Origin of the sequence: Mycobacterium sp. 852002-30065_SCH5024008 (genome assembly GCF_001665645.1) — a bacterium.
GTDB lineage: Bacteria > Actinomycetota > Actinomycetes > Mycobacteriales > Mycobacteriaceae > Mycobacterium > Mycobacterium paraffinicum.
The window spans coordinates 1-54,474 of record NZ_LZSZ01000161.1 but is presented as its reverse complement, the minus strand read 5'-3'; the positions used below and the strand labels follow the sequence as shown (position 1 = coordinate 54,474).

38 protein-coding genes and 2 pseudogenes are annotated in these 54,474 nt (G+C 70.2%); 17 read left to right on the top strand and 23 right to left on the bottom strand.

Features of this window, described 5'->3' with window-relative positions; translation table 11 throughout:
• The first annotated feature begins 477 nt into the window (after positions 1–477).
• The 8 genes from A5781_RS19615 to A5781_RS19580 all read left to right on the top strand — a co-directional run bounded on the left by A5781_RS19615 (position 478) and on the right by A5781_RS19580 (position 9,945).
• The gene (locus A5781_RS19615) at positions 478–957 is read left to right on the top strand and encodes a hypothetical protein (protein WP_067210242.1); all 480 of its coding nucleotides are present in this window, start codon (positions 478–480) and stop codon (positions 955–957) included.
• Between the two features lie 5 nt (positions 958–962).
• A complete protein-coding gene (locus A5781_RS19610) occupies positions 963–1,709 on the top strand; it encodes a gluconate 2-dehydrogenase subunit 3 family protein (protein WP_067210238.1) in 747 nt (248 codons plus the stop codon).
• Positions 1,709–3,412, top strand: coding sequence for a GMC family oxidoreductase (locus A5781_RS19605; protein ID WP_067210234.1), 1,704 nt, complete (start codon positions 1,709–1,711; stop codon positions 3,410–3,412). The genes A5781_RS19610 and A5781_RS19605 overlap by 1 nt, the downstream gene beginning before the upstream one ends.
• Complete coding sequence (locus A5781_RS19600; protein WP_067210231.1) at positions 3,405–5,198, top strand: glycoside hydrolase family 15 protein; 1,794 nt, start codon at positions 3,405–3,407, stop codon at positions 5,196–5,198. Before A5781_RS19605 ends, A5781_RS19600 begins: the two co-directional genes overlap by 8 nt.
• Before the next feature lie 25 nt (positions 5,199–5,223).
• Entirely contained in the window at positions 5,224–6,240 is a 1,017-nt protein-coding gene (locus tag A5781_RS19595; RefSeq protein ID WP_197503990.1) for an SDR family oxidoreductase, read from the top strand.
• Positions 6,237–7,343 (top strand): enolase C-terminal domain-like protein, encoded by a 1,107-nt coding sequence (locus A5781_RS19590; RefSeq protein ID WP_067210271.1) that lies wholly within the window; start codon positions 6,237–6,239, stop codon positions 7,341–7,343. Before A5781_RS19595 ends, A5781_RS19590 begins: the two co-directional genes overlap by 4 nt.
• Before the next feature lie 75 nt (positions 7,344–7,418).
• Positions 7,419–8,147: a PAS and ANTAR domain-containing protein gene (locus A5781_RS19585; protein WP_067210227.1), complete on the top strand. Its 729-nt coding sequence runs from the start codon at positions 7,419–7,421 to the stop codon at positions 8,145–8,147.
• Positions 8,148–8,166: 19 nt separating this feature from the next.
• Positions 8,167–9,945, top strand: coding sequence for an ABC-F family ATP-binding cassette domain-containing protein (locus A5781_RS19580; RefSeq protein WP_067210224.1), 1,779 nt, complete (start codon positions 8,167–8,169; stop codon positions 9,943–9,945).
• A 9-nt stretch (positions 9,946–9,954) separates the two neighbouring features.
• On the opposite strand, the gene A5781_RS19575 is transcribed toward A5781_RS19580, so the two are convergent.
• The 15 genes and pseudogenes from A5781_RS19575 to A5781_RS19510 form a co-directional block, all read right to left on the bottom strand.
• Positions 9,955–11,016, bottom strand: coding sequence for a type III polyketide synthase (locus tag A5781_RS19575; protein ID WP_067210220.1), 1,062 nt, complete (start codon positions 11,014–11,016; stop codon positions 9,955–9,957).
• Between the two features lie 127 nt (positions 11,017–11,143).
• Positions 11,144–14,191 (bottom strand): type I polyketide synthase, encoded by a 3,048-nt coding sequence (locus tag A5781_RS19570; protein ID WP_067210216.1) that lies wholly within the window; start codon positions 14,189–14,191, stop codon positions 11,144–11,146.
• A 1-nt stretch (position 14,192) separates the two neighbouring features.
• A complete protein-coding gene (locus tag A5781_RS19565; RefSeq protein ID WP_067210212.1) occupies positions 14,193–20,522 on the bottom strand; it encodes a type I polyketide synthase in 6,330 nt (2,109 codons plus the stop codon).
• Positions 20,523–20,529: 7 nt separating this feature from the next.
• On the bottom strand, positions 20,530–26,901 hold the full coding sequence (locus tag A5781_RS19560; protein WP_067210209.1) for a type I polyketide synthase: 6,372 nt from the start codon (positions 26,899–26,901) through the stop codon (positions 20,530–20,532).
• Between the two features lie 51 nt (positions 26,902–26,952).
• Complete coding sequence (locus tag A5781_RS19555; protein WP_067210205.1) at positions 26,953–28,014, bottom strand: type III polyketide synthase; 1,062 nt, start codon at positions 28,012–28,014, stop codon at positions 26,953–26,955.
• A 127-nt stretch (positions 28,015–28,141) separates the two neighbouring features.
• Positions 28,142–29,560 (bottom strand): argininosuccinate lyase, encoded by a 1,419-nt coding sequence (gene argH / locus A5781_RS19550; protein WP_067210202.1) that lies wholly within the window; start codon positions 29,558–29,560, stop codon positions 28,142–28,144.
• Positions 29,557–30,765, bottom strand: a complete 1,209-nt coding sequence (locus A5781_RS19545; RefSeq protein WP_067210198.1) for an argininosuccinate synthase — start codon at positions 30,763–30,765, stop codon at positions 29,557–29,559. The genes argH and A5781_RS19545 overlap by 4 nt, the downstream gene beginning before the upstream one ends.
• 16 nt (positions 30,766–30,781) lie before the next feature.
• A complete protein-coding gene (locus A5781_RS19540; RefSeq protein ID WP_066953103.1) occupies positions 30,782–31,276 on the bottom strand; it encodes an arginine repressor in 495 nt (164 codons plus the stop codon).
• Entirely contained in the window at positions 31,273–32,199 is a 927-nt protein-coding gene (argF, locus tag A5781_RS19535) for an ornithine carbamoyltransferase (RefSeq protein ID WP_067210195.1), read from the bottom strand. Before argF ends, A5781_RS19540 begins: the two co-directional genes overlap by 4 nt.
• Complete coding sequence (locus tag A5781_RS19530; protein WP_067210192.1) at positions 32,196–33,389, bottom strand: acetylornithine transaminase; 1,194 nt, start codon at positions 33,387–33,389, stop codon at positions 32,196–32,198. The genes argF and A5781_RS19530 overlap by 4 nt, the downstream gene beginning before the upstream one ends.
• Positions 33,386–33,457, bottom strand: a pseudogene (locus A5781_RS25715) (16S rRNA (guanine(966)-N(2))-methyltransferase RsmD); the annotation flags it as partial. The pseudogene A5781_RS25715 and the gene A5781_RS19530, both read right to left, overlap by 4 nt.
• 4 nt (positions 33,458–33,461) lie before the next feature.
• Positions 33,462–34,349 carry an acetylglutamate kinase gene (gene argB, locus A5781_RS19525; protein WP_067210188.1) on the bottom strand — a complete coding sequence of 296 codons (888 nt, stop codon included), beginning with the start codon at positions 34,347–34,349 and terminating at the stop codon, positions 33,462–33,464.
• Positions 34,346–35,557 (bottom strand): bifunctional glutamate N-acetyltransferase/amino-acid acetyltransferase ArgJ, encoded by a 1,212-nt coding sequence (gene argJ, locus A5781_RS19520; protein ID WP_067210185.1) that lies wholly within the window; start codon positions 35,555–35,557, stop codon positions 34,346–34,348. The genes argB and argJ overlap by 4 nt, the downstream gene beginning before the upstream one ends.
• Positions 35,554–36,613, bottom strand: a pseudogene (argC, locus tag A5781_RS19515) (N-acetyl-gamma-glutamyl-phosphate reductase). The gene argJ and the pseudogene argC overlap by 4 nt, the downstream one beginning before the upstream one ends.
• 39 nt (positions 36,614–36,652) lie before the next feature.
• The gene (locus A5781_RS19510) at positions 36,653–37,036 is read right to left on the bottom strand and encodes a hypothetical protein (protein WP_067210177.1); all 384 of its coding nucleotides are present in this window, start codon (positions 37,034–37,036) and stop codon (positions 36,653–36,655) included.
• A 246-nt stretch (positions 37,037–37,282) separates the two neighbouring features.
• Here A5781_RS19510 and A5781_RS19505 point away from each other — a divergent pair, with 246 nt between their 5' ends.
• The 3 genes from A5781_RS19505 to A5781_RS25710 are packed head-to-tail and all read left to right on the top strand — an operon-like array spanning position 37,283 to position 38,717.
• Complete coding sequence (locus A5781_RS19505) at positions 37,283–37,648, top strand: hypothetical protein (protein ID WP_067210174.1); 366 nt, start codon at positions 37,283–37,285, stop codon at positions 37,646–37,648.
• Positions 37,573–38,247, top strand: a complete 675-nt coding sequence (locus A5781_RS19500) for a TetR/AcrR family transcriptional regulator (protein WP_231990762.1) — start codon at positions 37,573–37,575, stop codon at positions 38,245–38,247. The genes A5781_RS19505 and A5781_RS19500 overlap by 76 nt, the downstream gene beginning before the upstream one ends.
• A gap of 44 nt (positions 38,248–38,291) precedes the next feature.
• A complete protein-coding gene (locus A5781_RS25710; protein ID WP_156624858.1) occupies positions 38,292–38,717 on the top strand; it encodes a hypothetical protein in 426 nt (141 codons plus the stop codon).
• A 26-nt stretch (positions 38,718–38,743) separates the two neighbouring features.
• Here the strand turns inward: A5781_RS25710 and pheT are convergent, their stop codons facing one another.
• From pheT to A5781_RS19475, 4 genes are all read right to left on the bottom strand, one after another.
• Positions 38,744–41,230 (bottom strand): phenylalanine--tRNA ligase subunit beta, encoded by a 2,487-nt coding sequence (pheT, locus tag A5781_RS19490; protein WP_067210162.1) that lies wholly within the window; start codon positions 41,228–41,230, stop codon positions 38,744–38,746.
• The gene (pheS, locus tag A5781_RS19485; RefSeq protein ID WP_067210157.1) at positions 41,230–42,273 is read right to left on the bottom strand and encodes a phenylalanine--tRNA ligase subunit alpha; all 1,044 of its coding nucleotides are present in this window, start codon (positions 42,271–42,273) and stop codon (positions 41,230–41,232) included. The genes pheT and pheS overlap by 1 nt, the downstream gene beginning before the upstream one ends.
• A gap of 123 nt (positions 42,274–42,396) precedes the next feature.
• On the bottom strand, positions 42,397–43,203 hold the full coding sequence (locus tag A5781_RS19480; RefSeq protein WP_067210151.1) for a rhomboid-like protein: 807 nt from the start codon (positions 43,201–43,203) through the stop codon (positions 42,397–42,399).
• A 17-nt stretch (positions 43,204–43,220) separates the two neighbouring features.
• Positions 43,221–44,111, bottom strand: a complete 891-nt coding sequence (locus A5781_RS19475) for an adenylate/guanylate cyclase domain-containing protein (RefSeq protein WP_067210147.1) — start codon at positions 44,109–44,111, stop codon at positions 43,221–43,223.
• 191 nt (positions 44,112–44,302) lie between these two features.
• Here A5781_RS19475 and A5781_RS19470 point away from each other — a divergent pair, with 191 nt between their 5' ends.
• Positions 44,303–45,346, top strand: coding sequence for an oxygenase MpaB family protein (locus A5781_RS19470; RefSeq protein ID WP_067210143.1), 1,044 nt, complete (start codon positions 44,303–44,305; stop codon positions 45,344–45,346).
• Here A5781_RS19470 and A5781_RS19465 read toward each other — a convergent pair.
• From A5781_RS19465 to infC, 4 genes are all read right to left on the bottom strand, one after another.
• Positions 45,333–46,124, bottom strand: a complete 792-nt coding sequence (locus A5781_RS19465; RefSeq protein ID WP_067210262.1) for an RNA methyltransferase — start codon at positions 46,122–46,124, stop codon at positions 45,333–45,335. The genes A5781_RS19470 and A5781_RS19465 overlap by 14 nt on opposite strands.
• A 17-nt stretch (positions 46,125–46,141) precedes the next feature.
• Positions 46,142–46,537 carry a 50S ribosomal protein L20 gene (rplT, locus tag A5781_RS19460; RefSeq protein ID WP_046184507.1) on the bottom strand — a complete coding sequence of 132 codons (396 nt, stop codon included), beginning with the start codon at positions 46,535–46,537 and terminating at the stop codon, positions 46,142–46,144.
• A 77-nt stretch (positions 46,538–46,614) separates the two neighbouring features.
• Positions 46,615–46,809 (bottom strand): 50S ribosomal protein L35, encoded by a 195-nt coding sequence (rpmI, locus tag A5781_RS19455; RefSeq protein WP_066953125.1) that lies wholly within the window; start codon positions 46,807–46,809, stop codon positions 46,615–46,617.
• A gap of 39 nt (positions 46,810–46,848) precedes the next feature.
• Positions 46,849–47,454 (bottom strand): translation initiation factor IF-3, encoded by a 606-nt coding sequence (gene infC / locus A5781_RS19450; protein WP_082939437.1) that lies wholly within the window; start codon positions 47,452–47,454, stop codon positions 46,849–46,851.
• Between the two features lie 439 nt (positions 47,455–47,893).
• Between infC and lysX the strand changes: the two genes are divergently transcribed.
• From lysX to A5781_RS19425, 5 genes are all read left to right on the top strand, one after another.
• Positions 47,894–51,229, top strand: a complete 3,336-nt coding sequence (lysX, locus tag A5781_RS19445; RefSeq protein WP_082939435.1) for a bifunctional lysylphosphatidylglycerol synthetase/lysine--tRNA ligase LysX — start codon at positions 47,894–47,896, stop codon at positions 51,227–51,229.
• A 77-nt stretch (positions 51,230–51,306) separates the two neighbouring features.
• Complete coding sequence (locus A5781_RS19440) at positions 51,307–52,788, top strand: alpha/beta hydrolase family protein (RefSeq protein ID WP_197503919.1); 1,482 nt, start codon at positions 51,307–51,309, stop codon at positions 52,786–52,788.
• A gap of 7 nt (positions 52,789–52,795) precedes the next feature.
• Positions 52,796–53,224 carry a DUF6653 family protein gene (locus tag A5781_RS19435; protein ID WP_231990761.1) on the top strand — a complete coding sequence of 143 codons (429 nt, stop codon included), beginning with the start codon at positions 52,796–52,798 and terminating at the stop codon, positions 53,222–53,224.
• Between the two features lie 13 nt (positions 53,225–53,237).
• On the top strand, positions 53,238–53,471 hold the full coding sequence (locus tag A5781_RS19430; protein WP_067210134.1) for a hypothetical protein: 234 nt from the start codon (positions 53,238–53,240) through the stop codon (positions 53,469–53,471).
• 30 nt (positions 53,472–53,501) lie between these two features.
• Positions 53,502–54,474, top strand: a 973-nt coding sequence (locus tag A5781_RS19425) for a serine/threonine-protein kinase (protein WP_156624855.1), incomplete at its 3' end; no start/stop codon positions are given.

Here is a 54,474-nt window from a genome sequence, read left to right as displayed (position 1 = left end):
CGCGCACCCGATCCAACAACACCCAAGACTCCGGGGTAGACCGCGACGCCAACGCGTACTCGAACATACATTCGATACTAGGCCGAGGGTCCGACAAGCCCGCGACGGCCGCGAGGCGCCGCTGATCAGCCGTCCACCTGGACGGTTTGCGCCGACCCAAACCGGGTACGCACCGAATGCGCTTCGGTCACGACGCGCCGTCGAGACCACCTCGGTTGAAACACACAGCTGGGCGCTTACCAGTTCTCTGGGCAGTCATCGCGAGCCTTCATCGCGCGGTGGCTACCTGAGCGTGTTTCGTTTCAGAAGTGAGGTGACGCATGGGCAAGACGGCCGCAGACTTCTTCTGCGCGCGGGTCCCATGGCCGAAATTCCGACAGTGCTTGCCTCGCAATAGCTCTGGTATGTCCGCGTCGATCAGTGCGCGGAACCGAGCCAGTAACGCGGGCGAATCAACGAGCTAGGAAGGGAAACCAAATGTTGTTGTTAGGCAACACAGGACGGCGCACGGGCGAGGCCCAACAGCTCGCCGAGCGGGCGCTGTACGACGTCGCGCACGGTCGCTTCGAGCGCTCGCTGTCCGGGCTGACGGCCATCGCGGCCCTCGTCACGACGGCGGAAATCTATTTCGAGCACTACAAGGCCAGCTTCGGTAACAAGTGGATGTGGAGCCCGATCGTGGTGACACCGCCGGTGGTGGTCGCCGGTATCGGCGGGGTGTTCTCGCGGCGCTGGGCCAAACTCTGGCTGCCGATCACCGCGGGCATCTACACCGCCAACGGCCTGATGGGCGAATACCTGCATGCCCGCGGCGTCGCACGCAAGCCGGGCGGATGGAAGAACGCGTCCTACAACGTGCCCATGGGTCCGCCGATCGCGGCGCCCGGGTTGATGTGCATGGTCGGGGGGATGGGCCTGCTGGCCTCGATCCTGCGCCGCGAGCGGTTCCGGGGCTGAGCGCGATGGCCGACACCTCGCGCCCCGACCACCTGCCCAACCTGCGCGCGGATCGCAAACCGCCGCACCCGTCCTGGCTGCCCAAGCAACGCCGTGGTGTCACGCCCCAAATGATCGGCCGCTACCCGGATTACGACGTGCTGGAAACGACCGACACGTGGGACGAAGCCACCAAGAAGGTGGTGCTGGCCCGGCTGGAACCGCCCGGCCCGCTGCGGTTCTTCACCGCGGAGGAGGAACCGTGCCTGCGCGCGTTCTGCGACACGGTGCTGGCTCAGGACCGCGAGCCGCGAGTGCCGGTGCCCGAGTCGGTCGATTCCAAGCTCGCCGACGGCCGGCTCGACGGCTACCAGTACGCCGACATGCCCGACGACCGCGACACGTGGCGGCTGGTGCTGCTCGCGCTCGACGAGACGGCGTCCGCCCGGTACGGGAGCGCATCGTTCGCCGACGCCGAACCCGACACCCGGGAGGCGATCATCGACCAGTTCTCGCAGGGAGCCTTGGACGGCGGGACCTGGGAGCGCCTCAACGTCAAACGCGCGTGGTCGGTGTGCATGCGAATGACGTTGTCCGGGTTCTACTCCCACCCGTGGGCGTGGAACGAGATCGGGTTCGGCGGACCGGCCTACCCGCGCGGGTTCATGCGCCTGGGCGGTGCCACCGGTCCCGCCGCCGCGCGCGAACCGTTCGAGACCCCCGGCGCCACCGACGAGGACCCGGTCCGCGTAGTCCAACGGGGAGAGTTGTGATGGGCGACCGACTCCGCGGCCTCCTCAGGGGAGCTATCGGGCCGAAGGACAACGAATCCCGTTTCCTGCTCGACGTGCATTCGCGCGACCTGCCCGGCGAAAAGACCATGCAGCGCTACGGCGACGACGACGAGGTCGACCTGGTGGTCGTCGGCGCCGGCGCCGGCGGATCCGTGCTCGCGCAACGGCTGGCACGGGCCGGCTGGCGGGTGGTGATCCTCGAGGCGGGCCCGTTCTGGCACCCCGACGAGGATTGGGTCTCCGACGAGGCGGGTTCGCACTCCCTGTACTGGACGCAGAAGCGCATCATCGGCGGCGACGACCCGATCGAGCTGGGCAAGAACAACTCCGGGCGGGGGGTCGGCGGCTCGATGGTGCACTACGCCGGCTACACGCCGCGGTTTCATCCCAGCGACTTCCACACCTACACCCTCGACGGGGTCGGGGCGGACTGGCCGATCCGCTACGAAGACGTCCGCCCCCACTACGAGCGGATCGAGCTCGAGTTGCCGGTGGCCGGGCAGAACTGGCCCTGGGGCTACCCGCATCGGTACTCCTTTTCCCCGCACCCGATTTCGGGTGCCGCGGCCAAACTGTGGCGGGGGGCGATGCAGCTCGGCATCGAGATGCGGGTCGGCCCCGTCGGCATCGTCAACGGCACCTTCGGTAACCGCCCGCACTGCATCTACCGCGGCTATTGCCTGCAGGGCTGCAAGGTCAACGCCAAGGCCAGCCCGTACGTCACGCACCTGCCCGATGCCTTGGCCCACGCCGTGGAGATCCGCGCCAACTGCATGGCCGCCCGCGTCGAGCTCGACGAGGCGGGCTCCGCGCGCGGGGTGGTCTACTACGACGAGGCCGGCGGCACCGAGCGGTTGCAGCGGGCCAAGGTCGTCGCGATCGCCGGGTATTCCATCGAAACGCCGCGCCTGCTGCTGAACTCGGTGAGCGAACGCTTCCCGAACGGGCTGGGCAACGACGACGACCAGGTCGGTCGCTACGTGATGGTGCAGGGCGCCACGCAGTCCGCGGGCCGGTGGTCGGACGAGGTGCGGATGTACAAGGCCCCTCCCCCGGAGGTGTCCTCGGAGCAGTTCTACGAAACCGACTCCTCGCGCGGGTTCGCCCGCGGCTTCTCCATCCAGACCGTTTCGCCGCTGCCGATCGGCTGGGCCGAACACGTTCTGGCCGACGGGCATTGGGGCCGGGCGTTGCGCGAATACATGCGCGACTACAACCACTGGGCGACCGTCGGCGTGCTCAACGAGCTGTTGCCGCTGCCCGAGAACCGGGTCACCCTCGCCGAGGAGAGGGACCCCTACGGCATCCCGGTGGCCCGGTTCGATTACACGCTGTGCGACAACGACAAGGCCAACATGGCCTACTCCACCAAAGTGATCGGCGACATCCTGCACGCCGCCGACGCCCAGGACGTGCTCACCATCGAGCGGTTCGCCCACCTGATCGGCGGCGCCCGGATGGGCACCCGCCCGGACAACTCGGTGGTCGACTCCGATCACCGGGTGTGGGGCGTGCCGAACCTGTTTCTGGCCGACGGCTCGGTGTGTCCGACGCAGGGCTCGGCGAACCCGGCATTGACGATCATGGCGCTGGCCTCGCGGCTCGCCGAACGGATGGCGACCGGAAAGATCGACAGCACCGCCCCGGCGAGGCGGCCATCGGAGGCGGGGGTCCGTGGCTGACCGCGCGATCGACATCGAGGCGGCCTTCTCGCCGCGGGTGTTGCGCGAGTACGCCCTGCTCGCGGACGGCGAGCGGGGCGCCCTGATCGGGCCGCAGGGCGACGTCGCGTGGATGTGTGCGCCGCGCTGGGATTCCGACGGCGTGTTCTCGAATCTCATCGGTGGTGGCGGCGTCTACGCGATCACGCCGACCGACGTGCGGCATGTGTGGGGCGGCTATTACGAGCCGGGCAGCATGATCTGGCGCAATCGCTGGATCACCCGCGACGGCATCGTGGAATGCCGTGAGGCGCTGGCGTTCCCGGGCGATCCCGACCGGGTGGTGCTGCTGCGCCGACTCATCGGCTGCCGCGGGACCGCGCGGGTGCGAGTGGTGCTGCAGCCGAGCGCCGAGTTCGGCCGGCACGGTCCCGGCGACATGCGCGTCGACGGCGGGGCATGGAGCGGGAAGTCGGGGCGGTTGCGGTGGCGCTGGCTGGGCGGCTGCGACGTGCGATCGGTGACGGCGGCGCGCGGCCGCGGCGAGCTGCTCACGTGTGAGATCACCGTCGACGAGGGCGATCAGCACGATTTCGTGCTGGAGCTCTCCGAGCGCACCCTGCCCGACCAACCACCCGACGCCGACATCGCCTGGGACGCAACGGAAGCCGCCTGGCGTCGCAGCATTCCCGAGCTGAACTGCACCATCGCGCCCCGCGACGGGCGTCACTCCTACGCGGTGCTGCGCGGGCTGACCAGTAGCGGCGGCGGCATGGTGGCCGCCGCCACGATGAGCCTGCCCGAACGCGCGCACACCAACCAGAACTACGACTACCGCTACGCGTGGATCCGGGATCAGGTCTACGCAGGCATCGCCGCGGCGACCGTCGGGGCGACCGAGTTGCTCGACCGCGCGGTCGAATTCGTCGGGGCCCGGTTGCTCGAACACGGCCCCGACCTCAAGCCGGCCTACACCGTCACGGGCGACAGCGTGCCCGACGAGGAGACGCTCGACCTGCCCGGGTACCCCGGCGGCACCGACAAGGTGGGCAACTGGGTCAACCAGCAATTTCAGCTCGACGTCTTCGGCGAGGCGCTGCAGCTGCTGGCCTGGGCGGGCAACGCCGACCGGCTCGACGCCGAGGGCTGGCGCGCCGCGCAGACCGCCATCGGCGCGATCGAAAAGCGCTGGCGCGACGCGGATGCCGGCATCTGGGAGATCGATGACGAGCACTGGACGCAGTCCCGCCTGGCGTGCGTGGCCGGGCTACGCGCCATCGCGAAGGTTTCCGGTGGTGGCCACGAGGTGGCAGCCTGCGCCTCGCTGGCCGACGCGATCCTGGCCGACACCGCGGCCAGCAGCCTGCACCCGCACGGCGGCTACTGGCAACGCAGCCCGCGGCTGCCCGGGGTTGACGCGTCGCTGCTGCTGCCACCCGTGCGCGGCGCCGTGCCCGCCGACGACCCGCGCACCCGGGCCACGCTGGACGCCGTCCGCAAGCAGCTCAGCCACGACGGGTTCGTGTACCGGTTCCGGCACGACGAGCGCGACCTCGGCGACGCCGAGGGCGCCTTCCTGCTCTGCGGATTCATGATGGCGCTCGCCGAACATCAACTGGGACATACCCATTGCGCGATGCGCTGGTTCGAACGCAACCGCGCCGCCTGCGGGCCCCCCGGGCTGTTCTGCGAGGAATACGACGTCCGGCAGCGCCAGCTCCGCGGCAACCTCCCCCAGGCGTTCGCGCACGCGCTGATGCTGGAATGCACGGCCACCCTCGCCGACGACGCCGTCCACCATGACTGATTCAACGCAGAAGGAGATTTCGGCGATGACACCGACCACAAAAACAATCGTAGTCACCGGAGCCAGCGCCGGCATCGGCCGGGCCACCGCCCAACTGTTCGGGCAGCGCGGGGCGAACGTCGCCCTGCTCGCCCGCGGGTCCGCCGGGCTGGACGGCGCGGCCCGCGACGTCGAATCCGGCGGCGGCAAGGCGCTGACCCTGCCCACCGACGTCGCCGACCACGCGGCCGTCGTCGCCGCCGCCGACGAGACCGAGGCGACCTTCGGCCCGATCGACGTCTGGGTGAACGTCGCGTTCACCTCCGTGTTCGCGCCGTTCAGCGAGATCAGCGCCGAGGAATTCAAACGCGTGACCGAGGTGTCCTACCTCGGATACGTGCACGGCACCATGGCGGCGCTGGCGAAGATGCGGCCGCGCGACCGCGGCACCATCGTGCAGGTCGGCTCCGCGCTCAGCCAGCGATCCATCCCGCTGCAATCGGCCTACTGCGGCGCCAAGCATGCCATCAACGGTTTCACTGAATCGGTGCGCTGCGAACTGTTGCACGAGCACTCCAAGGTGCGGATCACGGTGGCCCAGATGCCCGCGGTCAACACCCCCCAGTTCTCCTGGGTGCTGTCCCGCCTGCCGCGCCATCCCCAACCCGTGCCGCCGATCTACCAGCCGGAGGTTGCCGCCCGCGGCGTCGTGTATGCCGCCGATCATCCGGAGCGCAAACAATATTGGGTCGGCGACAGCACCATGGTCACGCTGCTGGCGCAGAAGTTCGTCGCACCGCTGCTGGACCGCTACCTGGGCCGCACCGGTTATGACTCGCAGCAGACCAAGCAGCACGTCAGCCCGGGGCGCCCGCACAACCTTTGGCACCCGCTGGACGAGGAACCCGGCAGTGACCACGGCGCCCACGGCGGGTTCGACGACAAGTCCCACGAGCTGAGCCCGCAGGTGTGGGCGTCGCAGCACCCTGTCGTCAGCGGTACGAGCGCGCTAGGCGTGGCCGGACTGGGCGCGTGGCTCGCCGCGCGCCGGTGGCCGCGATGAGCCTCGACGCACGCATCGACGAGGTCACCGCGCAGGTCTACGAAATCCCCACCGACGCACCGGAAGCCGACGGCACTCTGCCCTGGTCGTCGACCACCCTGGTGCTGACCGAGGCTGCGGCGGGCGGGCACCGCGGGATCGGCTACACCTACGCCGCCGGCGCGTGCGGCACGCTGATCAACGGGCCGCTCGCCGGCACTCTCACCGGACACAGCGCCCTCGACATCACCGGGCGTTGGCAGGCGATGGTCCGGGCGATGCGCAACAACGGACGGCCGGGCTTGGTGTCGTGCGCGATCTCGGCGGTCGACACCGCGCTGTGGGACCTCAAGGGCAAACTCCTGGGCCTACCGGTATGCCGACTGCTCGGCATGGCGCACGACCGGGTGCCGATCTACGGCAGCGGCGGCTTCACCACCTATGACGAGCGCGCCACCCGCGCCCAACTCGAACGCTGGGTGGACGAGTGGAAGATCCCGCGCGTCAAGATCAAGATCGGCGAGTCATGGGGGTCCGAGGAGCGCCGTGATCTTGACCGAATCGCACTGTCGCGCAAGGTGATCGGCCCCGACGTCGAGCTTTACGTGGACGCCAACGGCGCCTATCGCCGCAAGCAGGCCATTCGGGTGGCCCACGCGATGGCCGACCACGATGTCACATGGTTCGAGGAACCCGTCTCCTCCGACGACCTGGCCGGGCTGCGGGAGGTGCGCGATCAGGTCACCCCGGACGTCACCGCCGGCGAGTACGGCTACGACCTGGCCTACTTCAACCGGATGCTCGCCGCGGATGCGGTCGACTGCCTGCAAATCGACGTCACCCGCTGCGGCGGCATCACCGACTGGCTGCGCGCCGCCGCCGTGGCCGCCGCCTGCAATGTCGACGTGTCCGGCCACTGCGCCCCCAACCTGCACGCCCACGTGGCCAGCGCGATCCCGAATCTGCGGCACCTGGAGTACTTCCACGATCACCACCGCATCGAACACATGCTGTTCGACGGCGCCCTGGCGCCCGACGGTGGGGCGTTGCGGCCGGACCGGGAACGGCCCGGGCTGGGCCTGGAGTTCAAACGCGCCGACGCCGAGCCCTATCGAAAAGCCTGATCCATGAATGGACCCGCCCGAAAGTGGGCATTGATATGCGGAGGACATAGTTACGGATCTGAAGGGCAATGCGCGATGACCGTGAACTTTGAAGACGAAACCGTCCGGCGCCGCGACGGGCGGGCGGCCGATGGCGGGTCGGCGGCTCCGGCGTCGGAGGAGCTCATGTCCGACGTCGTCGAGGAAGAAGACCTCAACGCGGTCGACCTGGTCCTAGGGCTCGGCGAGCCGCAGCGCGTCGGCCGGTTCCGGTTTTTCCTGGACGGGCACCGCTGGGAGTGGTCGGACGCCGTCGCACGGATGCACGGGTACAAGCCGGGACGGGTGCAGCCGACCACGGAACTGCTGCTCAAGCACAAGCACCCTGACGACCGCGAGCGTGTCGCCGCCGTCTTGGAGCGCGTGATGCAGGGCAAGCCGTTCAGCAGTCGCCACCGCATCATCGACACCGGCGGGCGCACCCACTGTGTCGTCGTCGCGGGCGACCGGATGCTCGACGACCACGGCACCCCGATCGGGACGTCCGGCTTCTATGTCGACGTCACCGACTCGCTGCAGACCGATATCAACAACGTGCTGTCGGCGGTCGCCGATGCCCGCGCCCGAATCGAGCAGGCGAAGGGCGTCCTCATGGCCGCCTATGGCATCTCCGCGGAGCGGGCGTTCGACATCTTGGTCTGGCGATCCCAGGAAACCAACCTGAAACTGCGCGATCTCGCCAGCCGCTTCCTGGACGCGGTGGCCAGCAAGGCGTCGGCGGAGACCCAGAGCGAAGTCGACCGGGCGCTGCTGACCCTCGAATAGCCGCAGTAGGGTCGGGCCGGTGGCACACCTATTGGGAGCCGAGGCCATCCACCTCGAATACCCGACCCAGTTGGTATTCGGAGCGGTCACGCTGGGCGTGAACGACGGCGCACGCATCGGCATCGTCGGACGCAACGGGGACGGCAAATCCAGCCTGCTGCGGTTGCTCACCGGCCAGTTGCAGCCCGATTCCGGCCGCGTCACCCGCCGCAGCGGCTTGCGGGTGGGCGCGCTGAGCCAGGCGGACACCCTGGAACCGGACCACACCGTGGGCTGGACGCTGGTGGGCGATGCGGCCGAACACCAATGGGCCGGCGACGCGCGGGTGCGCGACGTGGTCGGCGGGCTGGTCTCCGACATCGGCTGGGACGCCGCGGTATCGACGCTGAGCGGCGGCCAGCGCAGGCGCGTCCAGCTGGCCAGGTTGCTGGTGGACGAGTGGGACGTCATCGCGCTCGACGAGCCCACCAACCACCTGGACATCGAGGGCATCGCCTGGCTCGCGGAACATCTACGGCAGCGCTGGGCGCGCAATACCGGCGGGCTGCTGCTGGTTACGCACGATCGCTGGTTCCTGGACGAGGTCGCCACCACGACGTGGGAGGTGCACGACGGGATCGTGGAGCCGTTCGAGGGCGGTTACGCGGCCTACGTGCTGCAGCGCGTCGAGCGTGACCGGATGGCCGCCGCCACCGAAGCCAAGCGGCAGAACCTGATGCGCAAGGAGCTGGCCTGGCTGCGACGCGGCGCGCCGGCCCGCACCTCGAAACCCAAGTTCCGCATCGAGGCCGCCAACCAGCTGATCGCCGACGTGCCGCCGCTGCGGAACAACGTCGAGCTGGCCAAGCTGGCGACCGCCCGGCTCGGCAAGGACGTCATCGATCTGCTTGACGTGTCGGTGGCGTTTGGCGGACACCCGGTGCTGCGCGACGTCGAGTGGCGGATCGCCCCGGGCGAACGCACCGGCATCGTCGGCGCCAACGGCGCCGGGAAATCGACGCTGCTCGGACTGATCGCCGGGAGCATCAAGCCGGACACCGGGCGCGTCAAGCGCGGCAAGACCGTCCAGCTGGCCGTGCTCGACCAGCAGGGTGACACCCTGGCCGGGCTCGCCGACGACCGCATCGCCGACGTGCTGGGCCGGCTGCCCGGCGGGTACGAGGTCGAGGGCCGCGAGGTGACGCCCGCCCAGCTGCTGGAGCGGCTCGGCTTCGGCAAGGGCCAGCTCTCCGCTCGGATCGGGGAACTCTCGGGCGGCCAGCGACGGCGGCTGCAGCTGATGCTCACGCTGCTGTCCGAACCCAACGTGTTGCTCCTCGACGAGCCGACCAACGACGTCGACACCGACATGCTCACCGCCATGGAAGACCTGCTCGACTCCTGGCCGGGCACTTTGATCGTCGTCTCCCACGACCGCTACCTGCTCGAGCGGATCACCGACCAGCAGTACGCCATTCTCGACGGCCGGTTGCGGCACCTGCCCGGCGGCATCGACGAGTACCTGGGGCTGGCACGGCGGGAAGTCGCCGCGGCCGCGCCGCCTGCCGCCGTCGCTCCGGTTGAGCCGGCAGGGATGTCGGGAGCCGAGCGGCGGGCGGCGGAGAAGGAGCTGGCCGGCGTCGACCGCCAGCTCGCCCGGCTGGCCGACCGGATCGCGGACAAACACCACGAGCTGGCCGAGCACGACCAGTCGGACCACGTCGGCATCGCGCGGCTCACCCAGGAATTGCGCGCGCTGGAAGACGAGGTGGCCGCGACGGAGAGCCGCTGGCTGAATCTGTCCGAGGCGCTGGAGTGAGGCGTCTGCTCAGCGCCAGCGCAGGAGCACGAGCTCGGAGCTGAATCCCGGGCCCATCGCGAGCATCAGCCCGGGGCTGCCGCCAGGCGGCGGCTTGGCGATGGTGTCACGCAGGATGTGCAGCACCGAGGCCGACGACAGGTTCGCGATCTCGCCCAGCGAGCGCCACGTCAACTCGAGAGCGTCCGGCGCCAACCCGAGGCTGTTGCCGATCGCGGTGATGACCTTGGGACCGCCGGGGTGCGCCACCCAGGCGCCGATGTCGTCGTTCGTCAGCCCGTGCTCACCCAGGAACCGGCTCACGTCGCCGGCCAGGTGGCGGTCGATGAGATTCGTCAGCTCGGGTGACATCACCAGGTGCAGCCCGGTCGAGCTGACGTTCCAGGCCATGATGTGCAGCGATTCGGGGTAGAGGCGACTGCGGGAGTCGACGATGTCGGGGCCGCCGGGGCTCAGCCGGTCGGCACGACGGTCGCCGACGGCGACCACGGCGGCGGCCCCATCGCCGAACATGGCGGTTCCCACCAGACCCGAGACGGTCGGCTTGACCGCGGGGAAGGTGAGCGAGCACAGCTCGACCGACACCAGGACCGCGACCCCGTCCGGGGCGCCGCGCAGGTAGTCGTGCAGTTGGCCCACCCCCGCCGCCCCGGCCGCGCAGCCCAGGCCGAACAGCGGCATCCGGCGCACATCCGGGCGCAGCCCGAGCCGTCCGGCGATCCGCGCGTCGAGCGACGGCACGGCAACGCCGGTGACCGTGGTGGTGGCGATCATGTCGATGTCCTGCGGCTGCAGACCCGCCTCGTCCAGTGCGCCCAGCAACGCTTCGCAGCCGAGTTCGACGGCGTGTTCGATGAAGACCTCGTTGGCTTCGCCGAAATCGGTCAGCGACGGGTATCGCTCCAGCGGCAGGACCAAGTGGCGGCTGTTGACCTTGGCCGCGGCGTGCAACCGCCGAACGACCTCTTCGTGCTCCTTCAATGCGGGCAATTCGACGATTTGGTCGGTGATCTCGGCCTGGCTGTAACGATGCGGCGGCAACGCTCCGAATACGCCCGCGATGACGCTCATGCCCAACCCTCTTGCTTGCGTCCCAGCCCATAAGGGACTTTCATCAATTCCCGAAGTCTAAGCCGTTCTGAGTAGCCCGGCAAAAATTTGACGTATTCGACATGTGTTGTATTGCTTGTGGATTCCGTCATTCGGCGTCCTCGTCGTCGCCGGAGTTCAGCGCCATCGCGATCAGAGCGTCGGGGCTCAACGAGTCGATCATGTCGATGACCGGTTCGGCGACAACGCTTTCCGGTTCCCCGGCGAGCAGCAGAAGTTTGTCGAGCAATCCGGTCCTCCGAAGCTCGGCGAGCGGGATGCCGCGCAGCGCTGACCACACCTTTTCCTCGTCCGATTGGTCGTCATCGCCACGGAACAACTGCCGCCGCAGATGATCGGCCAGCGCCGCGGGGGTGGGATAGTCGAAGATCAGGGTCCGCGACAGCGCCAGCCCGGTGGCCGTCGTCAGCCGGTTGCGCAGTTCCACGCCGGTCAGCGAGTCGAAACCGAGGTCGGCGAAGGCGCGATCGCGGTCGATGGCACGGCCATCCGGATGCCCCGACACGGCGGCCGTGTGCTCGCAGACCAGCTCGGCAAGCCGGCTCTGCTGCTCCGCGGGGCCCAGGGCGTGCAATTGTTCGGCCAGGCCCTGCGACCGGGTTGCCTTGGCGGGCAACGTATTATGCTCGTCACCCAGCCAGAATCGTTGCCGGGCAAAGCCATACGTCGGCAGGTCAACCCGGCGCCCGTGCGAACCGGCGAACACGGCCGGCCAGCTCACGCCCACTCCGGCTGTGAAGAGCCGGCCGGCCGCGCTGAGCAGCGACTCGATCTCCGGGGCGTCCTTGGGCACGGTGACCACCGAGAGCGGCCGCTCGGTGGTCAGCGATTGGTCGACCGCCGCGCTCAACCCGCCGCCCGGGCCGACCTCTACGAACGCCGTCGCTCCCAGGGCCTCGGCGGCGCGCACGCCGTCGAGGAAACGCACCGGCCGGCGCACGTGCTCGACCCAGTACCGCGCCGACCCGTATCCGGGTTCGGCCGGCTCCCCGGAGACGTTGGAAACCAAGCAGATTCGCGGCTGTCGCGGCTGGATGTCGGCCACCCGATGGGCGAACTCGTCGAGCATCGGCTCCATCAACGCCGAATGAAACGCGTGCGAGACCGCCAACCGGTGCGTCCGCCGACCGGTGCCCGCCAGCCGGTCGGCCACGACGCCCACCGCGGCCCGCTCACCGGACAGGACCACCGAATTGGGTCCGTTGACCGCCGCGATATTCACGCCGTCGTTCAGCAGCGGCGCAACCTCGGCCTCGGCGGCGCTCACCGCCACCATCGCCCCGCCGGCCGGCAGCGCCGCCATCAATTCTCCGCGGACCGCCACGATGCGCGCCGCGTCGTCCAGCGACAACACGTCCGCCACCCACGCCGCGACGATCTCCCCCACCGAATGACCCAGCACCACATCGGGTGTCACGCCCCAGGACCGCCACAACGCGGCGAGGGCGATCTCGAGGACGAACAACGCCGGCTGCGCGAACTCCGTGCCCTGCAACAGCTCGGCGTCGGTGCCCCACATCACCTCGCGCACCGGCGACCGCAGGTGGGCGTCCATCGCCGCCGCGGCCTCGTCGAAAGCCTGGGCGAAGGCCGGAAACCGTTGATGGAGTTGGCGGCCCATTCCCGGCCATTGCGAGCCTTGGCCGGGGAACACGAAGGCCGTCTGGCCCGCCGGTCCGGCCCGGCCCACCACCACACCGGGGGCCGGCTCCCCGGCCGCCAGCCCGGCCAGGCCACGCGTCAGTGCGTCGCGATCGTGGCCCACCAGCACCGCCCGATGCTCGAACACCGAGCGCGTCGTCGCCAACGACCAGCCCACGTCCGCCGCGGTCACCCCCGAGTGGGCCACCCGCTCCGCCAGCCGGCGCGCCTGGTTGGCCAGGGCCTGCTCCGAGCGGGCCGACAGCACCCACGCAACTGACCCGTCACACGCATCAGCGGGCGGATCCGGTTGCGCGGGAGCCTGTTCCACGATGATGTGCGCGTTCGTGCCGCCCATGCCGAACGACGACACCCCGGCACGGCGCGGACGGCCCGCCGCCGGCCAGCGCAGCGCGTCGACGTTGACCCGCAGGTGTTCGAGGTCGGGATTCGCGTCGGCGTAGTTGAGGCTCGGCGGAAGCACCGAATGCCGCACGGCCAGCACGGTCTTGAGCAGGCCCGCAATTCCCGCGGCGCCCCCGGAGTGGCCGATGTTGGTCTTGACCGACCCCACCTGCACCGGATGCTCGCGCGCACCGAACACCTCACCCAGCGCCCGGGCCTCGACCGCGTCGCCGACCTTCGTGCCGGTGCCGTGGGCCTCGACGTAGTCGATGTCGGCGCTGCCCAGGCCGGCGGCGGCAAGCGCCCGCCGGATCACGTCGGCCTCACCGGAAACCGAGGGCACCGTCTGGCCCGCGGCGCTGTGCCCGGAGTTAGCCACCGCGCTGCCCCGAATGACGGCGTGAATGCGGTCCCCGTCCCGCAGGGCGTTCGGCAGCGGCTTCAGCAGCACCAGTCCCCCGCCCTCGCCGCGGACGTAGCCGTCCGCGCGCCGGTCGAACGCGTAGGTGTGGCCCGACGTCGATAGTGCGCCGAATTCTCTTTCCAGCATTGCCGTTTCGGTGGCCAGGTTGAGGTGAACCCCGCCGGCTATCGCAAGCGCCGACTCGCCCGCGCGCAGGCTTTCGCAGGCCAGGTGCACGGCGACCAATGAGGACGATTGACCGGAGTCGACCGTCATGCTGGGCCCCTGCAACCCGAAGGCATACGAGACCCGGTTGGCGATCATGCCGCGGCTGATGCCCGCGAACGAGTGGTGGTCGAGGTTGTCGGCGATATCGCGCAGGGTGAGGACAGCGTAATCGTCGGCCATCGCCCCGAAGTACACCGAAATCGCCGTCCCGCGCGCCGTTTCGGGCACTACGAACGCGTCTTCGAAGGCTTCCCACGTCAGTTCGAGCACCAATCGTTGCCGGGGGTCCATCGCGGACGCCTCGCGCGGCGAGAGGTTGAAGAAGTCGGCGTCGAACTCCGCGACGTCCCCGGGCAGTTGCGTCGCCTCGCGGCCCTCGCGGATGAGATCCCAGAATTCGCGCGGGCTTGCCGCACCGGGGAATCGGCACGCGAGACCGATGACCGCGACGTCCGTCATGCTAGGGGCCCATCTCTTCGTCGAGGATGGCGAAGAGCTGGCTTTCGGTGGCGGTGGCGATGTCGTCGTCGAACGGGTCGTCGGGGTGCTCCGGGTAGGGGACTTCCGCCGGGCCGGTGAGGCTGTTCAGCAGGCCTTCCAGCCGGGTGACGAGCTGCGCTTTGTCGCCGGGGCTCCAGTCGGATTGGCCGAGCAGTGCCTGCAATTCGCGGGCCACGTCGTTGACGCGGGCCATGCGGTCGGGCGGCTCGCCGCTTGCCCCGGTGGTCAGCTGGCCGTCGAGGTGCTCGGCCAGGGCCGCCGGGGTGGGGTAATCGAAGATCAGCGTGGGCGAAAGGGTCAGTCCGGTCGCGATTTTGAGCCTGTTGCGCAGCTCCACCGCTGTCAGCGAGTCGAAGCCGAGGTCTTGAAAGGCCTGCTCGCCGTTGACGTCCGCGGTGCTGTGGCCCAACACCGTGGCGGCGTTGCCGCAGACGAGCTCCACCAGCTCGCGCCGCCGCTGCTCGGGGGCCAGGCCTTCCAGCCGCGCCCGCAGGCCCGTCAGCGACACCATGTCGGTGGGGTCGAGGACCCGCCGCGCCGGCCGGGTGGCCAGCTGGCTCAACAGCGGCGGCAGCGCGGCGCCGGCGTGCGCCAGCGCGGCGGTATCGAGGCGGGTGGCCACGACGACGGGCGGCTCGGCCAGCAGCGCGGCGTCGAGCAGGCCGAGCGCCTGGCGCGTGGACAGCGGGGCCAGCCCGGCGCGGCTCATCCGCGCCTTGTCGCGGTCGCCGAGGTTGCGGGTCATGGCCGACTCCTGTTCCCACATCCCCCAGGCGATCGACAAGCCGGGCAGGCGGTGGGCGTGGCGGTACGCCGCCAGGGCGTCGAGGAAGCTGTTGGCGGCCGCGTAGTTGCCCTGGCCCGGGGCGCCCACGATCCCCGCCATCGACGAAAACATCACGAACGCCGACAGATCCAGCTCCCGGGTCAGCTCGTGCAGGTGCCACGCCCCGTCGACCTTGGACCGCAACACCGTGTCGATGCGCTCCGGCGTCAGCGACGCGATCACCGCGTCGTCGAGCGCCCCGGCGGCATGGAACACGCCGCGCAGCGGGAAACGAGCCGGCACCTGCGCCAGCAACCGCGCCACGGCGTCGCGGTCGCCGACATCGCAGGCGATCACCGACACCTGGGCCCCGGCCTCGCGCAGCTCGGCGACCAACGCGGGCACGCCATCCGTCCGCTCACCGCCGCGGCTGACCAACATGACGTGCGGCACGCGATGGCGCTCGACCAGATGCCGGGCCACCGCAGAGCCGGCCATGCCGGTCCCGCCGGTAATCAACGCGGTGCCGCCGGCCAGCCCGGCCGGCCCGTCGGGCATGGTGAGCACGACCTTGCCGATGTGGCGGGCCTGGCTGACGAACCGGTAGGCGTCCGCGGCGCAACGCACATCGAAGGCCTTGACGGGCAATGGCTTCAAAGCTCCGGCCGCGAACAATCGCATCAATTCCGCCGACATCTCCGCGATGCGGTCCGGGCCCGCCTCCATCAGGTCGAACGCGCGGTAGGTCTGGGCGATCGCACCCGGGTCGCGCAGGTCGGTCTTGCCCATCTCGATGAAGCGCCCGCCGGGACTCAACAACCGCAGCGAGGCGTCGGTGAAGTCACCGGCCAGCGAGTTGAGCACGACGTCCATGCCGGCGCCGCCCGTCGCGGAGGAGAACTCTTCCTCGAAGTCCAGGGTTCGCGAATCCGCGATGTGGTCGTCGTCGAAGCCCATGACGCGCAGGGTGTCCCACTTGCCGCGGCTGGCCGTCGCGAAGACCTCGGCGCCCCAATGCCGGGCCAGCTGCACCGCCGCCATGCCCACCCCGCCGGTGGCGGCGTGCACCAGTACCCGCTCGCCGGCCCGCAGGCCGCCGAGGTCCGACAGGCCGTAATACGCCGTCAGGAACACCACCGGCACACCCGCCGCCGCGGCGAACGACCAGCCCGGCGGCACCCGGGTCACCAGCCGCCGATCGACGGCCGCCTCCGACCCCGTCAGGCCCAGGATGCCCATGACCGCATCACCGACGGCCAAATCGGTGACGCCGGGGCCGATCTCGGTCACCAGTCCGGCGCCTTCGGCGCCCAACTGCGCGAGACCCGGATACATGCCCAGGGCCACCAGCACGTCGCGGAAGTTCACCCCGGCCGCGGCCACCGCCACCCGCACCTGACCGGCGGCCAGTTCCGCCGGCGGCCCGGATACCACCGCCAGGTCCTCCAGCGTCCCGGCATCACCGGCGGCCAGCCGCCAGACCGACGGCGCTTCGGGCAACCGCAGCACCGGGTGCGCCTTGACCGGCTTCAGCCGGGCACCGTAGGCGACGCCCTCCCGCACGATCAATTGCGGTTCACCGCAGCCGATTACGGACCCGAGGTCGAGGGACCCGTCGGAGTCGACGAGCACCGCCCGGCCGGGATGCTCGGCCTGCGCCGACCGCACCAGCCCCCACACCGCCGCACCGGCCAGGTCCGACACGTCCTCACCGGGCAGCGTGACCGCCCCGCGGGTGAGCACCACCAACGGCCCGGACCCGTCGCCGCGGGACTGCAACACGCTCAACGCCTCATGCGTGGCGGCGTAGACCGAGCCGACCATGCCCGGGCCGTTCGCAGGCAGCTGCCACACCTCGGGGTCCGCGTCGATGCCGTTGTCCGACAACGGAACCGGGGACCACACCGCCTCCAGCAGTTCGCCGCCACCGGCGCGCGCCGCGGCGGCCGCCGACAGCTGCGCGGCCGAGACCGGACGCGTCACCAGCTCGCGCACCGACAGCACGGGCAAACCCGACGAGTCGGCCACCTCGACCGACACGGCGCTCTTGCCCACCGGCGCCAGCCGCACCCGGACCCGCGACGCCCCGGCCGCGTACAGACACACCCCTTGCCAGGAGAACGGCAGAACGGTCTCGGCCCGCTCGTCGGCCACCCCCAGTGCGTGCAGGGCCGCGTCCAGCACCACCGGATGAATTCCGAAGCCGCCCACCGTCACACCGGCGTGCTGCGGGGCCTCGACCTCGGCGAAGGTCTCCTCGCCCCGCCGCCACACCTTCCGCAGCCCCCGGAAGGCCGGGCCATACCCGTAGCCGCGCGCGGCCAAATCGTCGTAGGCGCCGGCCACATCGACCGCGGTGGCACCGACCGGCGGCCACACCGACAGATCGGCGCCCGGCTTGGGCGAGCCTTCGCCCAACACACCCTGGGCATGCAGCGTCCACTCCGGGCCGGCCTGCGAATACACCGCGGCCGCCCGGGACCCGCCCTCGCCGGCGGCGTCCACCACCACCTGCACGCGCACCGCGCCGCTGCTCGGCAGCGCCAACGGGGCCGACAACGTCAGCTCCTCGATCACCGGACAGCCGACCTCGTCGCCGGCCCGCAGCATCAGCTCCACAAACCCGGCGCCCGGGAACAACACCGTGCCGGTCACCGCGTGATCGGCCAGCCACGGCTGCGCCGCCATCGACAGCCGGCCCGTGAGCACCACCCCGCCCGAATCGGGGCGTTCGACCACGGCGCCCAACAGCGCGTGCCCGGCCGCGGCCAGACCCAGGCCGGCGGTGTCCCGCGCGCCTACCGACTCGGTCGGCAGCCAAAACCTGCGCCGCTGAAAGGCATACGTCGGCAGGCCGACCCGGTGCGCGTCCAGGCCGTCGAACATTGCGGCCCAGTCCACGTCGGCGCCGGACGCGAACAGCCGCCCGGCCGCCAGCAGCAGCGACTCGACTTCGGGGCGGTCCTTGGCCATCGACACCGCCGAAACGGCCGGCTCGGTCGCCAGGGACTGTTCCACCGCGGCGGTCAACGCCGCGCCAGGCCCCACTTCCACAAACGCACCGGCACCCAGCGATTCGGCCGACCGCACCCCGTCGACGAACCGCACCGGCCGGCGCACGTGCTCGACCCAGTAGTCGGCGGACCCGTATCCGGGTCCCGCCAATTGCCCGGTCACATTGGAAATCAAGTCTATTCGCGGCGCACCGGGCGACACCCCGGCCAGCACCGCGGAGAACTCGTCGATCATGGGCTCCATTAGCGGCGAGTGGAAGGCGTGCGAGACGGCCAGCTGCCGCACCCGCCTCCCGCAGTCGGCCAGCCGATCTGCCGCGGCCGTCACGGCGGCCCGCTCGCCCGACAGCACGACCGCGTCGGGGCCGTTGACCGCCGCGACGCTCACGTTGTCGTTCAGCAACGGTGCGACCTCGGCCTCGGTGGCCGTCACCGCCACCATGACCCCGCCCGCCGGCAGCGCCGCCATCAACCGTCCGCGGGCCGCCACCACCCGCGCGGCGTCTGCCAGCGACAGCACCCCGGCCACACAGGCCGCGGCGATCTCCCCCACCGAATGGCCGATCACCACATCGGGCGTCACACCCCAGGACTGCCACAGCGCCGCCAGGGCGACCTCGAGCACGAACAACGCGGGCTGGGCAAACTCCGTGCTCTCCAACAACTCCGGGTCGGTGCCCCACATCACCTCGCGCAGCGGCAACCTCGCGTGGGCATCCACCGCCGCCACGGCCTCGTCGAAGGCCCCGGCGAACACCGGAAAGCGCTGATACAGTTCCCGTCCCATCCCGAGCCGCTGCGACCCCTGACCGGGAAACACGAACGCACGCTTGCCGAGCGGGCGGCTGCGCGCGACCACCACGCCCGGGCCCGGTTCCGCGCAAGCCACCCCGGCCAGCCCGGCCGTCAGGGTGTCACGATCGCTCCCCACCACCACCGCGCGGTGTTCCAGGGCCGCCCGGGTGGTGGCCAGCGACCAGCCCACGTCCACGGCACGCAGCTCCGGCTCGGCCTCGAGGTGCGCCAGCAGCCGCTCCGCCTGGGCGGTCAACGCGTCGGCCGACCGGGCCGATACCACCCATGGGATCACCGCATCCTGGCGATCGCCTTGCGGCGCAAGATGTTCCGGTTCCGCCGGCGGCTGCTCGACGATCACGTGGGCATTCGTCCCGCTGATCCCGAACGACGACACCCCCGCGCGGCGCTGCCCGTCCCGCGCCGGCCACGGCTGAGGTTCGGTCAACACCGACACCGCGCCCGCCGACCAATCCACGTGCGGCGACGGCACATCCACGTGCAGCGTCTTGGGCATCACCCCATGCCGCATCGCCTGCACCATCTTGATCACCCCGGCCACTCCCGCCGCGGCCGACGTGTGACCGATGTTGGATTTGATCGATCCCAGCCACAGCGGCCGGCCCGCCGGCCGGTCCTGCCCGTAGGTCGCCAGCAGGGCCTGGGCCTCGATGGGGTCGCCCAAAACCGTTCCCGTGCCGTGGCCTTCGACCACGTCGACGTCCGCCGCGGTCAAGCCGGCGTTGGCCAGTGCGGCACGGATCACCCGCTGCTGCGACGGCCCGTTGGGCGCGGTCAACCCGTTGGAGGCGCCGTCCTGGTTCACCGCGGAGCCGCGCAGCACCGCGACCACCGGATGGCCCAGTCGCCGCGCGTCGGCCAGCCGCTCCAGCACCAGGACTCCCGCGCCTTCCGACCACGACGTCCCGTCCGCGGCGCCGGCGTACACCTTGCACCGGCCGTCCGGGGCCAGTGCCCGCTGCCGGCTGAACTCGACGAACGCGGCGGGCGTGGCCATCACCGTCACACCACCGGCCAGCGCCAGGTCACACTCCCCGGAACGCAGCGACTGCGCCGCCAGATGCATGGCCACCAACGACGACGAACACGCCGTATCCACCGACACCGCGGGGCCTTCCAGGCCCAACACGTAGGACACCCGGCCCGAGGCCACGCTCAGGGTGGAGCCGGTCAACCCGTAGCCCTCCAGCTCGCCCTTCACCTCGCCGCCGTAGCCGGCGTGGATGACACCGGCGAACACCCCGGTCGCCGAGCCGCGCAGCCCCAGCGGGTCAATACCCGCCCGCTCCAACGCTTCCCACGAGATCTCCAGCATCAGCCGCTGCTGGGGATCCATCGCCAGGGCCTCGCTGGGCCCGACCCCGAAGAATCCGGCGTCGAAGTCCGCCGCGTCGCGCAGGAAGCTGCCTTGGCGGGTGTACATCTTGCCGGCCGCGTCCGGGTCCGGGTCGTAAAGCCCCTCGACATCCCAGCCGCGGTCCGCCGGGAAGTCCGACACGGTGTCGCGGCCCTCATTGACCATTTCCCACAGGGTCTCCGGCGAGTCGACCCCACCCGCGTAGCGGCACGCCATGCCCACCACCGCGACCGGTTCGGACAGCCGGCCTTCCAGCTCCGAGACGCGTCGCCGGGCCCGCCTGAGATCCGCCGTCAGGCGCTTCAGGTAATCGACGTGCTGCGTGGTATCCGGCATCGTGGTCTCAGTGGCCGAGTTCTTCGTCGAGGATGGCAAAGAGTTCGCTTTCGGTGGCGGCATTGAGGTCGGCGTCGAGGCCCTCGGGGGCGGGGTGGTCGGCGGGGCCCAGGGCGGCGAGCAGGTTGTGCAGGCGGGCCCGCAGCGCCGATTTGTCTCCCGCAGCCCAGTCGGGCTGGCTGAGTAGCGCCTGCAATTCCCGGGTGATGTCGGTGAAGCGGGCCATCAGGTCCGGCCGGTCACTCGCCCCCGTTCCGGCCAGTTGGGTGTCCAGGTGCCCGGCCAGCACCGCCGGCGTCGGGTAGTCGAAGATCAGCGTGGGCGAAAGCGTCAGCCCGGTGGCCGTTTTCAGCCGGTTGCGCAGTTCGACGGCGGTGAGCGAGTCGAAGCCCAGGTCCTGGAATGCGCGGGCGGGGTTGATGTCGGCGGGGTTGGGCAGCCCCAGCACCGTCGCCGCGTTGCCGCAGACCAGGTCGATCAGCTCCCGCTGACGCGCGTCGGGGGCGAGGCCGTGCAGGCGCGCGGTGAGACCCGTCATCTGGGCGGTGGTATCGGCGTCGTCGATGACGCGCCGGGTGGTGCGGGCGGCCAGCTCGCTCAGCAGCGGGGGCAGCGCGGCGGCGTTGTCGGACAAGGCAACCCGATCCACCCGGGCGGCCATCAGCACCGGGGCGTCGACCAGCATGGCGGCGTCGAACGACTCCAGCGCCTGCTCGGTGGACAGCGGCGCGATGCCGAGCCTGCTCATCCGGGCCTTGTCGCGCTCGCCGAGGTGGGCCGTCATCGCCGAGGCCTGCTCCCACAGACCCCAGGCCAGCGACAGGCCCGGGAGCCCGTGCGATCGCCGGTACGCGACCAGCCCGTCGAGGAAACTGTTGGCCGCCGCGTAATTGGCCTGGCCCGGGGTGCCGACGATGCCGGCCATCGACGAAAACACCACGAACGCGGACAAATCCAGCTCCCGGGTCAGCTCGTGCAGGTGCCAGGCCCCGTCGACCTTGGCCCGCAGCACCGCGTCCACCCGGTCCGGCGTCAGTGACAAGACCAGCCCGTCGTCGAGGATGCCGGCCGCGTGCACCACACCGCGCAGCGGATACTGCGCCGGTATCTGCGCCAGCATCGCCGCGACCGCGTCGCGGTCGGAGACGTCGCACGCCACCACCGACACCCGGGCGCCGGCCTCCTGGAGGCGATCCACCACCTCCGCCACCCCCGCGGCCTCAGCGCCGGCGCGGCTGGCCAGGACCACATGGGCGACGCGATAACGGTCGACGAGGTGATGGGCGAGCGCCGAGCCGGCCATGCCGGTGCCACCGGTGATCACCACGCTGCCGCCGGCCAGCCCGCCACACCCGCTCAGCACCGCGCCGGGCCCGGACGGGATGGTCAGCGCGACCTTGCCGACGTGGCGGGCCTGGCTGACGAGCCGATACGCGGCCGAGGCGCATCGCACATCAAAGGTCTTGAGTGGCAACGGCGTCAAGGCGCCATCCCGCAGCAGCCCCACGATCTGCGTCAGCATCGCCGCGGTGCGGTCGGCACCGGCCTCCAACAGGTCGAAGGCGCAATACCGCGCGCCCCGATATCGTTCGGCGATGACGTCCGGATCGCGGACGTCGGTCTTGCCCATCTCGATGAACCGCCCACCGGGGGCCAGCAGCCGCAGCGACGCATCGGTGAACTCACCGGCCAGGGAATTGAGCACCACGTCGACCCCCGCCCCGCCGGTGGCCGACGAAAACTTCTCCTCGAAGTCCAGCGTCCGCGAATCGCCGATGTGGTCCTCGTCGAATCCCATCGCGCGCAGGGTGTCCCACTTGCCGCGGCTCGCGGTGGCGAAGACTTCGGCGCCCCAGTGCCGCGCCAGCTGGACCGCGGCCATGCCCACGCCGCCGGTGGCGGCGTGCACCAGCACCCGCTCGCCGGCGCGCAGCCCTGCCAATACCGACAACCCGTAGAGCGCGGTGAGGAACACCACGGGCACTCCCGCGGCCGTGATCAGCGACCAGCCCTCCGGTACCCGCGTGACCAACCGCTGATCCACCACCGCCTCGGAACCGACCACCCTCAGCAGCCCCATCACCGCATCGCCGACCGTCAGCCCCGTCACGCCGGGGCCGACCTCGACGACCACGCCTGCGCCCTCGGCCCCCAACTGGCCACCGCCGGGATACATGCCCAAGGCCACCAACACATCCCGGAAGTTCACCCCTACCGCGGCCACCGCCACCCGGACATGCCCGGCCTCCAGTTCCACCCGCGGGCACGGGCTGACCACCAGATCCTCCAGCGTGCCCCCGCCGCCGGCGTCGAGGCGCCAGCCCCCCGACGGCAGCCGCAGCACCGCTCCCCGGCGCACCGGCCGCATCCGGGCGGCGTAGGCCACACCCGCGCGGACCGCCAATTGCGGTTCGCCGCAGCCGATCACCGCGCGGGCGTCCAGCGATCCGTCGGAGTCGATCAGCACCACCCGGCCCGGATGCTCGGCCTGGGCCGATCGCACCAGCCCCCACACCGCCGCACCGGCCAGGTCCGCGACGTCCTCACCGGCGAGCGCGACCGCCCCGCGGGTCTGTACCGCCAGCGTCCCGGATCCCTCGTCGCGCAACCACGATTGCAGCTCGCCCAACGCGTCGGTGGTCGCCGCGTGCACCGACCGCACCACGTCGTCGCCGTGGGCGCCCGGCTCCCACAGCGTCGCGTCGTGATCGATGTCGTTGCCGGTCAACGCTATCGGCGACCACGCCACCTCGAACAACCCCTCGGCGGGCGCGGCCGCGAGCGACAGCTGCTCGGCCGAGACGGGGCGCATCGCCAACGAGCGCACCGACAACACCGGCAGCCCGGCGCCGTCGGCCAATTCCACCGACACCGCCCCGGCGCCGGTGGGCGCCAGCCGGACCCGCGCCCGCGATGCGCCCGCCGCGTGCAACGACACCCCTTGCCAGGAGAACGGCAGCATGGTCTGGCCCCCTCCGGCGGCGACACCGAGCGCGTGCAGCGCGGCGTCCAACAACACCGGGTGTATGCCGAAGCCACCGTCTTGCGCGCCGGCGTCGTCCGGCAGCGCGACGTCGGCGAAGATCTCCTCGCCTCGACGCCACATCGCCCGCAGGCCGCGGAAGGCCCGGCCATACTCGTAGCCCCGCTCCGCGAGCCGCGCGTACGCGTCGGCCACGTCCACCGGAGTCGCCCCCACCGGCGGCCACATGGACAGATTTCCGGCCGGCGGCACTGCCGCGGGCCGCACCAGGCCCTGGGCGTGCAGCACCCAGTCCGACTGGGCGCCGGCCGAATACACCGACAGCTCGCGCTGCCCCGATTCAGCGGCGGCGCCGACCACCACCTGCACCTGCACGCCGTCCGCCGCCGCCAGCACCAGCGGGGCCGACAACGTCAGCTCCTCGAGCGCCGCACATCCGACCTCGTCGCCGGCGCGGATGGCCAGTTCCACGAATCCCGCACCGGGGAACAACACCGTGCCGCCCACCGCGTGGTCGGCCAGCCACGGCTGCGCGGCCGTCGACAGCCGGCCCGTCAGGACGACCCCGCCGGAATCGGGCCGCTGCACCACCGCGCCCAGCAGGGCGTGCCGCGCGCCGGCCAGCCCGAGGGTGGCCACGTCGCCCGAACCCGTCGATCCTCCCGGTAGCCAAAATCGCTGCCGCACAAACCCGTACGTCGGCAGGTCCACGCGCCGTCCGCCGAGGCCGGCTATGGCGGCTCGCCAGTCCACCGGCACTCCGGCCACGTGGGCCTGGCCCGCCGAGAGCCAAAACCGTTGCAGCGAACCTTCGTCGCGGCCCAGCGACGGGACCACGAACGCGTCGCCGCCGCAATCGGCCACCGTCTCCTCGACGGCGGCGAGCAGCACGGGGTGCGGGCTGCATTCGACGAACACGCCATACCCGGCGCCGCACGCATTGCGCACCGCCCGTTCGAACTGGACCGGTTGCCGGATGCTTCGGTACCAGTAGTCGGCGTCCAGGCCCGCGGTGTCCAGCGGGTCACCGGTCACGGTGGAGAACAGGGCAACAGGCGACGACCGCGGCGCGATGCCGGCCAGCGCCTCGGCCAGCTCCGCTCGGATCGCATCGACGTGCCGGGAGTGGGAGGCGTAGTCGACGTCGATCCTGCGGGCGCGCACGCCGCCGGCCTCGCACTGCCGGATCAACTCGTCGAGCGCGTCCACCTCGCCGGACACCACCACCGCGGAAACACCGTTGACGGCAGCGATATTCAGCCGATCGCCCCACGCGGCGATCAGTTCCTCGGCGCGGGCCAGGCCGCAGGCCAGCGACACCATGCCGCCCGCACCCGACAATCCCACCAGCAGCCGGCTCCGCAGCGCCACCACCCTGGCGGCGTCCTCCAGCGAAAGCCCGCCCGCCACGTAGGCCGCCGCGATCTCGCCCTGCGAATGACCGATCACCGCATCGGGGACCACGCCCACCGAGCGCCACAACTCGGCCAGCGACACCATCACCGCCCACAGCGCCGGCTGCACCACGTCCACCCGGTCCAACCCGGGCGCACCCTGCGCCCCGCGGAGGACGTCGACCAACGACCACTCCACGTGTTCGGCGAGCGCCTTCTCGCAGCGCTGCAGGTGTTCGGCGAAAACCGGCGAACTGTCCAGCAATTCGGCTCCCATGCCGAGCCATTGCGAGCCCTGCCCGGGAAACACGAACACCGTCTTGCCCACCGGTTGCGCCCGGCCCACCACCGCGCCCGCGCCCGGCGCGCCGGCTGCCACCCCGGCCAGCTCCGCCAGCAGGCGCTCGCGGTCCGCGCCCACCAGCACGGCCCGGTGTTCGAACAGCGACCGCGTCGAGACCAGCGACCACGCCACATCGACCGCCCGCAGATCCGGGGCGTCGTTCACCCGCGCCAGGAGCCGGGACGCCTGGTTGGCCAGGGCGTCGGCCGACCGGGCCGACAGCACCCACGGCGCCGGCGCGTCATCACCCGCGGGCGCGGGGCTTTCGGGCTCCAGCGGCGGCTGCTCCACGATGACGTGGGCGTTGGTACCGCTGATCCCGAACGACGACACCCCCGCGCGGCGCGGCCGGTCCTGCGCCGGCCACTCCCGCGCCTCGGTCAGCAGCGACACCGCCCCCGCCGACCAATCCACATGCGGCGTGGGCACGTCCACGTGCAGCGTCTTGGGCATCACGCCGTGCCGGATCGCCTGCACCACCTTGATCACGCCGCCGGCGCCCGCGCCTGCCGAGGTGTGGCCCATGTTGGACTTGATCGACCCCAGCCACAGCGGCCGGTCCGCCGGCCGGTCCTGCCCATATGTCGCCAGAACCGCTTGCGCCTCAATCGGATCCCCGAGGGTGGTGCCCGTGCCGTGCCCCTCCACCAGATCCACGTCGGCCGTGCGCAGCCGCGCATCGGCCAGCGCGGCGCGGATCACCCGCTGCTGCGACGGCCCGTTGGGTGTCGCCAGCCCGTTCGAGGCGCCGTCCTGATTGACCGCGGACCCGCGCAACAGCGCCAGCACCGGATGCCCCAACCGACGTGCATCGGAAAGCCTTTCCAGCACCAGCACGCCGACGCCTTCGGAGAAACCCGTCCCGTCGGCGGCGCCCGCGTAGGCCTTGCACCGCCCGTCGGAGGCCAGCGCCCGCTGCCGGCTGAACTCGATGAACATCGCCGGCGTCGCCATCACCGTCACACCGCCGGCCAGCGCCAGGTCACATTCGCCGGCGCGCAGCGACCGGGCCGCCAGATGCATGGCCACCAACGACGACGAACAGGCCGTGTCGACCGACACGGCCGGACCCTCCAAACCCAGCGCGTACGACACCCGGCCCGAGGCCACGCTCAGCGTCGACCCACGTAGCCCGTAGCGCTCCAGGTGTCCCGGCACCCGCCCCTGGCCGCCGTACGAACCGTGAAAGATTCCCGCGAACACACCCGTCGCCGAGCCCCGCAGGTCGGCGGGGTCAATCCCGGCCCGCTCCAACGCCTCCCAGGACACCTCCAGCAACAAGCGTTGCTGGGGGTCCATCGCCAGCGCCTCGCTGGGTGCGATGCCGAAGAACGCGGCGTCGAAGTCGGCCACGTCGGCGAGGAAGCCGCCGCACCGGGCGTAGGACTTCCCCACCGCGTCGGGGTCGGGATCGAACAGCCCCGACAGGTTCCAGCCTCGGTCCGCGGGGAAATCGGAGACCACGTCGCGGCCCTCAACCACCATCTGCCATAGGGCCTCCGGGGAATCCACACCCCCGGGATACCGGCAACCCATACCGACCACCGCCACGGGTTCGGTTGCCGCGGCGAGGTATTCGCGGGCCTCGCGCTTCAGGCGCTCGTTTTCCTTCAGCGATGCGCGGAGGGCCCTGACGAGATCCTCGGGGTTGCTGCTCACGGGACACGGCCTGGGCGAGAAAACACGGGGTACAAGAGGCGATGCCTTAGCTCAGTGCCAGCGCAACAATACGAGTTCGGAACAGAATCCCGGACCCATCGCGATCATCAAGCCGGGGCTGCCGCTGGGTGGCGGCTTGGCCCGGGTGTCCCGCAACACGTGCAGCACGGACGCCGACGAGAGATTGCCGATCTCACCCAGCGAACGCCACGTCAGTTCCAGCGCATCCGGCGGCAGGCTCAGGCTCGCGTTGATCGCGTCGATGATCTTCGGACCGCCGGGATGGCTCACCCAGGCCCCGATGTCGGTCGTCGTCAGCCCGTGCGCACTGAGGAACCCGGTGACGTCCCGCTCGATGTGCTCCTCGACCACTTGCGCCAGGTCCTTGGCCAGCACGAGCTCGAACCCGGCGGCGCCGACGTCGTAGCCCATGGTCCGCAGCGAATCGGGATAGAGCGTGCTGCGCGAGTCGAGGATGGCGGGCCCGCTGGCGCCCACCCGTTCTGCGCGGCGCTCGCCGACGGCGACCACGGCACCGGCCCCGTCGGCGAACAGCGCGCTGCCGACCAGTCCTGGCAGCGACGGCTTGTAGCCCGGGTAGGTGAGCGAGCAGAGCTCGACCGAGATCAGGGCGGCGGCGGCGTCGGGCGCCCCCCGCAGGTAGTCGTTGAGCCGGGCCACGCCCGCGGCGCCGGCCACACAGCCCAGGCCGAACAGCGGCACCCGGCGCACGTCCTCGCGCAGTCCCAGCCGCCCGGCGATCCGGGCGTCCAGGGAGGGCACGGCGAGGCCGGTGACCGTCGTGGTGATCAGCACGTCCAGGTCCTGCGGCCGCAGGCCGGCCTCGTCGAGCGCGCCCGAGAGGGCCTCGCAGCCCAGGTTGACCGCGTTTTCGATGAAGATCCGGTTGGCCAGGCCGAAGTCGGTCAGGGAGGGATACCGCTCCAGCGGCATTACCAGGTGCCGGCTGTTGACCTTCGAGCTGGCGTGCAACTGCCGGACGATGTCCTCGTAGCCCTCGAACTCCGGGATGCTGACGAAGAAGTCGGTGAGCTCGCGCTGGGAGTAGCGATACAGCGGCAAGGCGCCGGATACGCCCGCGACGACGCTCATTGGTCCCACCCCTTGACTTGGTCCCACCCCTTGACGACGAAGATCAGGGCCGAAATGTTCACCCGGATCACTTACTGCGGGCAGTTTAGTCGGCACGCCACCGCCCGGCACAGAAACCAAAGTCCTCTCATTCCCTGCCGCCGAGGCGCGCTTTGAGCTCCTCGGACTCGGCCAGGACGGCTTCGAGCTGCTCGGCGACCCGGACCGGCGCGGTCCCGCCCCGCCGGTCGCGCGACGCCACCGAGCCCTCGATCGTCAACACCTCACGGACCTGCGGCGTCAGCTCGGGGCTGATCGCGGCCAGCTCGTCGTCGGTCAGCTCGTCGAGCCCGACGGAGCGGCCCTCGGCCGCCCGCACGGCGGCCCCGGCGGCCTCGTGCGCGGCCCGGAACGGCACTCCCCGGCGCACCAGCCATTCGGCGATGTCGGTGGCCAGCGTGTAGCCGGCCGGGGCCAGGGCCGCCATCCGCTCGACGTCGAACGTCAGGCTGGCCACCAGGCCGGCCATCGCCGGCAGCACCAGCTCCAGCTGGGTGACCGAGTCGAACACCGGCTCCTTGTCCTCCTGCAGGTCGCGGTTGTAGGCCAGCGGCTGGGCCTTCAGGGTCGCCAGCAGCCCGGCCAGGTTGCCGATCAGCCGCCCGGACTTGCCGCGGGCCAGCTCGGCGATGTCCGGGTTCTTCTTCTGCGGCATGATCGAGCTGCCGGTGGACCACGAATCGTGCAACCTGACGTAGCCGAACTCCGTCGAACTCCACAAGATGATGTCCTCGGCCAGCCGCGACAGGTCCACGGCGATCATCGCGAAGATGAAGGCGGCCTCGGCGGCGAAATCCCGGGCGGCGGTCGCGTCGATGGAGTTGTCGGCGGCCTCCGCGAAACCCAGCTTGGCGGCGATGGCGTCCGGGTCCAGCCCCAGCGACGAGCCGGCCAGCGCCCCCGAGCCGTACGGGGACACCGCGGCGCGCCGGTCGAAGTCCACGATGCGGTCGACGTCGCGCAGCAGCGGGTGCGCGTGCGCGAGTAGGTGGTGGGCCAGCAGGACCGGCTGCGCGGACTGCAGGTGCGTCTTGCCCGGCATGATCGCCGTCGGGTGCTCGGCGGCCTGGCCGGCCAGCGCGGCCACCACCTCCAGCGCCCCGTCGGCCACCCGGCGCACCGCGTCGCGCAGCCACATCCGGAACAGGGTGGCCACCTGGTCATTGCGCGACCGCCCGGCCCGCAGTCGGCCGCCCAGGTCGGGGCCGACCCGGTCGATCAGCCCGCGCTCCAGCGCGGCATGCACGTCCTCGTCGGTCACCAGCGGGGTGAAGCTGCCGTCGGCCACGTCCTCGGCGAGGCTGTCCAGGCCGGCCAGCAGCCCGTCGCGCTGCTCGTCATCGAGCAGTCCGGCGTGAAACAGGATCACGGTGTGGGCCCGCGAGGCGACGATGTCGTAGGGGGCCAGGACCCAGTCGAAGTGGGTGGACTTGCTCAAGGCGGCCAGCGCGTCCGACGGGCCGTCGGCGAACCGCCCGCCCCACAGCGAGCCCTCGCGTGTGCTCACGCTTCGTCGGCGGCCAGGTCCCGGCGGGACGCGATCTTGGACGACAGCCCGTGCACGTAGACGAAGCCCTTGGCGGCCGACTGGTCGAAGCTGTCGCCCTCGTCGTAGGTGGCCAGGTTGAAGTCGTAGAGCGACTGCGCGCTGCGCCGGCCGTTGACGGCGATGTGGCCGCCGTGCAACACCATTCGGATCTCGCCGGTGACGTGCTCCTGGGTCTTCGCGACGAAGGCTTCCAGCGCGGTTTTCAGCGGCGAGTACCAGAGGCCGTCGTAAACCAGCTCGGCCCAGCGCTGGTCGGTGTGGCGCTTGAAGCGGCCCAATTCGCGCTCCAGCGTGACGTGTTCGAGCTCGGTGTGGGCGGTGATCAGCACCATCGCCCCGGGCGCCTCGTAGATCTCGCGGCTCTTGATGCCCACCAGCCGGTCCTCGACCACGTCCAGGCGCCCCACCCCCTGGCAGCCGGCGCGGCGGTTGAGTTCCTCGATGGCAGCCAGCACGGACACCGGTTTGCCGTCGATGGACACCGGAACGCCGCGCTCGAACCCCACGATCACCTCGTCGGGCGTGTTCCAGTTGATGGTCGGGTCTTCGGTGTAGGAGTAGATGTCCTTGGTGGGCGCGTTCCAAAGGTGTTCCAGGAAACCGGTTTCCACCGCACGGCCCCATACGTTCTGGTCGATGGAGAACGGCGAACGTTTGGTGACGTTGATCGGGATGGCGTTCTCCTCGGCGAACGCGATCGCCTTCTCCCGCGTCCACGCGTAGTCGCGGACCGGCGCCAGCACCTCCAAATCCGGTGCCAGCGAAGCGAATCCGACCTCGAACCGGACCTGGTCGTTACCCTTGCCGGTGCAGCCGTGCGCGACGATGCTGCCGCCGTGCTCGCGGGCGGCAGCCACCAGGTGCTTGGCGATCAGCGGCCGGCTGATGGCCGACACCAGTGGGTAGCGGTCCATGTACAGCGCGTTGTTCATGATGGTGGGCAGGCAGAATCCCTCGGCGAACTCGTCGCGGGCGTCGACGACGACGGCCTCCACCGCGCCGCAGTCCAGGGCCCGCTGGCGGACGACCTCCATGTCCTCGCCGCCTTGGCCGAGGTCAATCGCCACCGCGACCACCTCGCGGCCGGTCTCCTTGCCGATCCAGCTGATCGCGACGGAGGTGTCCAGACCGCCGGAATACGCCAGAATGACGCGATCTGACATGAACCAATCTCCTTTTTTAGGTGAGCTCTTCTAGGGTGCGGGCCAGCTCGGCGCCGGTCATCGGCTCTCGGGCGGCCACGAAGACCGTGTCGTCGCCGGCGATGGTGCCGACGACGTACGGTAACGCCGCGCGGTCGATCGCGCTGGCCAAATAGTTGGCGCCGCCGGGCGGGGTGCGCAGCACCGCGAGATTGGCGCTCGCGTCGGCGGAGACCAGGAGTTCACTCAGCAGCCGGGACAGCCGCGCGGTGCCGCCGGAGACGCCGCGCACCGGGCTGCCGTCCTCGGGAACGATGTAGACGCCCACGCCGCCGTCGGCGCCGCGGAGCTTCACCGCGCCCAGCTCCTCGAGGTCGCGCGACAGCGTGGCCTGGGTGACCTCGATGCCCTCGTCGGCCAGCCGGGCCGCCAGTTCGCTCTGGCTGCTGATCGACGCCGACGACAGGATCGCCACGATGCGGTCCTGCCGGCCCGCCCGGGTGGTCTCGGGGGTGGTCTTGCTACGAGTCATGAGCGCCGCTCCAGCAGCCACACCAGCAGCGCCTTCTGGGCGTGCAGCCGGTTCTCGGCCTCGTCCCACACCACGCTGGCCGGCCCGTCCATCACCTCGTCGGTGATCTCGTCGCCGCGGTGGGCCGGAAGGCAGTGCAGCACAATGGCTTCCGGATCGGCCAGGCCCAGCAGTCGCTGGTTGACCTGGAACGGCCGGAACGGGGTGAGGCGGTCCAGGCCGTCGCCCTCCTGCCCCATCGACGTCCACGTGTCGGTCACCAGGACGTCGGCACCGGCCGCGGCCGCGTCGGCGTCCATGGTGAGGGTGACCGAGCCGCCGGTGGTTTCGGCGCGCTCACGCGCCGCCGCCGTGAAGGCGGGGGCGGGGGCGAAGCCGTCCGGCGCGGCGATGGTGACGTGGATGCCGGCGGTCACGCCGCCGATCAGGAGGGAGTGGGCCATGTTGTTGGCGCCGTCGCCGAAGTAGGACATCCGCAGTCCGGCAAGCGATCCCTTGCGTTCGGCGATGGTCTGTAGGTCGGCGAGCACCTGGCAGGGGTGGAACTCGTCGGAGAGCGCGTTGACCACCGGCACGGTGGCCGCCTCGGCCATGGCCTCGAGCCGGTCCTGCTCGAACGTCCGCCACACGATGGCCTCGACGTAGCGGGACAGCACCCGCGCGGTGTCCTGCAGCGTCTCGTCGCGGCCCAGCTGCGTGCTGCGGGCGTCGACGACGACGGCGTGCCCGCCGAGCTGGGCGATGCCCACCTCGAAGGAGAACCGGGTGCGGGTGGAGTTCTTGTCGAAGAGCACCGCGACACCGCGGGGCCCCTCCAGCGGCCGGCAGCTGAACGGGTCCTTCTTCAGGTCGGCGGCCAGCTGCAGCACCTCGGCCTGCTCCTGGGGCGACAGGTCGTCGTCGCGCAGAAAGTGCCTGATCATTCAGCGACCCTGTCCAGGATGCCCGGCAGCGCGGCGACGAAGCTATCGAGCTGGGCTTCGGTGACGATCAGCGGCGGTGCCAGCCGGATGACGTCGGGTGCGGCGGCGTTGACCAGGAAACCGGCTTCCCGCGCGGCGTTTTCGGTCTCCTTGGCGCGTGGCGCGGTCAGCACCATGCCTTGCAGCAGGCCACGTCCACGCACGTGGTCGACCATCGGGTGGTTCAGGGATTCGATGCCATGGCGCACCGACTTGCCCAGCACGTCGGCGTGCCGGACCAGGTCCTCGTCGGCGATCACCCGCAGCACCGCCCGCGCCGCCGCCGCACAGATCGGGTTGCCGCCGAACGTGCTGCCGTGCAGGCCCGGCGCCATCAGGTCCGCGGCCCGCCCGACGGCCAGGCACGCGCCGATGGGCAGCCCGCCACCCAGCCCCTTGGCCATGGTCACGACGTCCGGGGTGATGCCGTCGTGCTGATGGGCGAAAAACGCTCCGGTGCGGCCCATCCCGGTCTGCACCTCGTCGAGCACCAGCAGCGCGCCGTGCCGCGCGGTGATCTCGCGCGCGGCGATCAGATAGCCCTCGGGCGGGACGACGACGCCGCCCTCCCCCATGATCGGTTCGAGGAACACCGCGGCGGTGGCGTCGTCGACCGCGGCCGCCAGCGCCTCCGCGTCGCCGTAGGGCACATGCGTGACGTAACCGGGCAGCGGCTCGAACGGCGCCCGCTTGCTCGGCTGGCCGGTCAGCGCCAGCGAGCCCATGGTGCGGCCGTGGAAACCGCCCTGCGCGGCAACGAGTTTGGTGCGTCCGGTCAGCCGCGAGAGCTTGAACGCCACCTCGTTGGCCTCGGTTCCGGAGTTGCAGAAGAACACCCGCGTCGGCGCGCCGGTCTTGTCGGAGCCCAGCAGCGCCGCCAGCTCCTCGGCCAGCGCGATGCCCGGTTCGCTCGCGTACAGGTTGGAGGTGTGGCCCAGCGTCGTCATCTGCCGCGTGACGGCCTCGATGACCGCAGGGTGGCGGTGGCCCAGGACGTTGACCGCGATGCCGCCGAGCAGATCCAGGTACGTGTTGCCGTCCACGTCGGTGACCACGACGCCGTCACCGCTGGCCAGCGCAAGCGGCGGGGTGCCGTAGTTGTTCATCATCACGGCTTCCCAGCGCTGCTTGATCGCTTCGGACTCACTCATTGGCGCCGCTCCTCCTCATCGCTGCGTCCCCCGCAAGCGGGCGGTACCCCCACTGCATCGTCGTCGGCGCACTCATGCGCTCACCACCTTGGTGCCGGTGCCCGCATCGGTGAAAAGCTCGACCAGCACGCAGTGTTCGACCCTGCCGTCGATGACGTGCGCGCTGGGCACACCCGCTGTCACGGCCCGCAGGCACGCTTCGACCTTGGGGATCATGCCCGCCTCCAGCGTGGGTAGCAGTTGCGCGAGTGTGGCCGTGTCGATTTCGCTGACCAGCGATTCGCGGTCCGGCCAGCTGGTGTAGAGACCCTCGACATCGGTTAGCATCAACAGCTTTTCAGCCCGCAGGGCCTCGGCGAGCGCCGCCGCGGCGGTGTCGGCGTTGATGTTGTGCACCACGCCCCCGGCGTCCGGGGCGAGCGTCGACACCACCGGAATGCGGCCCGCCGCAATCAGATCCAGCACGGCGGCGGTGTTGACCCGCTCGACGTCGCCGACCAGGCCGATGTCGGTCGCCACGCCGTCCACGGTGACGCTGCGCCGCACGGCGGTGAACAGTTGCGCGTCCTCGCCGGTGATGCCGACGGCGTAGGGGCCGTGCGCGTTGATCAGGTTGACCAGTTCGCGGCCCACCTGGCCGAACAGCACCATCCGCGCCACGTCGAGCACTTCGGGTGTGGTGACCCGGAAGCCGCCCTTGAAGTCGCCCGCGATGCCGAGGCGCCGCAGCATGGCGGTGATCTGCGGGCCGCCGCCGTGCACGACGACGGGGTGGACGCCGCAGTTGCGCAGGAAGGCCATGTCGGCGGCGAAGGCGTGCCGCAGCGTGTCGTCGGTCATGGCGTTGCCGCCGTACTTGATGACGACGATCTTGCCGTACAACTGCTTGAGCCAGGGCAGCGCTTCGGCCAGCACCTGCGCTTTGACCCCGGTCGGCAGTTCTCGCGTGTTGATGCTCATGAGCTGTATGCCGAGTTCTCTTCGACGTAGGCGTGCGACAGGTCGGTGGTGCGCACGGCCGCGGAGCCGCCACCCACGCCGAGGTCGACGGTGATGTCGATGTCCGCGCCGGACAGGTCCACCTCGCGCGCGCCCGGCGCCCCGACCCCGTCGACACACACGGCAAAGCCGTTGAACGACACCTTGATCCGATCCGGATCGAGCGTGACCGGCGCCATCCCGACGGCTGCCAGTACGCGGCCCCAGTTGGGGTCGGACCCGAACACCGCTGTCTTGACCAGGCTGTCGCGGGCGATCACCCGCGCCGCGGTCAGCGCGTCGTCGTCGGAGGCGGCCCCGGTGACGGTGACGGTGACGCGCTTGGTGACGCCTTCGGCGTCGGCCTGCAGCTGCGCGCACAGGTCGTCGCACACCCGCAGCACGGCGTCGTCGAGATCGGTCTGGGCGGGGGCGATCCCGCTGGCCCCGGAGGCCAGCAGTAGCACCGTGTCGTTGGTCGAACAGCTGCCGTCGATGTCGAGCCGGTCGAAGGTGAGCGCGGTGGCGCGGCGCAGCGCGCGGTCGAGCGCCGCCGGTTCGGCGGCCGCGTCAGTGGTGAGCACGCAGAGCATGGTGGCCAGCGACGGCGCCAGCATGCCCGCACCCTTGGCCATCCCACCGACCGTCCAGTTGCCCGGGTGGTGCAGCGCAACCTGTTTCGGCACCGTGTCGGTCGTCATGATCGCGCGGGCGGCCTCGTCACCGCCGCTGAGCCCACCGGCCATGTCCTGCACGATGGCCCGCACCCCGGCGAGCACCTTGTCCATCGGCAACCGGTCGCCGATCAACCCCGTGGAGCAGACCGCAACCTCGACGGCGCCGGTCTCGGTCCCCCAGTCGGACAACGCGGCCGCGACCGCCTCGGCGGTGGCGTGGGCGTCCTGGAAGCCGCCCGGCCCGGTGCAGGCGTTGGCACCGCCGGAGTTGAGGATCACCGCGCGCAGCGCCCCGGTGGTCAGCACCTGCTGGGTCCACAGCACCGGCGCGGCCTTGACCTTGTTGCGGGTGAACACGCCGGCCGCCGCGTAGTCGGGTCCCTCGCTGAAAACCAGGGCCAGGTCGCGGTTGCCCGACACCTTGATGCCGGCGGCGATGCCGGCGGCCCGGAAGCCCGCTGGCGCGGTGACGCCCTGTTCGCGCACCAAGCGAGCCTCGGTGGTGCGGGTCACGGCGCGACCCCGACCACCGAAAGGCCTTCGGTCTCCGGCCAACCCAGCGCGAGGTTCATCGACTGCACCGCGGCGCCGCCGGTGCCCTTGACCAGGTTGTCGATGGCGGCGATGGCCACGAACGTCTGCGCGGCTTCGTCCACCGCGACCGCGAGGTGCGCCGCGTTGCTGCCGATCACCGATCCCGTGCGCGGCAGCTGCCCCTCGGGCAGTAGGTGAATGAAAGGTTCAGCGTCGTAAGCCTTTTCGTACGCGGCCCGCAACTGCGACAGCGGCGTACGAGTGCGCGCGGTGCAGGTGGCCAGGATGCCGCGCGACGTCGGCATCAGCACCGGCGTGAACGACACCGTGACGTCGCGGTCGGTGACGGCCCGCAGGCCCTGGGCGATCTCGGGGGTGTGCCGGTGGGCGCCCGCGATGTTGTAGGCCCGCGCCGATCCGATCACCTCCGAGCCCAGCAGGTCGGTCTTGGCCGCGCGGCCGGCCCCCGAGGTGCCGCTGACGGCGACCACCGTGACGGCGGGCTCGATGAGGTCCTCGGCCATCGCGGGCAGCAACGCCAGTAGCGCCGCGGTCGGGTAGCAACCCGGGACGGCGATGCGGCGCGCCCCGCGCAGCCGCTCCCGCGCGCCGGGCAGTTCGGGCAGCCCGTAGGGCCAGCTGCCGGCGTGCGGGGAGCCGTAGAACCGTTCCCAGGCGCCGGCGTCGGTGAGCCGGAAGTCGGCGCCGCAGTCGATGATCAAGGTGTCGGGACCGAGTTGTTCGGCCAGCGCCGCCGAATGCCCGTGCGGCAGGGCCAGGAATACCACGTCGTGGCCGGCCAGCACGGCGAGTTCGGTGGGCTCGACCACCCGCTGGGCCAGCGGCGTCAGGTGCGGATGGTGCTCGCCGAGGGTGCTGCCGGCGCTCGTCGCGGCGGTCAGCGAACCGATGGCGAGGCGCCCGTCGGCGTAGGCCGGATGCCCGAGCAACAGCCGCAGGATTTCCCCGCCCGCATAGCCGCTGGCCCCGGCGATCGCCACCCTCAATACGTCGGCCACCCCGCCGATTCTGCATGGTTATGCACTGCTTTGCAAATCCATTCCAAATGGGGTGTCACGACGCCCGGTTCCCCAACCAGGGGGATTTCCACAGCAGGGCGAAGGTCTCCAGCCCGATCAGTGGAAGGTGGATCGCCAGCCCAAGATATGCGAACAATTCGGAGTTGGTGGCGACGAAAACGCTGCGGGCAATGACGATGACCGACAGTGGCGCCAGATGGGCGCATAACATGCTGGCGTTCCAGATCCGGCTTGGCCATCGGCGCGACCCGATGAACGCGACGAGCGCAACCAGGAACATCAGCATGAACGCTTGATACAGCCCGACGTAGCCCCACGGCTGTCGGGCAAGCAGACGGTACGGGCCAATGCCGCGCCAGCCCAAGGTCGCGACCACGATCGCGGCAACCGTGATCGCGAACAAGACGCGGGCATGCATCCGGACAATGGTCCCGCGAAGCTTGGCGCCGCTATCACCAACTCGCGTCATGGTGCATGTACCCCGTTCCGTCAACCGTCGGCACGCTGTCACCGCAATCGTCCTGAGTACGACTACAACCGTAGTTGAATACACTACACATATAGTGCTATGGTGGCTAGCATGGTTACCGCCGAAGAGCCGGCTTGCGACAGCTCGCTATGGGCGGCTTACCGCCGACGCGGTTATTTCTTCCAACCTGCGGCAATGCTCACCATCACGATGGGCTGCTTCATGCACCTGTGTCGGGTGTTCTTCGGCGATCAGGAGACTCTGCAGCACGTGATGACGCCGACGTCCGACAAGGTTCTGCTGCTGCCGATGACGTACGCGGCAATTTCGGGCATTTCGCTGTGGCACCGCGTCGAGTTCGCCAACAAACCACACAAATTGTTTTTTACCTGGTCGCTCGTCTACATCGCCGGCAGCGTGCCGTTGCACGTGTACTTCGGGGTGATCCGTGGCAACGTCGACTTCTATTTCGAATTCTTCCCGCTGTGGTTCAGTTACGTGCTGTTTCCGTTTTATGGCGGACTGCTGATCATGTTCGCCCGGCTGCGGTATCGACCCTGATGCCGCCAAGACACAACCGCCGGGCTCAAATCCTGGATGCGGCAATCGATATTCTCGCCGCGGGCGGCGTCGGTGCCCTGACCCATCGGCAGATCGACGAGCGTGCCGGCCTGCCCACCGGGACCACCTCGAACTACTTCCGCAGTCGTCTGGCCCTGCTTGAGGCTGCCGCGGCGTACACCGCCGAATTGCATTGGCAACAAGTCGAGGCCATACAAACCTTCATCGGCAAACCGATCGGTCGCGACGGCGTCGTGGCCCTGTTGGCTCGGCTGATCTCGAACCCGGACGAGCAGTATCGGCGGCGCACATTGGCGCGCTTCGAATTGTTCCTCGAGGGCACGCGGCGCCCAGAGCTGCGGCCATTTCTCGCTGAGCTTCAGGCAGCGGCGATCAAGTCCGCCACTGTGATATTGGAGGCTGCAGGGTTCAGCCCATCGCCGGAGGAGGCCGGTGAATTGAGCCGGCTGCTCAATGGGCTGCTCTTCAGCAACTTGACGTTCTCGCCGGAGCAGGTCGGTATCGACGACGCCGCGAGCACAATCGACCGGCTGATATCGGCCATCTTGCAGAACCCCGGCGCCGAACGGCCTCGATAGTGGTCGCCGGCGGCGGGCGTTCCGCCACGAGCGGGGGGGGCGATATGAATCCCGCGGTGCGGCAACGGGTTCTGCGGATGAACGCCGTTTTCCTCGGCGGCTTCGGCATATTGGGCTTGTTGCTATTAGATGTACCGGCCGCGTGCTGCGCCGTGGGCGCTGGTGCTTCGACCATTCGCAACGCACCATACTCAGTGATCGGCCTGGTCGAGGCGCACGGGCTGGCCATCGTCATCGCCGCGCTCTTTCTGCACGCCTCACGCGCAATCCCTGGCGGATCATGGCATGCCGCAGCGACTTTCGTGCATACGCTGCTCGGCACCGCAAACGTGATGTTTTGGGGCATTTTCGTGACTGGCGACGTGGTGTGGCTGGGCTGGCTGGTGACGCCACTGCATTTCGCATTTGCTCTCGCCGAAGCAGCGGCGGCAATTGCCGTGCGGAGGCGGCCGGCAGCGACGTATCTCTAAATCAACAGCGCCGGCCGAGCGGGTCGCTAGCCGCGCAGTTCGGCGCCGACCGCCTCCGCGGCGCGTCGCACCGCGGCATCGCGGGCCGCGCTGGCGTCGTCCTCGGTCAGCGTGCGGTCCGGGGCGCGGAAACGCAGGGCGAAGGTCAGCGATTTGCGGTCCTCCCCGAGCTGCGGGCCGGTGAAGACGTCGAAAAGTTGCAGGTCTTCCAGCAGCTCGCCGGCGCCGTCCCGGACGGCGTCGGCCACCGCCTGGGCGGGCACGTGCGCGGGCACCACCAGGCTCAGGTCCTGGAAGACGGCCGGGAACGGCGACACCCTGGGCGCCGGCAGCGCCTGGACGATGGGGATCGCGTCGAGGTTCAGTTCGACGGCGCAGGTGCCCTTCGGCAGGTTGGACCGCTCGATCACGGCAGGGTGCAGTTGCCCGGCGTGACCGACGACGGTCTCCCCGACGAGCACCTCGGCGCACCGGCCCGGGTGCCATGGCAGGCGCTGGGCCGCCCGCAGGCTCACCTCGACGCCGCTGGCGCGGGCGATGATGCGCGCCGCTTCGAACGCGTCGGCGGCTTCGGCCCGGCGGCCGGGACCCCAGGGGCCGCGCCGTTCGCGCAGGCCCGCCAGCACCACCGCGACGTGCTGCGGCTGGCGGGGCAGCGAGGCGTCCAGCAGGGCGATCTCGTGGTCGGTGGGCCGGCGGTGCACGGGAATGGGCTGCACGCCGCGGGTCTGCTCGGTCGGTTGCACCACCTGCGCCAGGGCATACAGCGCGACGTCCACCAGCCCGCGGGATACGTTGCGCACCAACGCTTCCAGCAGCGCGGGCAGCAACGTGGTGGCCAGGTGCGGGCGGTCGGCCTCCAGCGGGTTGAGCACCCGCGTGGTGGCGCGTCGCGGGTCGTCTTCCGGCAGGCCCCACAGGTCGAACACGCCTGCGGGCAGAAACGGCGTCGGCAGGATTTCGACGTACCCCGATTGCGCGAGCGACTTGCCGATGGCGCGACGACGCTTCTGCCCCGCGGTGAGGCCCCGGCCCGCCGGGGCCGCGGGCAGCACCGACGGGATGGCCTCCAACCCCTCCAGCCGCAGCACCTCCTCGACCAGGTCGGCGGGCTGCAGCAGGTCGGGCCGCCAGCTCGGCGGCGTCACGGTCAACGTGTCGCCGTCGCCGGTCACGTAACACCCGATTTGCGTCAGGCGCCGCGCGGTGGCGCCCGGCGGGTAGGCCACCCCGGCGACGCGGTCGGGCAGGTCGGCGGGGATCCGGACCGGCGGTAGCGACCAGTCGTCGGTCGGCGGGTCGCCCCGCCAGTCGGTCAGCTTCTCCGATACCGCTCCCCCGGCGATCTCGACGAGGAGTGCCGCGCAGCGGTCCAGTGCGGCCACCGAGACGGCCGGGTCCACCCCGCGCTCGTAGCGCCGGGCGGCCTCGCTGGGCAGGTGCAACCGGCGCTGGGTGCGCGAGACGGCTGCCGGGTCCCAGACGGCGGCCTCCAGCAGCACTTCGGTGGAGTCGGCGCGCACCTCGGTGCTCGCCGCGCCCATCACGCCGCCGATCGCCGCGGTCGCCCGGTCGTCGACTATCAGGACGTCGGCCGGATCGAGCCGGCGCTCGACGTCGTCCAGGGTGACGACCGTCTCGCCGGGCCGGGCGAACCGCACGACCAGGCCTCCGGAGATGCGGTCGCAGTCATGCGCGTGCATGGGGTGACCGAGTTCGAGCATCACGTAGTTGGTGACGTCCACCGCCGGCGACGTCGCGCGGATCCCGGCCAGCAGCAGCCGCCGTTGCAGCCACCACGGCGACACCGCCGCGGGGTCGATCCCGGTGACGGGCCGCAGGGCGAACCGGCGCACGCCGGTCTCCGCGTCCACCGTGAGCGGCCACGCCTCCCCTTCGGCCGGCAACGGCTTGATGTCCGCGGGGTCGACGAAGTTCAGGTCGTAGGCGCAGGCGATCTCACGGGCCAGCCCGCGCACCGACATGCCGTAGCCCCGGTCGGGGGTGATCGCCAGGTGAAAGACCACGTCGTCCAATCCCAGCACCGTGGCGCCGTCGGCGCCCGGCTCGGCCGTGCCGGCCGGCAGCACCAGGATCCCGGAATGGTCAGCACCCAAGCCGAGTTCGGCCGCCGAGCAGATCATGCCGTCCGAGTCGCGGCCGTAGGTCTTGCGCGCCGTGATCGCAAACCCGCCCGGCAGCGTGGTGCCGGGCAACGCCACGACCACCAGATCACCGACGACGAAATTCGTTGCCCCGCAGACGATGTCGCGCTCCGCGCCGCCGCCGACATCGACCCGGCAGGCGCGGATCGGCTTTTTGAAGCCGGTGAGCTCCTCGATGCTCGTCACCCGTCCCACGGTCAGCGGCCCGTCGACCGGGCCGAGGGTGACGACCTCCTCGACCTCGTGGCCGATGCGCACCAGCGTCTGCTCGAGATCACCGGGGGCGACATCCCAGCCAGGCGAGCCCGCCGCTACCACTTCCCGCAGCCAGCTGTAGGGGATGCGCATCAGGCACCCACCCCGAACGGCAACGAGAACCGGACATCGCCCTCGACCATGTCGCGCATGTCGGGTATGCCGTTGCGGAACTGCAGGGTGCGTTCCAGGCCCATGCCGAACGCAAATCCGGAGTAGACGTCCGGGTCAATCCCGGCCGCCCGCAACACGTTCGGGTGCACCATGCCGCAGCCGCCCCACTCCACCCAGCCGGCGCCGCCCTTCTTGCCGACGAACCACACGTCGACCTCGGCGGAGGGCTCGGTGAACGGGAAAAAGTGCGGGCGGATCCGGGTGCGCGCCTCCGGGCCGAACTCGGCCCGGGCGAACGCGTCGAGGGTGCCCCGCAGATGCGCCATGGACAGACCCCGGTCCACTGCCAGCCCCTCGACCTGGTGGAAGACCGGCGTGTGGGTGGCGTCGAGCTCGTCGGTGCGGAAGGTGCGGCCGATCGAGATGATGTAGACGGGCAGCTCGTGGGCCAGCAGGGTGCGCACCTGCACCGGCGACGTGTGGGTGCGCAGCAGCTGCCGGGAGTCGTCCGGCGCGATGTAAAAGGTGTCCTGCTCGCTGCGCGCCGGGTGGTCCGCGGGGAAGTTGAGGGCGTCGAAGTTGAACTGCTCGGTCTCGACTTCCGGCCCCTCCGCCAGCTCCCACCCCATCGCGACGAAGGTGTCGGCGATGTGGTCGGCGAGCTGGGTGATCGGGTGCCGGGCGCCGATCGGCTGCCGGCTTGACGGCAGGGTGACGTCGATGCCCTCGGCGGCCAGCACCGCCGCGTCGCGTTCGGCGCGCAGCGCCGCCAGTCGATCCTCGTAGCTGCGCTGCACTTCGGTTCGCGCGGAATTGACCCGCTTGCCCGCGTCGGCCCGCTCGTCCTTGGGGACGCTGCCCAGCGCCTGGCGGGCCAGCGCCAGCGGTGAGCGGTCACCGAGGTGCTCGGTCTTCACACGCGCCAGCGCGTCCAGATCGCCGGCGAGCGCGATCGCCTCCCGGGCGGCGCCGACCGCCGTGGCCAAGGCGTCCGGTGACAGGTCGACGGGCTGAGCACCCACGCGGCGACACTCTCCTTGCTGATGAAGGGCTGGGGAGGAAGCTTGCCCAGCGGCAAGTGCCGATCATAGTGATGCGGTGCGTGCAGCCCGGCGGGCGCTTCGGACTAACGGCGGGCGGACGGCCTAGCCGGTTGTGACGGGCTGCGCACCGGTCAGCGCGTGCTCGTCCAGCACCGCGCTGCGCCCGGAGACGAACTGCACGAGCTTGTGCGCGGCCAGCGCGCCCAGGACGCCGAAGGCGGGCGCCGCGGCCATCGTTCCCCAGTGGTGGGCCAGCAGTAGAAAGCCGAAGCCAGACGAGGCGGCCAGCATCATGATGCGCACCGGCGTCCAGTGGATGGGCTGGCGGAGCCGGGCGGAGACCAGCACGCCCAACACCACGGCGACGGTGTGACCGGCGTCGGTGAAATCGCCGCCGATGATCGCCGAGGAGGTGCCGGCCGCCACCCACCAGCCGACCCAGGCGGCCCGCCAGCGCTGGGGAATCACCGCCGTCATCGCTCCGAGCACCGCCAGGGCGCCGTAGCTCATCCCGACATCGCTGGCCCGGGTGATCGACAGTGGCATCCACTCGAACTCGACCGCGGCGGCCAGGGCGGCGGCCACGAGCAGCGTCGCGCCGATGTGACCGACGAGGAACGCCACCACCAGCCGAATGGTGCGCAGGTGCAGCTCGCCGAGCGCGAGCAGGCAGGTCAGGAACGGTAACCAGAAGTAGAGCGGACCGGCGTCGACGACCAGCGCGCTGCCCAGCAGCGTGCCCACGTGGCCATGGGCGAGGTTGTGCAGGTTGGTGCTGGCCCGCTCGACCAGCACGTCGTGCGCGTGCGGCCCGAGCGCCAGGATGGCACCGCTGACGGCAAGCAGCATCGCCACGTATCCCACCGTGAACTGGACCCGGGCGAGCCGGGCGAAGATGCCCCCAAACATTGCATCCATTATGTCGACTAATTTGTTTCGGAAGTGTGATCGGGCGCTGTCAACTCCCTATGAGTCCGCAAACGATATATCGCTAAGTCGGACGGGACGCCCGTAGTTTTGCCCGCGAACACCGGTTTACGTGCGCGTTTGGCCACGACCCCCATCGCGTCCAGTTCGCTCTGGGTGATCAGGTCGAGTGTCGAACCTGACACCATGACCCCGCCCTTAGTGGCCCGTTCCATCACCCGCGCGGCGATGTTGACGTCGACACCGAGCCAGTCCGCCGCCAACCGCTGGGGCCGCCCGGTGTGGATCCCGACCCGCATCCGCGGCGTGTGGCCCGCCACCTCGACCGACTTCAACGCCTCCTTGGCGGCCAGGACGGCCCGCACCGCGACCGTGGGATCGCCGAAGACGGCCATCAGACCGTCACCCATCCGTTTGACGATTTGGCCACCGGCGTCCAGCAGCGGCGGCTCGATGGCCCGCGCCACCTGGCGCAGGAGGGTGAGCGCCGCCTCGTCACCGGCCTGCAAGGACCACGACGAGAAGCCGACCAGGTCGGTGAACACCAACGTCACCTCGGGATTCGCGGGACGTCGGGCGACCGACTCGGTCAGCGCCTGCCACACCTGCAACAGCCCGAGGCTGACCTCACGCGACACCGCGTCGCGATCCCCCAGCAGCCGGTCGGCGGCTCGCGCCGCGGCGCGCGGTCCACCCTCGCCGGCCGTGGACAGCGGGTCGCCGAACTCGGGATCGCCGGGTAGCAGACGCCGCGCCCGGCGGATGAACGCCACCGCGCCGGGATTGTGATTCCGGTTGTGCAACCACTGCGAGGCGCCGTGCGCCGAGACCGCGGAATGCGGCGGCGAATCGGGCTCGCCCGAGTCCGAGTCGCGATGCGCGAGTTCCACCTGGCCAGGTTATTTGGTTCTGGCGGAGGCGGGCAATGAAGGCCCCACGGTTTGTGTCACAGCTCGCAACGTATCGCCTGATCACAGGGGCGCCACACCGCTATGGATGCTGCATAACACCCGCCGGCGCGCACGGCCGAAATCGTAGACAACGCGCGTTGTCAAAGTTATCGTGAGCCGAGGAGGCCGAGATGACTGCCATTCCAATGAGATCCGACGATCCGCTCGGACCCGATTCCCTGACCTGGAAGTACTTCGGCGATCTACGCACGGGAATGATGGGCGTCTGGATCGGCGCGATCCAGAACATGTATCCGGAGCTGGGCGCGGGCGTCGAGGAGCATTCGATCCTGCTGCGCGAGCCCCTGCAGCGGGTGGCCCGCTCGGTGTACCCGATCATGGGCGTCGTCTACGACGGCGACCGGGCGGCCCAGACGGGGCGGCAGATCAAGAGCTACCACCACACCATCAAGGGCGTCGACGCGTCCGGCCGGCGGTATCACGCGCTGAACCCCGAAACCTTCTACTGGGCCCACGCCACCTTCTTCATGCTGGTGATCAAGGTGGCTGAGTACTTCTGCGGGGGCTTGACGGAGGCCGAGAAGCGGCAGCTGTTCGACGAGCACGTGCGGTGGTACCGGATGTATGGGATGAGCATGCGACCGGTGCCCACCTCGTGGGAGGAGTTCTGCGAGTACTGGGATCGGGTCTGCCGCGAGGAATTGGAAATCAACCAGGCGACGCTGGACATCTTCCAAATCCGGATCCCCAAGCCGAAATTCGTGCTGGTGCCGACGCCGATCTGGGACCAGATGTTCAGGCCGCTGGTCGCCGGCCAGCGCTGGATCGCGGCGGGCTTGTTCGAGCCCGCGGTTCGCGAGAAGGCGGGCATGCGCTGGACGCCGGGCGACGAGGTGCTGCTGCGCCTGTTCGGCAAGTTCGTCGAACTGGCCTTCCTGGCGGTTCCCGACGAGATTCGGCTGCACCCCCGTGCGCTGGCCGCGTACCGCCGGGCCGAGGGGCGACTGCCCAGCAACGCGCCGTTGGTGGAGGCTCCGCCGTTCATGGCGCCGCCGCGCGACCGCCGCGGCCTGCCCATGCATTACTTCCCTCCCCGTCCGCGGTCGCCGCTCGACCCCGCGAAGGCCCTCATGGAGCGCGCCGGCTCGCTGGTGCACGGGACGCTGTCGCTGGCGGGTCTGCGGCCCGCCCGGGGTCGCGTCAGGGCCGCTTGAACATGCCCAGCGCCTGCGCGCTCTGGTAGAGGCAGATGGCCGCGGCGGAGGCCACGTTCAGGCTCTCGGCACCGCCGGCCATCGGGATGCGCATGCGGTGATCGGCCGCCGCCGCGATTTCGGTTGGCAGACCCTGTGATTCGGGCCCGAACAACCACGCGGTCGGCCTGGCGAGCAGTGCCGCGGCGTCGTCGAGGCGCGTCTCGCCGTCCACCGTGGTCGCCAGCACCTGCAGCCCCGCGGCGCGCACGGCGCCCAGCGCGGCGGCCGCGTCGGGCGCGGCGACCACCGGAATCGAGAAGATGCTGCCGGTCGAGGCACGGAGACACTTGCCGTTGTACGGGTCGACGCTGTGCCCGCCGAGGATCACACCCTGCGCGCCCATGGCGTCGGCGATGCGAATGACCGTGCCGGCGTTGCCCGGCTCGCCGATCTCGACGGCGACCGCGATCAGCCGGGGCGAACCGGCCAGCACGTCCGCCAGGCCGGTCGCCGGCATCTCGCAGACGGCGACCAGTCCGGCGGGGGTGACGGTGTCGGACAGCGCCTTTGCGGCCCGCTCGCTGACCAGATGGACCGGACAGCGCTGCGCGCCAAGCAAAGCCGCATACCGCTGCGACGCGGTTTCGGTGACGAAGACGTCGCGGACCAGACCGCGGGCGGCCGCCGCCTCGACCAGGTTGGGGCCTTCGGCCAGGAATCGGCCCGCCCGCCGCCGGCCGACGTGGCGATGCAGTTTGACCGCCGCGGCGACCCGGGCCGAACGTTCGGTCAGCACCTGCACCCGGAAGCCGGTTAGGCGGCCTCTCCGGAATCCGAGGGTGCGTTCACGTCCTCGGGCAGTGCGGCCCGGGCGACGTCAACCAGCGCGGTGAATGCCGCGGGATCGGTGATCGCGATGTCGGCGAGGTTCTTGCGGTCCACTTCCACACCGGCGGCCTTCAAACCCTGGATCAGCCGGTTGTAGGTGATGTCGTTGGCGCGCGCCGCCGCATTGATCCGCGAGATCCACAGTTTCCGGAACTCGCCCTTGCGCGCGCGGCGGTCGCGGTAGGCGTAGTTCAACGAATGCAGCTGCTGCTCTTTGGCTTTGCGGTAGAGCCGCGAGCGCTGGCCGCGATAGCCCTTCGAGGCCTTGAGAATGCTGCGCCTCTTCTTGTGGGCGTTGACCGCCCGCTTCACGCGTGCCATGGGTGTTCCTACTCTCGTTCTAAGTCAATGGGTCGGGTGCCGGCACCGACGGGTCCCGGCGCTCGGCTTGTTGAAGGTCAGCCGTTCAGCAGCTTGTTAATCCGCTTGGTGTCGTTGGCCGCCACGGTCGTGCGGCCTTCCAGCCGGCGAGTCCGGGTGGACGGCTTGTGCTCTAACAGGTGCCGACGGTTCGCCTTTTCGCGCAGGATCTTGCCGGTTCCGGTGCGCCGGAACCGCTTCGAAGCCCCGCTGTGGGTCTTGGCCTTGGGCATGTTTCCTCTACTTCTCAAATTCTCGCTATTTGGTCTAGGTCAGTTGGGTGAAGGGGTGTCGGCGCCCGCGTCGGCGTCCGATGCCGCGCCGTCCCCTGGTCCTTCGGGGTGCCGCGCCCTGGCACGAGTCTTCGCGCCTCGGTGCGGGGCCAGCACCATCGTCATGTTGCGGCCGTCCTGCTTGGCGGACGTCTCGACGAAGCCGTATTCGGCGACGTCCGCGCCCAGCCGCTGCAACAGGCGGTAGCCCAGCTCGGGCCGCGACTGCTCACGTCCGCGGAACATGATGGTGACCTTCACCTTCGAACCCGCCTCCAGGAAGCGGATCACGTGACCCTTCTTGGTCTCGTAATCGTGATCGTCGATCTTCGGTCGCAGTTTTTGCTCTTTGACGACGGTCTGCTGCTGGTTCCGGCGGGATTCGCGCGCCTTTTGCGCCGCCTCGTATTTGAACTTGCCGTAGTCCATGATCTTGCAGACCGGGGGTCTGGCGTTCGGGGCGACTTCGACAAGGTCGAGATCGGCGTCCGCAGCGACGCGAAGTGCGTCTTCGATGCGCACTATGCCTACCTGCTCTCCCCCGGGGCCGATCAATCTGACTTCAGGTACGCGGATGCGCTCGTTGACGCGGGTCTCAGTGCTGATGGGGCCTCCCTTGTTGGGCTTATAGGTATCCTGCGCTCGCGGCCAGGGCCTCGGTCGGGAGTCAGCGGCGGAAACACCACACCACCAGCAGAAAAGCCCTGCAATAGCAGGGCCCAATGCCGACCGATCACGGCTTGCAACTGGTCAAGCCGCCCGCGTTGCTCGCGGAACAGACATGCGCGATGCCTGTGACCGGACCGCCAAGCCTTGAAGGAAACTTCGTGGCACGCGGTGGGAGTGGGACTCCACTTACTGTTCCTGGCCTTCGCCGGGATGGTCGCGGACGCTAGTTTAGCAGCCACGGGGCGGCTTTTTGCACTTCGCCCCCGCCCCCCGTCCGGCGCGCACGAGCACGCTTTGGCGACCGGACCAATTATTGCTAGCCCCACTTAGCGCTTCGCCAAGCTTTTCACGGATTGAGGGCATATCCTCGCGGTCTGTGACACTCGCTTCATCTCGTTCGGGGTCCCGTTCGGGGGCTCGCGGTCGGTCGCAATCCCGGTATCGCTGGGTACCGGCGGCGGCCGGGTGGATCGTGGGCGTCATCGCCACCGTGTCCCTGCTGGCCAGCGTGTCCCCGGCGATCCGGTGGCTGATCAAGGTCCCCCGCGAGTTCATCAACAACTACCTGTTCAACTTCCCCGACACCAGCATCGCGTGGTCGTTCGTGCTCGCATTGCTGGCCGCGGCCCTGACCGCCCGGAAACGGATCGCCTGGCTGGTGTTGCTCGGCCAGATGATCCTTGCCGCCGGCCTGAACGTCGCCGACATGGCCGCGGGCGACAACACCGCGGCCGAGACCTTCGGGGAGAACCTCGGGTTCGCGGTGCACATCGTCGCGATCGTGCTGCTGGTGCTGGCATACCGGGAGTTCTGGGCCAAGGTCCGCAAAGGCGCCATGGTCAAGGCGGCCGCGGTGCTGGTCGCGGGGGACGTGGTCGGAATCCTCGTCTCGTGGGGTCTGGTGGAGTTGTGGCCCGGAACGCTGGCGCGCCCGGACCGCCTGCCCTACGTGGCCAACCGGGTCGTCGGATTCGCCCTGGCCGATCCGGACCTGTTCACCGGCAAGCCGCACGTGTTCCTCAACGCGATCTTCGGCCTGTTCGGAGCGCTGGCGCTGATCCTGGCGACCATCGTGCTCTTCCAATCCCAGCGCGCCGAGAATGCGCTCACGGGCGAGGACGAGTCGGCCATCCGCGGGCTCCTCGAGCTGTACGGCAAGCACGACTCGCTCGGATACTTCGCGACCCGCCGCGACAAGTCGGTGGTGTTCGCGCAGAGCGGCCGCGCCGCCATCACCTACCGCGTCGAGGTCGGCGTATGCCTGGCCAGTGGCGACCCGATCGGCGACCCGCGGTCGTGGCCGCAGGCCATCGACGCCTGGCTGGGCCTGTGCCAGGCGTACGGCTGGGCGCCGGGCGTCATGGGCGCCAGCACGCAGGGGGCGCGCGTCTACCGGGAGGCCGGGCTGAACGCGCTCGAGTTGGGCGACGAGGCGATCCTGCGGACCGCCGATTTCCGGCTGTCCGGTCCCGACATGCGCGGGGTGCGCCAAGCCGTCACTCGGGCCCGCCGGGCCGGGCTGACCCTGCGCATCCGCCGGCACCGCGACATCTCGACCGAGGAGATGGCCCAGACCATCACCCGCGCCGACGCCTGGCGCGACACCCAGACCGAGCGCGGCTTTTCCATGGCGCTCGGCCGGCTGGGCGATCCGGCGGACGGGGATTGCCTGCTGGTCGAAGCGCTGGACCGCGACGGCGCCGTCGTCGCGATGCTGTCGCTGGTCCCGTGGGGAACCACCGGGGTCTCCCTGGACTTGATGCGCCGCTCACCGCAATCCCCCAACGGCACCATCGAGCTCATGGTCAGCGAGCTCGCGCTGACCGCCGAAACCCTTGGCATCAGCCGCATTTCGTTGAACTTCGCGATGTTCCGCTCGGCGTTCGAACAGGGCGCGCAACTCGGCGCAGGCCCGGTCGCCCGGCTGTGGCGGGGGCTGCTCCTGTTCTTCTCGCGGTGGTGGCAGCTGGAGACGCTGTACCGGTCGAACATGAAGTACCAACCGGAATGGGTTCCGCGCTACGCCTGCTACGAGGACGCGCGCCTGATCCCCCGGGTCGGCGTCGCCTCGGTGATCGCCGAGGGCTTCCTGGTGCTGCCGTTCACCCGGCGCGACAAGGTGCACACCGGCCATCACCCCGCCGTGCCGCCCAGGCTGGCGGAGTCGGGCCTGCTGCACCACGACGGCTCGGCGCCCGACGTCAGCGAGTTACAACAACGACGCGACGACGCGGAACTCGAAGAGTCGAGGGCCCGCCTGCCCGAGCAGGTACGGGTGCGCCTGGCCAAACTGAAGATATTGCGGCGCAACGGCATTGATGCCTACCCGGTGGGATCCCCGCCCAGCCACACCGTCTCCCGGGCGCTGGACGCCGACGATCAGGAAACCGTCTCCGTGGCGGGCCGGATATTGCGGATACGCGACTACGGCGGGGTGCTGTTCGCCCAGCTGCGGGACTGGTCGGGCGAATTGCAGGTGCTGCTGGACAATTCACGCCTGGAGCACGGCCGCACCGCGGACTTCACCGCGGCCATCGACCTCGGCGACCTGGTCGAGATGGCCGGGCACATGGGCTTTTCCAAGAACGGAACCCGCTCGTTGATCGTGCGCGACTGGCGGATGATCGGCAAGTGCCTGCGGCCGCTGCCGAACAAGTGGAAGGGGCTGACCGACCCCGAGGCGCGGGTGCGGACCCGCTACGTCGACCTGGCGGTCAATCCCGAGTCGCGCGAGCTGGTCACGGCCCGCAGCAGCGTCCTGCGCTCCGTCCGGGAAACGTTGTTCGCCAAGGGGTTCATCGAGGTCGAGACGCCGATCCTGCAGCAGATCCACGGCGGAGCCACCGCCCGGCCGTTCGTCACCCACATCAACACCTACGACATGGACCTGTTCCTGCGGATCGCGCCGGAGCTGTACCTGAAGCGGTTGTGCGTCGGCGGCGTGGAGCGGGTGTTCGAGCTGGGCCGGGCCTTCCGCAACGAGGGGGTCGACTTCAGCCACAACCCGGAGTTCACGCTGCTGGAGGCCTACCAGGCGCATGCCGATTACACGGTGTGGATCGACGGCAGCCGGGAGCTCATTCAAAACGCCGCGCAGGCCGCCCACGGCGAGCAGACCGTGCTGCGGCCCGGCGCCGACGGCCGCCTGGAACCGGTCGACATCTCCGGAGACTGGCCGGTGAAGACCGTGCACGACGCGGTGTCCGAGGCGCTCGGGGAACACATCGATCCCGACACCCCGTTGTCCGTTTTGCGCAAATTCTCCGACGCCGCCCACATTCCGTATCGGGCGCAGTGGGACGCCGGCGCGGTGGTGCTCGAGCTCTACGAGCACCTGGTCGAGGACCGGACCGAGCGGCCGACCTTCTACATCGACTTCCCGACGTCCGTCTCGCCGTTGACCCGGCCGCACCGCAGCCGGCGCGGCGTCGCCGAGCGGTGGGACCTGGTGGCCTGGGGGGTCGAGCTGGGGACCGCGTACAGCGAGCTCACCGACCCGGTGGAGCAGCGCCGCCGCCTGCAGGAGCAATCGCTGCTGGCGGCCGGCGGCGACCCGGAGGCGATGGAACTTGACGAGGACTTCCTGCAGGCCATGGAGTACGCGATGCCGCCCACCGGCGGGCTCGGCATGGGCATCGATCGGCTCGTCATGCTCATAACCGGCCGCAGCATCCGCGAAACGCTGCCATTTCCGCTGGCCAAGCCCCACTAGGCGGCTTGGGACACGCAGGCGGTCCCATGGGCGAACATTCGGTGAATATGTTCCAGGCCGGTTAACAATGGATCACAATGAATGCCGTGACCGCGTCGACGATAAATGCCACGACGCAGTTGCTGGCAAGTAGCCACACCTCGCTGATGCACGGCTGGGTGCCCACCACGATCCAGGTGGTGACCGCGGTCGTGCTGACCCTGGCCGTCGGCTGGCGGTCGCGTCGCTGGCGGACCGTGTGGTTGCCGGCGGCTGCGCTGGCCGGCGCTGCCGTGGCCTACCTGACGCACTGGTACATCGTCGACCGCGGCCTGTCCGACGAACCCGCGCCCGCGGCACTGTGGCTCTGGATCACGTTGACCGGCATGGCGGTGGCGGTGCTGGTCCTGGGGTGGCGCGGCGCTCGCCGCTGGCGGCGTGGGGCAGGCCTGCTGGCCGTGCCGTTGTGCGCGCTGTGTGCCGCGCTGGTGCTCAACCTGTGGGTCGGCTACTTCCCCACCGTGCAGGCCGCGTGGAACCAGATCACCTCCGGTCCCCTGCCCGACCAGACCGACCCGGCCACCGTCACCGCGATGGCCGCCAAACGGGCGCGGCCACCGCACGGCAGCGTGGTTCCGGTGGTGATCCCTTCTGACGCCTCGCATTTCAAGCACCGCGGTGAGCTGGTTTACCTGCCGCCCGAATGGTTCACCAGCAGCCCGCCGCCGGCGCTGCCGACGGTCATGATGATCGGCGGCCAGTTCAACACCCCGGCCGACTGGACCCGCGCGGGCAACGCGGTCAAGACGATCGACGACTTCGCGGCCGCCCACGACGGCAAGGCCCCGGTGCTGGTCTTCGTCGACTCCGGCGGGGCCTTCAACAACGACACCGAATGCGTCAACGGCGTCCGCGGTAACGCCGCCGACCATTTGACCAAAGACGTTGTGCCGTACATGGTTTCCAAGTTCGGCGTCAGCCGCGACCGGTCGCACTGGGGCGTCGCGGGCTGGTCGATGGGCGGCACCTGCGCGGTCGACCTGACCGTCATGCACCCCGACATGTTCAGCGCGTTCGTCGACGTCGCGGGCGACTTCTTCCCCAACGCCGGAAACAAGACCCAAACCATCGCGCGGCTCTTCGGCGGAAACCCCGACGCGTGGGCGGCATTCGACCCGACCACGGTGATCAGCCGGCACGGCCCCTATAGCGACGTCGCCGGCTGGTTCGCCATCTCCTCAGACGGCCCGCCCGCCACGCGCCACGACCCGATGATGACCGACAGCGGCGCGATCCGTCTCGCCAGCCGGGAAGCCGCCGCCGACCCCGGCAACCAGACGGCGGCCGCTTACTCGCTGTGCGCACTCGGGCGCGCCAACGGAATCGACTGCGCGGTGCAGGCGCAGCCGGGCAAGCACGATTGGCCGTTCGCCGACCGGGTCTTCGCCGCCGCGCTGCCGTGGCTGGCCGGCCGGCTGGGCACGCCGGGAATCCCGCGGACCGCGTTGCCCGGCGCTGCCCCACCCGCGCCCGCCACCCCGGTCATCGTCCCGGCCGACCATTCGCCCGCCAGGCGGTAGCCCGCCGGTGTTATCCGTTGCGCGGGTCCGGCGCGCGATCTTTGCGCGGCACTGCAATCCGTGGAGCGCCTGGACCCGCTGGGCGAGCACCCCGCTGATCCTGGTGCCACCGTGGACGCGGCGCTGGAGCCATGCGGCGTGGATCGGGCTCTGGCTGGCCGTCAACCCGTTCGTTTTCGGCAAGCCGGCGCACGAGCGGGCGTGGTCGACGCGGGCGATGCTGGGCGAGGAGTTGTGGATCAGCCGTCGCCCCCGGGACGCGGCCATGGTGGTCAGCGCCCTGACATCGGTGGCCGCGCTGGCTGCCGTCGTCGCCGCGCGCCGCCGTCGCCTGCTGCCCGCGGCGGCTGCTATCGCGGTGCAGATGGCGTTGACGCTGGTGTACTGGGAGCAGATGGTGCGTTATCTGGAGCGCGAGCGGCGGGCGGCCCTTTAGTAGCGTGACCTCCATGCCCGACGAACCAACCCCACCCGATCCCGGGTACGACAGCGCCGGTGTGCCGACCTTCGAATCCGTCCGCGAGAAGATCGAAAACCGCTACGCGACATCCGTGGGCGACGCGGAATTGGACGCCGAATCGCCCGAGGGCCGCTCTGTGGCCGAGCAATACGACGAGCGCGAGCGCGCCGCGGCCGAACGGTTGGCCCAGATCCGCGAGTCGATGCGCACGGATGAGGACTAGGGCAGCTGGCTTAGCGTCGGGGGGACGTCGATGAGTGAAACGCAGCCCGGTTCGCGGATCGGGAGCAGGTTCGGGCCGTACCAACTGCGCCACCTGCTGGGCCGCGGCGGGATGGGCGAGGTCTACGAGGCCTACGACACCGTCAAGGACCGCGTGGTCGCGCTCAAGCTGGTCTCCGAGGAAGTCAGCTCCGACGACGTCTTTCGCCGGCGCATGCAACGCGAGGCCCGGACCGCTGGCCGGCTGCAGGAACCCCATATCGTGCCGATCCACGACTACGGCGAACTCGACGGTCAAGTGTTCATCGACATGCGCCTGATCGAAGGGCGTCACGTGGGCACGGAGCTGAGCCGCACCGGGCCGCTGCCACCGCCGCGCGCCGTCGCGATCGTCGAACAGGTCGCCTCCGCGCTCGACGCCGCGCACCGCGCCGGGGTCATTCATCGCGACATAAAACCCGAGAACATTCTGCTCACCGAGGGCGACTTCGCCTACCTGGTCGACTTCGGCATCGCCGCGGCCGCCACCGACCAGCGGGCGACCAGGATGACGAAAACCGGCGCCGCCATCGGCAGCTGGAACTACATGGCACCCGAGCGATTCGGCAACGACGACCCGACCTACCGCGTCGACATCTACGCTCTCGCCTGTCTGCTATTCGAATGCCTCACGGGGACAACACCTTTCCAAGCCACCAGCCTCAGCAGTCTGATGGCCGCACACCTGGTGGAGCCGATCCCGCGCCCCAGCCAACGCAATCCCGCCGTCCCGACGGCATTCGACGAGGTCATCGCCCGCGGTATGGCAAAAGACCCCAACGACCGTTACGTCACCGCAGGCGATCTCGCGAAAGCGGCCCTGCGCGCGCTGAGCACTCCAGACCAGCGCCGCGCGACCGACCTGATCCAGCAGAGCCAACACTTCGCCCCACCGCCGCGCACGGAACAGTTCCGGACCCGGCCCGCGCCGCCCCCTGGAACCTGGACTGTCTCTTATACACATC

Bases quoted from the DNA above. Each gene is read 5' to 3' on its own strand.
- A5781_RS19615 (WP_067210242.1), top strand. From the start codon at position 478: ATGTTGTTGTTAGGCAACACAGGACGGCGCACGGGCGAGGCCCAACAG.
- A5781_RS19610 (WP_067210238.1), top strand. From the start codon at position 963: ATGGCCGACACCTCGCGCCCCGACCACCTGCCCAACCTGCGCGCGGAT.
- A5781_RS19605 (WP_067210234.1), top strand. From the start codon at position 1,709: ATGGGCGACCGACTCCGCGGCCTCCTCAGGGGAGCTATCGGGCCGAAG.
- A5781_RS19595 (WP_197503990.1), top strand. From the start codon at position 5,224: ATGACACCGACCACAAAAACAATCGTAGTCACCGGAGCCAGCGCCGGC.
- A5781_RS19590 (WP_067210271.1), top strand. From the start codon at position 6,237: ATGAGCCTCGACGCACGCATCGACGAGGTCACCGCGCAGGTCTACGAA.
- A5781_RS19585 (WP_067210227.1), top strand. From the start codon at position 7,419: ATGACCGTGAACTTTGAAGACGAAACCGTCCGGCGCCGCGACGGGCGG.
- A5781_RS19575 (WP_067210220.1), bottom strand. From the start codon at position 11,016: ATGAGCGTCATCGCGGGCGTATTCGGAGCGTTGCCGCCGCATCGTTAC.
- A5781_RS19570 (WP_067210216.1), bottom strand. From the start codon at position 14,191: ATGACGGACGTCGCGGTCATCGGTCTCGCGTGCCGATTCCCCGGTGCG.
- A5781_RS19565 (WP_067210212.1), bottom strand. From the start codon at position 20,522: ATGCCGGATACCACGCAGCACGTCGATTACCTGAAGCGCCTGACGGCG.
- A5781_RS19555 (WP_067210205.1), bottom strand. From the start codon at position 28,014: ATGAGCGTCGTCGCGGGCGTATCCGGCGCCTTGCCGCTGTATCGCTAC.
- A5781_RS19545 (WP_067210198.1), bottom strand. From the start codon at position 30,765: ATGTCAGATCGCGTCATTCTGGCGTATTCCGGCGGTCTGGACACCTCC.
- A5781_RS19540 (WP_066953103.1), bottom strand. From the start codon at position 31,276: ATGACTCGTAGCAAGACCACCCCCGAGACCACCCGGGCGGGCCGGCAG.
- argF (WP_067210195.1), bottom strand. From the start codon at position 32,199: ATGATCAGGCACTTTCTGCGCGACGACGACCTGTCGCCCCAGGAGCAG.
- A5781_RS19530 (WP_067210192.1), bottom strand. From the start codon at position 33,389: ATGAGTGAGTCCGAAGCGATCAAGCAGCGCTGGGAAGCCGTGATGATG.
- argB (WP_067210188.1), bottom strand. From the start codon at position 34,349: ATGAGCATCAACACGCGAGAACTGCCGACCGGGGTCAAAGCGCAGGTG.
- A5781_RS19510 (WP_067210177.1), bottom strand. From the start codon at position 37,036: ATGCATGCCCGCGTCTTGTTCGCGATCACGGTTGCCGCGATCGTGGTC.
- A5781_RS19505 (WP_067210174.1), top strand. From the start codon at position 37,283: ATGCTCACCATCACGATGGGCTGCTTCATGCACCTGTGTCGGGTGTTC.
- A5781_RS25710 (WP_156624858.1), top strand. From the start codon at position 38,292: ATGAATCCCGCGGTGCGGCAACGGGTTCTGCGGATGAACGCCGTTTTC.
- pheT (WP_067210162.1), bottom strand. From the start codon at position 41,230: ATGCGCATCCCCTACAGCTGGCTGCGGGAAGTGGTAGCGGCGGGCTCG.
- A5781_RS19480 (WP_067210151.1), bottom strand. From the start codon at position 43,203: ATGTTTGGGGGCATCTTCGCCCGGCTCGCCCGGGTCCAGTTCACGGTG.
- A5781_RS19470 (WP_067210143.1), top strand. From the start codon at position 44,303: ATGACTGCCATTCCAATGAGATCCGACGATCCGCTCGGACCCGATTCC.
- rplT (WP_046184507.1), bottom strand. From the start codon at position 46,537: ATGGCACGCGTGAAGCGGGCGGTCAACGCCCACAAGAAGAGGCGCAGC.
- rpmI (WP_066953125.1), bottom strand. From the start codon at position 46,809: ATGCCCAAGGCCAAGACCCACAGCGGGGCTTCGAAGCGGTTCCGGCGC.
- A5781_RS19440 (WP_197503919.1), top strand. From the start codon at position 51,307: ATGAATGCCGTGACCGCGTCGACGATAAATGCCACGACGCAGTTGCTG.
- A5781_RS19430 (WP_067210134.1), top strand. From the start codon at position 53,238: ATGCCCGACGAACCAACCCCACCCGATCCCGGGTACGACAGCGCCGGT.